Raw genomic sequence first — 40,704 nt, forward strand, 5'->3', positions numbered from 1 at the left:
TGCGATGGTCGTAGGTTCGAATCCTACCTTCGGAGCCATACTGGGGAAGTACTCAAGTGGCTGAAGAGGCGCCCCTGCTAAGGGTGTAGGTCGGGCAACCGGCGCGAGGGTTCAAATCCCTCCTTCTCCGCCAGTAATTGGCCCCTTGGTCAAGCGGTTAAGACACCGCCCTTTCACGGCGGTAACACGGGTTCGAATCCCGTAGGGGTCATTCTAAAAAAGCGTCATGCATTCCATTGCATGACGCTTTTTTTATTTGCAGTTCGCCAAAAAGTTTAGGCTTTAACGGATTGGTGAACTGCCGGAACAGGTTTTTGGTTGGATAAATGACTGTGCAAAGCCATGCCGATTATTATAATAAAGACACCCAGCCAGGATAATGGAGAAGGAAAAGCGATTGATAAAATCAACATTTCACCAGCTAAAGCAAAAATAACTTCCATGGATTGTGTGGCTTCCACAGATCCCAGTTTTTGCATATCTCCTCTTACCATATCGGTAGCCTTGAAGAAAAGGACGGTAGCAATTATACCTGAACAAACTGCGACCACTAACGTTTGAAAGCTTTGTTCAATGCTGGGTGGTCCTACGGTAAATAAGCCATAAATTGAGAGCAGCAGCCAGAATGGAAGACTCGCCAATGTCATGCCCAGTACTCGCTGATAGGCATCCAGGCGACCTTCGCAGCTATCCATCATTTTCCGGTTTCCCAGTGGGTATGCAAAAGCAGCCAAAATGACTGGCAGGACACCGAGCAGCAAAACACCGGTTGGTAAAGAAGAGGCATGCTGTAGTTGCATGAGAACAATTCCTACGAGAATAATCAGCGAAATTCCTAAGCCTTTTAAAGGGATTTTGCCTCTTTGAAGGACAGGTCCCTGGCTTGTTTGTTTTTTTACCAGGAACAAAGGGGCAAGCAAAGTGCCGGCGATTATCGTAAATTGCCAGGTTCCAGCAATCAGCCATCCCGGGGAGTAGGCGGCAGCGTAGCACAAAGGAGCATAAAATAAACCGAATCCGACAAAGCTCCATAGCAGCCAGGTTCCGGGATTTTTCTTCATTTCCTTCAAAAGAGGCCCCATGTTTTTGCGGGCCAGAACAATAATCACCAGAAATGGCACCATGAAAATATATCGAAGTGAAGCACTCCAAATCCAGCTGCCGCCGCTTGCTTCCATTGCAGCGTTTAAAACAAATGTAACAGCAAAAAAGAATGCTGCAAGAATACCAATGACAATGGGACGCATATATTCACCTCAACTTTGTTTCAAACTTACTATCAAACATATCGCATAGTGGATACTGCATCAATAAAAATTTTTATGGTGCAAATGAAAAAGGCCTTTCCTTAACGGAGAGGCCTTTTTTTCACAGCAAGTGACTGATTAATAATCCGATTCCCAAAAGGAAAGCGAATAATGTATTGGTGACACCGGTATCTTTCATGGCCGGCATTACTTTCAGTGGTTCTGAAAACTTCCTGAAGACAGCAATGACTTTTACGGGCTTGACTGCGCTGAGCAGCACGAGAAGCGTCCAGGGAGTGACTGCCCCTATTATCACGAGCAGAATGATCCAGGCATATGACAAAGCGAAAAATGCCAGTAAGATGTTAACGGCTGCAGGTCGTCCGACTAATATGGCGAGTGTTTTGCGCCCGCTTTCTGCATCTCCCACCATATCGCGGATATTATTCGACATCATGATTGCTGCCACAAGCAGTGTACTTGGGATTGCCAGTAGCACTGCCTGTGTGCTGACGGTACCGGTTTGGATGAAAAATGCGATAATGACAATCAAAAAGCCCATGAACAAGCCTGAGAATAATTCACCGAACGGCGTGGAAGCAATTGGATAGGGGCCTCCTGTGTAAAAATAACCTACTGCCATGGCAATAGCGCCCACTACGAGAAGCCACCAGCTGGTTTGTGAACAAATATAAAGACCGATCACCGCGGATATTCCATACAACAGGAACGCCAGGGACAATACGGTTTTCGGGCTGACGCCATTGCGTACAATGGCGCCGCCGATTCCTACGGACTTTTCGTTGTCCAATCCACGGGCAAAATCGTAATATTCGTTGAACATATTGGTGGCTGCCTGGATCATCAGACTGGCGACAAGCATGGCGAGAAATAAATCCCACCGGATTGAAGTATGATTCAAAGCAATCATTGTTCCTAAAAAGACAGGGGCAAAAGCTGCGGTTAACGTATGGGGGCGTGTAAGCTGCCACCAAACCCGCCAGCCGCTGTCCGCTTGTATTGAATGTGTCATATTTATATCTCTCCTTTAATTCATTCCAATCTATATTGTACTGCAAAAATGAAGGAATTACAGCAAATGGTGTGCTGATTTCAACAGAAAAGGGTATGATAGAGGGTAGAGGTTTAAAGTGTAGCAGTTTGGCGCACACTCAGTGCAGCTAATGAAAACGGAGGTAATATGATGAATTCACAACCGTATTCATCGACCAGTAATTCCATGGATACGCGTTATTCTGCGTATCGCTTTTATACAGAAACAATTGAAATCTCCCCTTTGTCGGCTTTGGCGTTTTTTGAAGCAGGGGGAAAAGGGCATAATGGCAAGCGGATGTTTTGGCAAAACAGGGAAAAGACGTTTACGTTTGTCGGACTTGGTCATGCGCATGTATTGTCGGCTTCGGACTATTACGGACGATTTGAAGATATCAAACAGCAGTGGCAAAGCCTGTGCCAACAAATCGTTAACGAAGAGCCGGAAGTACAACCGATCCTTTTCGGTGGATTTTCGTTTGATCCATTAAATGATTATGAAAGTGAATGGATTCATTTCCCGGACGCTTATTTTGTGGTGCCGTCTTTTCAGCTGACTTTGAAAGAAGACCGTGCATATGTCAGTATTCATCTGATTTCAACAAAACAGGACACATTTGGTGAATTTGAGGCTTTAAGAAAAGAGCGGGACCAGTTGATCCATGCGGCGCAAGTGTCGGAATTGGCAAGTTATGAAAAGCCGCTTGTGATTGAACGCCAGGAAATCAAAAAACAACAATATATGGAATCCATCAAAAAAGTGACGGAAGTGATCAAAGCGGAACAAGCGGAAAAAGTGGTCATCGCCAGAGCGATGAAGCTGACGTTTGAACAGCATTTGCCTTCTTCTTCTGCGCTTTACCAGGTTTCCAAAGAACAGCCGGAAAGCTTTTTGTTCGGTCTGGAAGCGGAAGACCAATTCTTCTTCGGTGCCACGCCCGAGCGCTTGGTGAAAGTGGAAGACCAGCAGGCATTATCGACTTGTCTGGCAGGGTCGATTCCCCGCGGAAAAACGGTGGAGCAGGACACAGAGCTTGGCAATGAATTATTAAATGATCCGAAAAACCGTTCGGAACATCAGTATGTGGTGAATATGATCAGCCAGGTTTTTGCGGAACACTGTGCCAGCATGTATATTCCGAAACAGCCGAAATTGATGAAAATCCGGGATATTCAGCATTTGTACACGCCGGTTGAAGGAAAGTTGACAGATGGCTCCACCTTATTTGATTTGGTGAAGGATCTGCACCCGACACCGGCACTGGGCGGAGAACCGAAGGAAGAGGCGCTCAGTCTTATCCGCCAGTATGAAACGATGAACCGCGGCTATTATGCAGCACCGGTCGGCTGGATCGATGCCAATGGTAACGGGGAATTCGCTGTAGCCATCCGTTCGGCTTTACTGAATGAACAGGACGCTTTTTTGTTTGCAGGAGGCGGAATTGTCGCAGATTCCACGCCTGAGTCGGAGTACGCAGAAACATGGGTTAAATTCAGACCGATGCTGCGCGCATTGGGAGGTCAATTGAGTGACGAATCGTGAGTTTTTGACGGAATACGTATCAGCTTTCACCCATTCACTCGTCCAGTCGGGTTTGACGAATGTGGTGATCAGTCCGGGATCCCGGTCCACACCGCTTGCTTATGCCTGCATGAAGCAGGAAGGCCTGGCGGTTTACCGGCAGATTGATGAACGCTCGGCGGCTTATTTTGCGCTTGGTATGGCAAAAGCTACTGGAAAACCGGTCATGCTGCTGTGTACATCAGGCACAGCGGCCGCCAATTATTTTCCGGCCATCGTCGAAGCATTTTATGCGCGTGTGCCGTTGCTTGTCGTAACCGCTGACCGGCCACATGAGCTGCGGGAAGTCGGAGCTCCGCAGGCGATCAACCAGATCAACCTTTTCGGTTCTCATGTAAAATGGGCTGCCGATTTGCCGATGCCGGAACCGGATAACAAATTGGAATTTTTGTCCCGCCATTTGCATCGTTCACTGGCTTCGGCTGTGACTGCACCAATGGGACCGGTGCATTTGAACGTACCGTTCCGCGAACCGCTGCAGATCGACTTTCAACAGCCATATAACAGTCAGGTGGAGATGACCCATATAACGGGTGATGCCGTGTTGAACGAAAACGCCAAATCGTTTTTGCAGGAGACCCTGGCAAAAGAGCGGGGACTTTTGATAGTCGGGGAAATGACTGCTTCAGTGCCGGACGCTTTTTGGGATTTCGTCCGGAAGTTGAACTGGCCGATACTGGCAGATCCTCTATCAAATCTTCGGGCTAATGTGAAGCCCGAAGATCAGCATTTGATCATCGATTCGTACGATGCTTTACTAAAAAACGAAGCGTTCAAAAACGAGGTGATTCCAGAAGTGGTGGTCCGCGTAGGCCCTCAGCCGGTATCGAAACCTTTGACGTTATACCTGTCAGCCATTAAGCCCGAAACGTATATCGTGTTTGACGAAAGTCCGATGATGCGTGATGCTCAGTCGATTGCGACCCACCATGTACAAGTTCCGGCTGCTGCGTTGTGGCAGTTGCCTATAAATGAAAAAATGGATAATCCATACACGAAGAAATGGTCGGAAGCGTCAGAACTTTTTTGGAAGCTGATGGCCGTGCACTGCGAAGAGCAATGCGATGAAGGCGTTTTGGCCAAAGTGTTTTTTGAACAACTGTCAGGCTGTGATCTGACGGTCAGCAGCAGTATGCCAATCCGTGATGCCGATACGTTTTTCCGCACGACAGAACGGGATGTCATGATTTACGCGAACCGCGGTGCAAACGGCATTGACGGAGTCGTATCGACGGCTTTCGGCGTACAGGCGGCGACACAGCGGCCAGGCTATTTGTTCATCGGGGACTTGTCGTTTTTGCATGACATGAACGGCTTGATCGCTTCGAAAATGCAGGCTGCGGATTTGACCATTGTGATTATGAATAACGATGGCGGCGGCATTTTCTCTTATTTGCCGCAGTCCAAAGAAGAGCGGTATTACGAAGAGCTGTTTGGCACCCCGACAGGCCTGACGTTCAGTGACGCGGCGAAAATGTACGATGCCGAGTATGCAGCGGTTGAGACAAAAGAGCAATTGATAACCGCCTTGCGGAATGAAAAACAGAAGCCGGTGAAAATTGTGGAAGTGTTCACGGACCGGCAGCACAATGTCACCACGCACCGGAAATTATGGGACAGCTTGCACGAGGAGCTGGCGAAACAATGAAAGTGACAGTCAATGGGCTTGTTTACCAGGTGGAAATTTTCAATGAAGAAAGCAAGAAAACCGTCGTGTTTCTGCACGGCTTTACCGGCAGTACGAAGACGTGGCAGGAAGTGGTTTCCCGTTTGGCGGGATATAAGGTCGTGCTGGTCGACTTGATCGGCCACGGCGGGACGGAAAGTCCAGCCGTGACGACGCGGTATTCCATGGAGCACCAAATCGCTGATCTGGATGCGCTCTTCGACATATTGGCTTTGCCGAAATTGACGCTTATTGGTTATTCGATGGGTGGCCGGACGGCACTGGCCTATGCCTGCACGCATCCTGAACGTCTGGAGTCGCTGATTTTGGAAAGTGCTTCTCCGGGACTCGTTTCCGAACAGCAGCGTTTGGAGCGCCGGCAGCGTGATGAATCATTGGCGGACCGGATCGAAGAGGGTGGTGTGGCATCGTTCGTTGACAAATGGGAAGAGATTCCGTTGTTCGAAACACAGAAGCGATTGCCCGAATCCGTCAAAGCTTCTGTACGCAGTGAACGGCTTTCCCAGGAAGCAACAGGATTGGCCAACAGCCTTCGTGGAATGGGGACAGGTGCGCAGCGTTCTTATTGGGACTGTTTAAGAGAATTGCCGATACCGGTTTTATTGGTTACAGGAACTTTGGACTCGAAGTTTACGGCGATTGCAGGAGAAATGTTGGCACATTTACAGGATGGCCAATGGGAAAAGGTGGATGCCGGACATGCAATTCATGTGGAAAAACCGGCTGAGTTTGCTACAATAGTAGAGAAGTATTTGAGTTTCTATTAAGAGGAGGAAAATCATGACACGCGAGTGGGTAACAGAACGTACATATGAAGACATCAAGTACGAAACGTATAATGGCATTGCGAAAATTACCATTAATCGGCCGGAAGTGCGCAACGCTTTCCGTCCATTGACAGTTCAGGAATTGATCGATGCTTTTTCACGTGCGCGCGATAACGCGGATGTAGGTGTAATTGTGTTGACAGGAGAAGGCGAAAAAGCATTTTGTTCAGGCGGTGACCAGTCCGTACGCGGACATGGCGGTTATGTTGGAGACGACGAAATTCCGCGTTTAAACGTGCTGGATCTTCAGCGCCTGATTCGCGTCATCCCGAAACCGGTCGTAGCGATGGTGGCAGGATATGCAATCGGCGGCGGGCATGTATTGCACGTCGTATGCGATTTGACAATTGCTGCAGACAACGCACGTTTCGGCCAAACGGGACCGCGTGTCGGTTCGTTTGACGCAGGATACGGTTCAGGTTATTTGGCGCGCATCATCGGTCATAAGAAAGCGCGTGAAATCTGGTACTTATGCCGTCAGTATGACGCGCAGGAAGCGCTTGATATGGGCTTGGTCAATACAGTCGTGCCATATGAAAAACTGGAAGACGAAACGGTTCAATGGTGCGAAGAAATGCTTTCCATGAGCCCGACAGCACTTCGTTTTGTAAAAGCGGCGATGAATGCCGATACAGACGGTCTGGCCGGCCTTCAGCAAATGGCTGGCGATGCGACATTGCTTTACTATACAACGGATGAAGCGAAAGAAGGCCGTGATGCGTTCAAGGAAAAACGCAAACCGGACTTTGGTCAATTCCCCCGTTTCCCTTGATTTTTGAATAACTGAAGCTGTCCTCTACAGGGCAGCTTTTTTTTGAAGGAAGGATTTTTGCGATGACATATCCAAATTGGCTGAGCCAGCGTGCTCATTTGAGCGGGAGCCGCCTGGCTTTATCATTTCAAGAGACACAATGGACCTTTTCCGAAATCAATGACGTGGCGCTGGAATATGCCGGCAAGCTGACAGCGCTTGGTGTTCAAAAAAATACACGTGTGGCGATTCTTGCGAAGTCTTCGCCTGAGTTTGTCTTTGTCATGTATGGCTGTCTGCATGTCGGCTGCGAGATGGTCATGCTGAATGAACGCTTGGCACGGGCAGAGCTGTCTTACCAAATTGATGATTCATCAGCGGATTACGTGTTGGTGGATGATGTACTGAAAGAGAAAGTTACAGACAGTCAATTGATTTTATTCAGCCGGATCAAAGGTACTTCACCGGTTCCTTTTACACCACAGAAAGAATGGAAAAAGGAACGCACCATTTCCATCATGTATACATCCGGAACGACAGGAAATCCGAAAGGAGTCCGACAGACAGCGGAAAACCACTTTTCGAGTGCGGTTTCATCAGCGTTGAATATTGGGATTTCACCTGAAGACGTCTGGCTTTGCGTAATGCCGCTGTTCCATATCAGCGGATTTTCGATTTTGATGCGTTCACTGATCTATGGTATGGGTGTCCGTCTGCATGATAAATTCGATGCCTCGAGCTGTGCTGCAGAACTGCAGGCCGGAAGGGTGACACATATGTCGGTTGTCGGAGTGACGCTGGAGCGGATGCTTGATGTGTTGGCAGCTGATGAGATGAGCGTTTCTCCCAAGTTTAAAACGATGTTGGCGGGGGGCGGACCCGTGCCGGTCGCTTATATTCAGCGTGCAGCATCCTATGGCATTTCAGTGCTGCAAACCTATGGCATGACGGAAACTTCCTCTCAGACGACTACGCTTCAACCGGCAGATGCAGCCCAGAAAATTGGTTCTTCCGGCAAGCCGCTGTTTTTGTACCAAGTAAAAATAGATGGGGCGGAAAAAGCAGGGGATAAGGGTGAAATTTTAATCCATGGTCCACAAGTAACGCCTGGCTATATCGGCAGGTTCGCGGACCGGAACGTTCAGGAAGACGGCTGGCTCCATACCGGCGATGTCGGATTCTTGGACGAAGAAGGATTTTTGTTCGTCGTGGACCGTCGTTCAGATCTGATTGTATCAGGCGGAGAAAACGTTTATCCGGCTGAAATCGAGAAAGTGCTGTTGGCACATCCGGCTGTCCGGGAAGCGGGTGTCTGCGGTGCACCAAGCGACGAATGGGGCGAGGTGCCGGTGGCGTTCGTGGTGCTGAATAAACCGGTGGAAACCGACGAGCTATTGGTCTACTGTAAAGAGCAGATCGCCTCTTATAAAGTGCCGAAACGGCTTTCTATAGTGGAGACTCTTCCGAGAAACGCTTCAAACAAGCTGCTGAGAAGAGAGCTGAAAGCATGGCTTTGACCATCAAAGGCATTCAATTGGATACCGTGCGGCGACCATTAAAGGCACCTTTTAAGACCGCGTTGCAAACAGTGAAAGAGCGGGAAGTGCTGATTGTCACCGTTGTGGATGACTCAGGATTGGAAGGCTACGGGGAATGCGTTGCTTTTTCAACTCCCTGGTATACGGAAGAAACCATTGCCAGTTGTGATTTTGTTCTGAAAGAGGTATTGATTCCTTTAATGCTCGGTAAAACGATCGAACATCCGGAACAAATCCAGCAGCTTTTTTCAACAATAAAAGGCAACCGAATGGCAAAAGCCAGTATAGAAATGGCAGTGTGGGATTTGTATGCCAAGAAAAAAGGGCAGCCGCTGTGGCAATTGCTTGGCGGTTCCGGAAATCCCATCCCTGCAGGTGTCGTAGTGGCCGCAGTACCCGGTAAAATTGCAGAGCAGGTAGACCGTGCAGTGGAAGCAGGGTACCGGCGCGTGAAAATCAAAATCAGCCCTGATTCAGACGTCAATGTACTGAAAGAAGTGGTCAGAAAGCATCCCGGTCTATTGTTTTTTGCCGACGCCAATGGGACATTTACAGAAGAAAGCTTTGAACAGCTGAAAGATTTGGACAAAGCAGGTTTCGATTTGATTGAACAGCCTTTTGGCGAAAAACAATGGGCGTTTCATGCACGTGCGAAAAAAGAAATGAAGACCCCGGTCTGTCTCGACGAAAGCATTACATGTATAGAAGATGTCCAGCGTATGATTGAAGAAGATGCAGGAGATATCATTGTGCTTAAGATGGGGCGTCTCGGGGGCTGGAGCGAGACCTTGAGAGTGGTCGAATTATGCCGCCAGCACGGCATTGGCATGTGGGTCGGCGGCATGATTGAATTTGGCGTATCCAAAGCGCATAACCTGGCCTTGGCATCATTGCCGGGAATTACATTGCCGGGTGATTTTTCAGCTTCCACTCATTTCTGGGAAGAAGATATCATTGTGCCGGACATACAAGTAGAAGACGGAGAAATTAAACTCAGCAAGGCAAACGGTATTGGCTATGCTGTGAAGCGATGACAAGGAGTGAAGCGGATGTTTTTGAAAAGAATCAGCCTTCTGCGTGAAAACATTGAGCGGTTCGATCAGTATCCGTTCAATATTCCTTCCATTACCAGCCTGGAGCATTTGGACTTGACCAGTGATGTGACTTTTCTGGTTGGCGAAAACGGCTCCGGCAAATCAACTTTGCTGGAAGCAGTCGCTGAGAAATGCGGTTTTAACCTGGCGGGAGGAAGCCGAAATAACACATATGACGTTCATGCCGTCCATTCTGATTTGGGGGAGCAGATCCGGCTTTCCTGGATGCCGAAAATTACCAACGGTTTTTTTATGAGAGCAGAATCATTTTATCAGTTTGCGACTCATCTTGATGACTTGAAAGCGGACGGTGCACGAGGGGCTTATGATGCGTATGGCGGGCGTTCGCTGCACGAGCAATCCCACGGGGAATCGTTTCTCTCATTGTTCCTGAACCGGTTCAATGGCCGGGCCATCTATTTGCTGGACGAGCCGGAAGCCGCGCTGTCCCCGCAGCGGCAATTAACGTTTCTCCGGATTTTGCATGATTTGACGACAAATGAAGGTTGTCAATTTATCATAGCCACACATTCGCCGATTCTGTTGGGATACCCTGATGCTTTGATTTTAAATTTTGATGCCGGTCAAATTGAAGAAATAAAATACGAGATGACAGATCATTATCAAATTACCCGGTATTTCCTGGAGAACCGGGAACGGTTTTTAAAAGATCTGTTGGAGGAATGACAAAACGGAGGGGGAGAAAGCCAGTGAGGAATTTTGACGATGTGGAAATTAAGTACTTTGCCGTCGGACTGCCGGAGAAAATGGAATATGGCAAAGGCAAGGAAATGGAAACCGCCATCCGCAAAAAGGAAGTTCAGGAGGTGTTTCTGTCAAAAGAGGGATTCAAAGGCGATGGGGTGGCAGATACGAAAAATCATGGAGGTCCGGATCGTGCTGTCTGTATTTATCCATATGAACATTATGCTTTTTGGAACGACTATTTCAGCAAAGCTCTGCCTCCAGCCGCTTTCGGAGAAAATTTGACGGTAACGAATATGCTGGAAGAACAAGTATATATCGGTGATATTTTTCGAATCGGAGAGGCCGTCGTTCAGGTGACGCAAGGCCGTGTACCGTGCAACACCATTGACCGACGGCTGGATATGACACCGCTGCTGAAGGGAATGGTAAAGACCGGATTTTCAGGTTATTTATGCCGCGTACTGGAAGAGGGAACGATAAGGAGCGACTCGAAAATTTCACTAGTGAAAGAACATCCGGAACAGGTTTCAGTTCTTTTCGCGAACCATCTGTATTTCCATCAGCCAAAAAACAAAGAAGGCTTGGAAAAAGTGCTGAGAGTTGAAGAACTGGCAGAAAAGTGGCGCAAGGCGTTAACTGAACGCCTGATGAAGCTGTCCGCAAACAACTAGCCGCAGAAAAAAGGCAAAGCCCATTTGGACTTTGCCTTTTTTTATTCCAATATCATTTTCAGGGTTTCCTGGTTTTTCTCCATCAGTGAAAAGTAAGTTTCCCCATTGTCGATGTCTTCCTGTGTCAATACGCTCAAGTTGTGCATTTGCACAGCTTCGGCTCCGACTTCCTGCTGAATGACTTCCGTCAGGTTGGAAGAGACGTTTTGTTCAAAGACGATGTAATCGATCTCTTTCTCTTTTGCCAAATCGACAATTTCGGTCAATTCTTTTTGTGATGGTTCATCCTGGCTGTTCAGTCCGGCAACGGCTATCTGTTCCAAACCATAGGGCTCGGCAATGTAACCGAATGCTGAATGGCTTACAAAGAACGTATTGTTGGAAACCGTATTGCCCAACTCGGAAAATGAACGATCGAGCTGTTCCAGTTCGGTGATGAGTTCGGCATAATTGCTTTCGTATGTCTCGGCTCCTTCTGCATCCGCTTCAACTAAATTATTCTTAATTGACTCGGCGAGCTTTTGACTGAGCACCGGCGACATCCAAACGTGGGGATCGGTTTTCCCGTGATCATGGCCTTCATGGCTCTCGGCATGGCCATCTTCTTCGTGATTTTCTGCGCCGTGGCCGTGTGATTCGCCTTCATGCGCTTCGTCTTCGTGTGTTTCCCCGTCATGCGAGTGGCCGGCCGTCAGTTCTTCATCCGAAATTGCGTCTGCAGTGGCAACGAATTCGACGTTTTCATTTTCCAGCGTATTTTTGGCACTGTCAATAAAGCCTTCCAGCCCCAACCCGATATAAAACAGCAAATCGGCTTCGGCCATAGCAATCATATCCTGCTGCGTGGGTTCGAAATTGTGCTCGTTCGATCCTGCAGGGTAAACCGATTCTACATTAACACGCTCACCGCCGATGCGTTCGGTGAAGTAAGTGAGCGGATAAACGGTCGTATAGACATCCAGTATCGAACCGTCCGTTTCCGTTTCAGTGGCGCTATCATCCACCGCAGGAGCGCCGCATGCCGCCAGTAGCAAAACAAAAGCAAGCAATAAATAAATCTTTTTCATAGTGAACCTCCAAAATGTAATCATTACGTTTTAGTTCCAAAGTGAATATTACAGGATGTGTTTTGAAAACACAAGAAAAACCTCCAATTATTTTTTTGGAGGCCATTCTTCCGGAACAAAATCGATTCCGCCTTTATTGAAAGGGTGACAGCTTAAAATACGCTTCGCTGCCAGGTAACCGCCTTTCAGTGCACCGTGTTTCTCGACTGCTTCAATGCCATAATGGGAGCAGGTCGGATAAAAACGGCAGCTGGGCGGGGTCAGAGGAGAGATGAACCGCTGGTAAAAGCGGAATGTTTTTAACAGAAGAGTTTTCATGATCTTCATCTTCTTTCGGATTGAGTAACTGCGCTTATGTTTATTGTATGGACAGAAGAGGTATTAATAAAGTATAACGACTTATCAAAAGAAATGGAGAGTGGTAAGAAATGTCACAGGAATTAAACCAGGAATTAAACGTACAAGTGGCTTCATGGTCGGTGATCTACACGAAGTTACATAATTTTCATTGGTATGTGAAAGGTCCATCGTTCTTTACGCTTCACACAAAATTTGAAGAACTATACAATGAAGCGACCTTGCATATGGATGAAATCGCAGAACGGTTGCTGGCACTTGGAGGCAAACCGGTTGCGACGATGAAAGAGCAATTGGAAATCTCTGTCGTAGAAGAAGCGACGAGCAGCGAAAGCGCCGAAGAAATGGTGGATACATTGGTAGCCGATTACGACAAAATCATGGCTTCGCTGAAGAAAGGAATGGAATTGGCTGCTGAAGATGGCGACGATATGACAGAAGATATATTGAACGCCATCACGCAGAGCCTGGAAAAACATTCTTGGATGCTGTCTGCATTTTTGGGCGAAAAGAAGTAGAATGGAAGCAGGTGAGCGTACACTGAACACTCAGTGTACGCTTTTTCTAATGTAAAAGAGGTGATAAAGGTGGAATACACCGATTTGAACGGATTTCATTGCAGCTTGTCGTTTGAACCGGGGCGTTTTTCGATTCCGAGCAAGCATGTTCTGGTCATCTGCCGAGTCAATGGGAATTGGCTGCTGACAGAACATCCTTTGCGTGGATTGGAATTTCCGGGAGGAAAAATGGAACAGGGTGAACGTTTACTGGAGACGGCAACCAGGGAAGTGTATGAGGAAACGGGGGCAATCGTTACACAGCTGGAATGGTTTGCCGAGTATCTGGTGAATGCGCCGCAGCCGTTCTGCAAAACAGTTTTTACTGGGAAAGTGGAAAAGATTGATGAAATATCCCCGCTGGAGACGAAGGGAGTCCGCCTGGTCCAGTCACTGGAGCTGGATGGAAGTTATAGTTTTTTGATGAAAGACGAAGGCATGAAGGAAATCATAAAGAGGGTGAAGCAACTTGGAAAATGGAAAGATTGAATCGAAACGGTGGTATCCATCACCGAATCCCCATGTCCGGCTGACGGAAATTGTTTATTGGTCGGAAGGGCTGAAAGTGAAAGGCATGCTGGCGGAACCGAAAAATTCCGGAGATTACAGCGGCATCCTGTATTTACGCGGCGGTATTCAATCGATCGGCATGGTGAGACCGGCGCGCATCGCTCAATTTGCGGCGCAGGGGTTTGTCGTGTTTGCCCCGTATTACAGGGGAAATCGGGGCGGACAAGGACGCGATGAGTTTGCCGGAGCAGACCGGTGGGACGCGGTGCATGCTGTTGATGTCCTGAAAAATTTCTGTAACGGCAAAGTCCATTTGCTGGCGTTTTCAAGAGGTGGCATCATGGCGTTATGGACGGCTGTTTTGCGGGATGATATTACTTCTGTTGTCACGTGGGCTGGTGTGACAGATACTGTATTGACATATAAAGAGCGGCCGGATATGAGGCGGATGATGAAACGTTTATACGGAGGAACGCCTAATACAGCGCTCGCTGCCTATGAAGAGCGAAACCCGCTGCTCCGCTTAAACGAAACAAAAGCGCCATTTTTGATCATCCACGGCTTACAAGACGAAAATGTGCTCCCAGGGCAGGCGTATTTATTGGAAGAAGCGCTGAAGATGAATAATCAGCCTCATGACACGTGGTATTTCCCGGATTATAATCATTTCTTTCCGCCGCTTCCCAACCGGCAGACAGCAAAAGCGCTGACTGTCTGGATGAAAGAAAAAGAAGGCGAATAATTTCGTATATAACATAGAAAAGCCATTCGTGTCTGCGAATGGCTTTTGGAGACTGTTGAGAAACTTTCATCGGTTTATCCATTTCGCTCCAGGCGGACGCTTTCTTATCATTAGTCAAGCGTATTTCTCATTTATTTTTCTGGAGAGCAGAATGGGCAAGGCTTCCACAGCGGTTGCTTTCCGTTCCGGCGCTCGCTTTCCGCGGGCACGGCCTCAGCCGCTTCCTTCGCTTCGCTCAGTCCAGGGTCTTCGGCTCGTGCTGTTCCCGCAGGAAAGGTATTGGCCGAAAGCAATTCGGTCACGGCCTTTGCGACGAAGCAGCGGAGCGATACAGGAGCAAATGTTTGCCCTTCGCCACCTTCCGCTTCATTCAGTTTCCATTCCTGGATTTGAAGCGGTCGAAATAAAAAATCGTGACGTATCCATTGATTTCTTGTTTAGGGGACATTGTTTAAGATATGGAGCAAAACAGCGGAGACTCCTGGGGGACCAAGCGAAGTGTCGAGATCCACTCGGACGAAGTCCCGAGTTAGCTCGGCGCAAGCCCCCCGGAAAGCGGAGCTGTTTTGCGGAATATCGGGGTGCTTAACATTTTCTCAACAAACTGAAAAAACCATTCGCAAACGCGAATGGCTTTAGAGTGGATTAGTTATTTTGGACTGGCCCGCCCTGCACGCTGATTTCAGGTGCCACGGAACCGAATTTCTTGAAGTTTTGCTGGAACGACTCTGCAAGCTCTTTTGCTTTTTTGTCGTAAGCGTCTTTATCCGCCCATGCATTCCGCGGGTTCAACACTTCTGTTGGAACGCCAGGAACTTCTGTTGGGATTTCAAAGCCGAATACCGATTCTTTTTCTGTCGGTACATTGTTCAATTCGCCTTTGATGCCAGCGCGCACCATTGAACGGGTGTAAGACAATTTCATACGGCTGCCGACGCCGTATTCGCCACCAGTCCATCCTGTGTTGACAAGGAATACCTGGACGCCGTGCTCATCGATTTTCTTGCCGAGCATTTCAGCGTAAACTGTCGCAGGCAATGGAAGGAAAGGAGAACCGAAGCAAGTGGAGAATGTTGCTTCCGGAGAAGTGACTCCGCGTTCTGTACCTGCCAACTTGGATGTATAGCCGCTCAGGAAATGATACATGGCCTGTTCTTTCGTCAATTTGCTGATTGGAGGCAATACACCAAACGCATCAGCCGTCAGGAAGACGATCGTTTTTGGATGACCCGCTACCGAAGGGTCGACGATGTTGTCGATTGCCTGGATTGGGTAGGCTGCACGAGTGTTTTCAGTCAATGAACTGTCATCATAGTCAGGGATGCGTGTTTCTGGATCCACTACGACGTTTTCCAAAACCGAACCGAAACGGATGGCATCATAAATTTGTGGTTCATTTTTGCGTGATAGATTGATTGTTTTCGCATAGCAGCCGCCTTCAATGTTGAAAACGCCGTTGTCTGACCAACCGTGTTCGTCATCCCCGATCAATTTGCGGTCTTCGTCAGCTGACAATGTGGTTTTTCCTGTGCCGGACAAACCGAAGAAAAGTGTCACATCGTCTTCTTTTCCTACGTTTGCAGAACAATGCATCGGCAAAATTCCTTTTTCAGGAAGGATGTAGTTCATAATCGAGAAAATGGATTTTTTCATTTCGCCGGCGTATTCAGTACCACCGATCAGAATGATTTTCTTTTCCATCGATACAATAATGAACGTTTCTGAATCAGTGCCGTCCACAGCAGGATCTGCCTGGAATGTCGGTGCATAAACGACTGTGAATTCCGCTTCATGAGATGCCAGTTCTTCCGCATTCGGACGGATGAATAATTGGTGGGCAAACAGGTTATGCCATGCATATTCATTGATGGTCTGGATGGCAAGGCGTGACTCAGGGTCCGCACCGGCAAAGCCTTTGAATACATACAAAGCATCTTTTTCTTTTAAGTAATTTATGACTTTCGCATATAGGTTTTCAAAAATCTCAGAAGAAATCGGGCGGTTGACGTTGCCCCAATCGATTTTATCTTTGGAAGTTTCTTCTTCGACCATGTATTTGTCTTTAGGTGAACGGCCTGTGTATTTGCCGGTCTCAGCTCTCACAGCACCTTCTCTTGTCAATACCGCTTCCCCACGGGAGGTTGCTTCTTCCACCAGACGTGGAACAGATAATTGAACGTGTACATTTGGGCCACTCAAAAGGTCCTTCAATTCATTTGCGATATTCACTGAATTCATATATTATGTACCTTCCTTTCGGTTATTCCCATAGCAATGGGGAGGATGTATATTCGAAGATTAGTATAACACATTGAGACGATTAGTCTATACTAATACCCCAGATAAATGAAAAGTTCACGATTTCCGCATATTTAGCGGACGGAAAGGGGAAAAACCGGAAATCAGGGACGGTTTCCGATGGAAAAGCGTTGACATCAGTATCCCGTTTCCGTATGATGGACAATTGAACGGATACTCTTATTCCGAGCTGGTGGAGGGGGCAGGCCCTATGAAACCCGGCAACCTGCTGCGTGCAATGCAGCGATGGTGCCAAACCTGAAGCAAGGCGCTTAGGCCTTGGATGATAAGAGTGAAAGGTGCTTATGATGATTTCTCCTTTCCTCATTTTACTATGAGAGAAGGGATTTTTTTATGTCAGTCCCTTAATCCTCGTGTACAAAGGCCACAACGGCTTGAAGTTCAATCCAGAATGTTTGGAACGGACTTGACATGGGAAACGAGTACCGTATCAATTTCGAGAGCAATCTCGCAGGATATAAGGAGGAACATTTTTGTCAAACCGTCGATTATTTACGTCAGAATCAGTAACAGAAGGGCATCCGGATAAAATTTGTGACCAAATTTCGGATTCCATATTGGATGCCATTTTAAAAGAAGATCCCAACGCACGAGTGGCGTGCGAAACAACTGTAACTACAGGACTTGTCCTGGTGTCTGGAGAAATTTCGACCAGCACGTACGTGGATATTCCGAAGGTGGTCCGTGAAACGGTCCGTGAAATTGGCTATACACGTGCAAAATACGGTTTCGATTCAGAAACGAGTGCTGTGCTGACGGCAATCGATGAACAGTCGCCGGACATTGCGGCCGGAGTCAATGTAGCACTTGAATCCCGTGAAGGCCAGATGACGGACAAGGAATTGGATGATATCGGAGCAGGAGACCAGGGCTTGATGTTCGGCTATGCCACAAATGAAACTGAAGAACTGATGCCGCTTCCTATCTCTCTGGCGCATAAACTGGCCCGCCGTTTGGCTGAAGTGCGCAAAGAAGAGATTCTTCCATACTTGCGCCCGGACGGGAAAACGCAAGTGACCATTGAGTATGATGAAAATAACCAGCCGCTCCGTGTTGATACCATCGTCATTTCGACGCAGCACCATCCGGAAGTGTCGCTGGAACAAATTCAGCGCAACATCAAAGAATATGTCATTAATGAAGTTGTTCCTGAAAAATGGATTGATGACGAAACGAAATACTTCATCAACCCGACCGGCCGATTTGTCATTGGTGGCCCTCAAGGGGATGCCGGGCTAACAGGCCGTAAGATCATCGTCGATACCTATGGCGGTTATGCCCGTCACGGCGGTGGAGCCTTCTCAGGAAAAGATGCGACAAAAGTCGACCGTTCAGCTGCGTATGCAGCCCGTTATGTAGCGAAGAACATTGTAGCTGCCGGTCTTGCAGACAAATGTGAAGTGCAATTGGCTTATGCCATCGGTGTAGCGCAGCCTGTCTCTTTGTCTTTCGATACGTTTGGTACAGGAAAAGTAAGCGAAGAGAAATTAATCGAGCTTGTTCGTGCCAACTTCGATTTGCGGCCTGCCGGCATCATCAAAATGCTGGATCTTCGCCGTCCGATTTACAAGCAGACTGCTGCCTATGGCCATTTCGGCCGCACGGATGTCGATCTTCCATGGGAACGCACAGACAAAGCATCTCTTTTGAAAGAGCAATCGGGAATTTAAATGAGAAAAGACGGCCAAGCTCAGCTTGACCGTCTTTTTTCTTATTTTTGCAGTGATTTATAATAGATGCTTTTTTCAGCGTATTCCCGGATGATGCGCTCCATGTCCTGTTTGTCGTCGTCCCTCAGTTCACGGACGACTTTTGCCGGACGGCCGAGAGCCAACACACCGGGTGGGATGATTTTGCCCGGAGGAACAAGGCTGCCGGCACCGATGAACGCGCCTTCGCCGACTTCGGCACCATCAAGGATCAATGACCCCATGCCGATCAGTGCTCCGCTTCGGACTGTACAGCCATGAAGTGTCACCTGATGGCCGATGGTTACATTGTCTTCCAGTACCAATGGGTTGTTCGGGCTTTGATGAAGCATGCACAAGTCCTGGATATTGGTTTTATTGCCAATAATGGTCGGCGCCACATCTCCCCGGATGATGGTATTGAACCATACAGAAGAGTCGGCACCGATTGTGACATCGCCTGTGATGGTGGTGTAGTCTGCTAGAAAGACAGATGGATGAATGGATGGGTGTTTGCCGTTGAATGGATAAATCATGGAAAAACTCCTTTGAGAAAGATAAGATATTCTATAATCGTACCAAAACGCCGGGAAAGGTCAAATTTGTTTTGGAGAATAGCAGCAAGCAAAAAGAAGTAGGTTCGAGTAATATAATTTATGAAACAAAGGAGGAGTTGGATGGTTTTGCGTTACAGTATTTTGGACCAATCGCCGATTTCAGAAAACAGTACACCTGGAGAAGCGTTAAAGCAGACAGCTGAGTTGGCCCAACATGCGGAAAAGTGGGGCTATACACGCTTTTGGATGTCGGAACATCATGATGCGGTAACACTTGCAGGATCTTCTCCGGAAATTCTTATTTCTCATGTGGGAGCGGTAACGAATTCAATCCGTCTCGGCTCCGGCGGTGTCATGCTCCCTCATTATTCAGCGTTCAAAGTGGCGGAGAACTTTAAACTGCTGGAAGCTTTGTATCCGGACCGCATCGATGTCGGTATCGGCAGGGCGCCAGGGGGGATGCCAAGGGCTTCTTATGCGCTGAATGAAGGAAAAAAACGCGATGTCAATCGTTTTCCGGAACAGGTAGATGAGCTGCGGATGTATTTGACGGATTCGATCCCGGAAGACCACCCGTACTATGGCATGAAAGCAACTCCTTTGACAGAACAGGTCCCACCGATTTGGATGCTTGGTTCGAGTGAAAGTTCTGCACTGCTGGCGGCAGAAAAAGGTCTGCCTTATATGTTTGCCCAATTCATCAACGGAGAAGGCGGTCAAAAATTTGCGGCCACTTACCGGGAACGCTTCAAGCCTGTTGAAGGAAGCGAACCGTATGTCGGTGTTGCAATTTTTGCAGTATGCCAGGAAACGGAGGAGGAAGCCGAGCGTGTAGCTTCTTCGCTGGATTTGGCATTGTGCATGGGAGCTCAGGGCATGCCATCAAAAGGCACACCGCCGCCGGAAAAGGCAATGGCTTATCCATATTCGAAATTCGAGAAGCTGCTGGTCGAAGAAAACCGCAGACGGATGGTTGTCGGAACACCGGAACAGGTCGGCGACCGGCTGGAACAATTGGCGGTTGCGTATGGCGCCGATGAAATAATGCTGGTTTCAAACGCGTATGATTTCAATGATAAACTAAAAAGCTTTGAGCTGATTGCACGGGAAATGCAGAAGCGGCAAGCGGCTGAATAGTATGGGAAAGCGATTTTCAGGAGCCAACTGGAAATCGCTTTTTTCTTATGAGTGAAAAAAGAAGAAAAAAATACCGATTTATTAAAAATACGTTTTCAACTCCCAAAATGGGTTAAAGGATACTAGTGACGTTGAAGGGAGGGGTGTTGTCGAGAGCCACCAGGAACTGATGATTGCAGTCGCCGGGAAATTGGCCAAATGCAGATTGGGGAATGAAGATAGAACAAGTCAATGAAGGAGGCAGTATTCATGAAAGTCACAGAAATCATGACAACTGATGTAGAAACATGCACACCTGATACGACCCTCCAGGAAGTGGCAACCAGAATGCTGGAACTCGATGTGGGTTCAATTCCTGTCAGTGATGACAATAAATTGCATGGAATCATCACGGACCGGGATATCGTGACCAGAGGCATTGCAGCCCAGTTTTCGCTCGACACGCCAGTATCACAAATACTTTCTTCAAATATGATTACAGGAACTAAAGATATGGACGTTGAAGAAGCAGCGAGCTTGATGGCGCAGAACCAAATACGCCGTCTTCCGATTGTGGAAAATAACCAAGTGGTCGGGATTGTTTCATTGGGTGATGTAGCGGTAAAAGATCCTTCCGATGCCGATGCAGAAATCGCACTGGAAGATATCTCTGAACCAGCAGAACCCGACAAGTAAGTGAACCAATTTGGAAAGAAACCAACAGCAGAAGAATGTACAGGAAGGACAGCTGCTTATTTTTAGCAGCTGTCCTTCTTTTTGAATTATGGTTTCCAATCCGGACAAAAGGTGTATATAAATAATAAAAGATTTTAAAGATTGAAAAAAGATAAAAGTTTTTGCCGCTTCAAGAAACCGCATGGCTGATCGGGAGTCCTGGCAGCCAAATAACAGGTCAATGGATGAAGTATGAATTGATTGGGGATTTTGAACTTCGGATGAAGGAGGTATCTGCTGTGTAGAACGGTATAAGAAAGGAGTATCGCCATGACTTTTTATAAAAAGCTTGGGCCTGTCTTTTGGATGCTTGCCATTGCCCTGGTTCTGTCTGCCTGCAGTGATCCCATTTACAGTGAGCTTGGTGTAAGTGCTGATGAATCGCCTTTATTCGAAGAAAAAGACCGAAGAGAAGGGGCAAAAAAGACCTTTATTATGGTAGACTTGGCTTCCGAAGGCTCCGGTGAAGACGATGCAAAAAAATCGATGGCAGACTCGTTCAGTAAACTGAAGGAAGAATATCGGGTTGCTACGATTATGCTGATTGATAAAGAGCAGGAAGACTGGTACGGCGTTTATATGGAAGACGATACGGTCATCAATTATATAAAAGCTTCTACTGAAGAGAATTTGATGGAAGAAGAAAAGGCTCTTTTGGACTTCTACAGAAGTGTGGAGGATTCCGACTTTCCGGTAATCCATTTTTCAAGTGAACCTATCTTGGATTTGAAGTATGATCATTGATGGACACTAACTGGCCTCACCGGCAACCGGAACCTGTCCACGTTGAGCAGGGTAGATTCTTTTCACTTCACCCACTCGGTTACTTCATGAAGGAAAAGCGGAAGCTCACAACCCGTGTTGTGAGCTTATTGATTGTCTTCAGTTGTCTCTGCCGCTTCGCTTTCAGTTTGTTCGGCCGGTTTTGTCTCTTCATTCAATTCCAAATGATCCTGCAATGTCTCTTTTGTTTCGGACAGCGCATTCTGGTCCAGCTGCCAGTAGTACACGCCGGTGGACATGTCATCATAGCCGGCTAAAGTAATATTTTCGATGTCCGGCTCTCCGTCCTTTCCATATTCCAGAAAGGAGCGCATGTCATCATAAGTCAGATCGGTTTTCATGTGGTCGCTGACCGCATCAATGACCCGTCCGTATTTCATAAAGGAAGAAACGGATAAAATCTCGTCCATGATGGCTTCAAGAATCATTTGCTGTCGTTTGCCTCGTTCAATATCATTGTCGTAAATGCGGGTCCTGGCCAAAGCGAGGGCTTCACGACCATTCAATGTTTGAATGCCTTCCTCCAGGACAATGGCATTTGCCACGTCGTTCTCGTCTTTTTCTGACAGGTCATAAGGTACGTCCACTTCAATACCGCCCAATGCATCCACTACTTCAATGAATGCTTCGAAATCCATACGTACATAATAATCGACAGGGACTTCAAGCAGTTCCTCCACACTTTCAATCGTGGAAACGGCTCCATTGTAACCGTATGCATGCGTGATTTTGTCTTCAAACCCGGCATCGGGAATATACGTATAGGTATCTCTTGGAATACTGACCAGTTTGACGGATTTTTCTTCATTGTTCAGTGTGGCCAGGATCAAAGCGTCGGAAAGAGTGTCTTCCTGGTCCTGATTTCTTTTTTCACTGTTGTCAATACCGATGAACAGGACAGAGATATTGTCATGCAGGGGTTCCACTTGTTTTTCCCGGAACTGTGACATTTCCCGTCCCGTCGCGTCTTCATAAGCGTTATCAGCTGCCGTCTCCACTTTTTTCAGTAAATAGACGGCGTAGACAGAGACACTAAGAAGTAAAGTAACCGTAACGGCAATAAGAATAATAATAATCGTACGTTTTTTATCAGCAGAAGGGCTTTTGGGGCTCATAGGCAGGTCTCCTCTAGTAGGATTGGGTGACTGAAAAAAGGTGTGATGGTTATAGGTTATATATTATAACGAAAATCAGCAGTTTTTTATATTAAGCTCTCTTTATATTACCATTAAAAATTGAATTTCCCGACAGGCAGAAGATTAAAATGACGCTTTTTTGAAATTTAATGAAATTCGCATACCGCCATAGAAAAGTTGGAAATTAAGCAAAGGCACTGCTGAAGAGGAAAGTGAAGAGGATGCAAGAAAGAGATATGCCAGTTTTATACATGCATGGAGAGGACATGTGCTGTAGTCGGTAAAAAAAAGAAATTCAACAGCAATAATCGTATTGCTGTCGAATTTTCTTTCTCAAGGGAAAGAGAAGGGAACGATTAATCCTCCTGCTCCAATTCTTCTATCAGTCTTTTCATTTGTTCAATTTCTTCACGTTGTGTCTCAATAATTTCATCTGCCAGCTCTCTTGCCCTAGGATTTGAAATGTTTGCCCGTTCACTTGTCAAAATGGCGATGGAATGGTGGGGAATCATCGCTTTCATCCAGCCGGTGTCCTGGATTAATACCTGACTTCTGACCAGCCAGAGGGAAAGTGCAAACACAATGGCGCTGCCTGCTAAAATCAGAGAATTCACCTTCTTATTCTTATACATCGGCCACATGAACAGCATCATGACGATTGCCATGACGGAGCCCATGATCAAAGCCATATAAATCCTTGTTTCACTGAACGTAATGTGATCAAATTGAAAAACATTTAAATACATCAGCCAATACATCAAAAAGGTGGAAGTCAGAATCATAATGCCGAACTTTACGTAGTTATTCATGAAATCCTCTCCTTCTTAGTAAATTTTAAAAGACATATTTCTTTATTTGTATACCATTTAAACCTACATATAAACTTGATGAATAATGGAGAGGTTGACCCAAAGTTTGCGCGGCTTTATATCCACGTGGTTGAATGGCCAAAGAAAGACGCTTCTGTATAAGGAGAAAACCTGTTGAAAAAGATACGAAGCAAATAAACAGCCCCTTTTTCTATACTCCAATCTATTGCACTGTCCGCAGAGACTTGCTTTTCAGTGAGGAAAGGCGGGTGATTTTTCCACAGATGGTAGAGGAATTTTTAGCGGAGGTTTTATTCGTCAAAATGAGGGAAATTCATCAAAAGAATAAAGTTGTAAAATTGAAAGGAGAGATACGCATGTTTGATTACACAGTTGAAACATCAAAAAGTAAAGACGAAGCAGTGCGTGTACTGGAGGAAAATTTGAAGGAACAGAAATTTGGCGTCTTATGGAACTTCGACCTCACCGCAAAACTTCAGGAAAAAGGAACCGACTTTGATACACCTTATACAATCCTGGAAGTCTGCAACCCGCAGGAGGCGAACCGGGTGCTGTCGGAAGATCTGCTAGTCGGCTACTTTTTGCCCTGCAAAATTGTTGTGTATGAAGAAAAGGGTACGACAAAGATCGGGATGCCAAAACCAAGTGCCTTAATCGATATGGTGCAGAACGATTCCATCAAAGAAATTGCAGTAGATATAGAAGAAAGACTGATTGGGTGCATTGATAAGACGGTCTAACAGTTGAGTCTGAAAAATTTTTAAAAGCCAATATACCCCGCCCCGTAAATGTAAAGTTAAAGATGAGGAGGAATGTCTTATGACGGTGAAATCGATATCTCCAAAAGAAGTCGCAGATCAGGTGATCAACCGGGAGCCGGTTTATGTGCTGGATGTCCGGGATAACGAGTCATCGGAAGATTGGCAAATTGAAGGCAGTCATGTTCAACTCATCAATATCCCTTTTGAACAGCTGAAGGGTTCGGATCCATCTCAATTTACAGAACTTCCGAAAGACAAACCTTTGTATACAGTGTGTGCGAAAGGCAACACTTCGCAAAAAGCTGCCGAACTATTGGCTGACAATGGATTTGGTAATGTCTATTCGATTGAAGGTGGAATGGCTGCATGGAGTGAGCAGCTGGAACCGGTCAAAATCGGAGAAGTGAGTGGAGGAGCTATTTACCAATTTGTCCGCCTGGGGAAAGGCTGCCTTTCCTATCTAATTGAATCGGACGGCAAAGCAGCTGTTGTCGATGCAAATCGGATGACGGAAGTATATGAACAGTTTGCAAAAGAACAAGGCATCGTGATTGAACAGGTACTTGATACACATTTACATGCCGATCACATCTCAGGAGGAAAAAAGCTGGCAGAAGCGAGTGATGCCGTTTATCATTTGCCGCCTCAGGATGCAGAAGAAGTCATCTTCGATTTTGAGCCGATAACTGATGGAACAAAGCTGTCTATCGGAAAAGCGACAATCGAAGCTGTATACTCGCCTGGGCATACGATCGGCAGTACGACGTTCATTGTGGATGGGAAGTACTTGTTGACCGGCGATATTCTGTTTGTCGAATCCATCGGCCGTCCTGATTTGGCAGGAAAAGCGGGAGATTGGGCCGATGATTTATATGTGACGTTGTATGAACGCTATAAAGAGCTGGCTGGGGAATTGCTTGTCCTGCCGGCACATTATGCAGATCCAAGTGAAATGAATGAAGACGGAAGCGTTTCGGAAAAGCTGAACGTTTTATATGAAAAAAATGAAGGTCTGCAGATAAAAGATGAAAACCAATTTATCAAGCGAGTGACAGAAGACTTAAAAGAACAGCCGAATGCATATGAAGAAATCCGGCAAACCAATATGGGCAGACTGAAGCCTGAACCGGAGAAAGCAAAAGAAATGGAAACCGGCCCAAACAACTGCGCTGTTTAGAACAGAAGAAACGGATAATCCTTGACACTGGGAATACGTAGTTCTAAACTGGGGCACAGGTCAACGGGTTATCCGTTTTATTTCTCAGTTCAAATACTTGCTATTATACCCAAAGGGGTATATAATTTGGTTATAGTAACGAGTGAAGAATAACAGGGAGGCAAGAAAAAGATGGAATACGATAAACAAGTGCAGAATCGTTTAAAGCGGATTGAAGGCCAGCTTAAAGGCGTCCTCCGAATGGTAGAGGAAAACGACGACTGCCGCGATGTAGTGACTCAGTTATCGGCCGTACGAAGTGCGGTGGACCGTGCCATCGGTGTAATTGTCAGTGAAAACCTGGAACAATGTGTCCGTGACAGTCTTGAAAAAGGCGAAAGCACAGATCAACTGGTGAAAGACGCAGTGAGCCTGCTTGTGAAAAGCAGATAAAAAATCCGTGAAACTTTCGGGTTGACGGATTTTTCTTTTACATGTTATTATACCCCTATAGGTATTTTGATTAAGACATGTTGTTCGAGCCGGTGAATTTTTTATTTTGACATTTATATACCCTTAGGGGTATATTGATAGGAGGAATTAACAAATGGAACAAACAAAGACAACGAACATTATTTTATTCAGTGGAGATTATGACAAAGCGATGGCTGCCTATATTATTGCAAACGGAGCTGCTGCCTATGATCATGAAGTGACAATCTTTCACACATTCTGGGGCTTGAATGCACTTCGAAAAGACAATCCACCTGCAGCGAAAAAGAACATGCTCGAAAAGATGTTTGCGAAAATGATGCCGCGCGGTGCAGATAAACTTGGGTTATCCAATATGAATATGGGCGGCATGGGGCCAAAGATGATCAAGCAGGTGATTAACAAGCACAATGCGATGACGTTGCCTCAACTGATCGAGATGGCGCAGGAACAGGACATCAATCTTGTTGCGTGCACTATGACAATGGATCTTCTCGGATTGAAACAGGAAGAACTGCTGGAAGACGTCACATATGCCGGCGTAGCTGCTTATTTGGCGGATGCTGAAGACGGCAATGTAAATTTATTCATCTAATCGGATGAAAAGAAAAGAGGGAAACGATGGATACTTGGTTAATGATTGTAATCGGGGCTGTAATCGTTTTTATCGGATACCGTGCCATATCACCGGCAAAAGGCGTAAAATCCATTTCCACAGACGAATTAAAAACGCAATTGAAGAAGAAAGATAAGCAATTCATCGATGTTCGGACGCCTGGAGAGTTCAAAGCCAACCGCATCAAGGAATTCAAAAACATTCCATTGAATGAACTACCTGGACGGGTCAGCGAACTCGACGTAAACAAAGAAACGTATGTCATTTGCCAGAGCGGCATGCGAAGCAGCAAAGCTGCTGGTATGCTGAAGAAAAAAGGGTTCGATCAAGTGATCAACGTAAGAGGCGGAATGGGAAGCTACCGCTCTTAATTCAAAGGAGGAAGAACGATGAATCGGATGACAACACAAGAAGTAAAAGAATATATGGAAAACAATAAAAATACTTCACTTATTGATGTGCGGGAAACAGAAGAAGTGAAAGCCGGAAAAATTCCTGGGGCTGTTAATATCCCTTTGGGGCTTCTTGAATTTCGTTTGCAGGATATCGATAAATCGAAAGAACATATTTTGGTGTGCCGTTCCGGCAACCGCAGTGGGATGGCTGCCAATATCCTTGAAAGCCGCGGATACAAAGTTATCAATATGGACGGCGGAATGTTGGACTGGGACGGACCAACTGAATAAGAAATATAAAATTTTTTTAACAGTAAATATACCCCGTGGGGTAATTAGGAGGAATTTAAATGATTCAAACAGATAAAATACTGGATGCAAAAGGGCTTGCATGCCCGATGCCGATTGTACGTACGAAAAAAGCGATGAAGGAACTGGAGCCGGGCCAGGTCATCGAAGTCCAGGCAACTGATAAAGGTTCGCTCGCTGACATGAAAGCATGGGCAAAAAGCAGCGGCAACCAATACCTTGGAACTTCTGAAGAAGGCGATGTGCTGAAGCATTATTTGCGCAAGGCAGATCAGTTGGAAGAAAAAGAGGAAGTGAGTTTTCCACATACCGTGACAAACGCTGAATTGCAGGAACAAATGGACCGCGACGATGTAATTGTACTCGATGTACGCGAACCTGCGGAGTATGCATTTGGCCATATCGAAGGTGCAGTTTCCATCCCGCTTGGCGAACTGGAAAACCGCGCACAGGAATTGGATGCTGAAAAAGAAGTAATCGTCATCTGCCGCACAGGCAACCGCAGTGATTTCGCCGCAAAACAACTGGCTGAAAAAGGGTTTGGCCGTGTGAAAAACGCAGTAGAAGGCATGAGCCAGTGGAACGGCATAACTGAACAAAACAACACGTAAGAAATTTAAAAAACAACTTAACTGGAGGAATTGTAAAATGGCAGGGAAAACAGCAATCATCGCATCAAACGGAACGTTATTCGATGCCTATAAAGTATATAATATCGCAACTGCAGCAGCCGCAAGTGATCACGAAGTGGCAATCTTCTTTACATTCGAAGGATTGAACTTGATCAATAAAGAAGCATATGGCCAATTGCCGCTACCTGAAGGCAAGGAACAAATTGCTGAGGGATTCGCAAAAGGCAATGTACCGGCAATCCCTGAACTGGTTGAAATGGCGCAGGAACTTGATGTGAAATTCATCGGCTGCCAAATGACAATGGATTTATTCGGCCTTGAAAAAGAAGCTTTTGTCGATGGCATTGATGTTGGTGGAGCAGTAACTTTCCTGGAATTCGCCAAAGATGCAGACGTTACATTGACATTCTAAATAAAAATTATTAACGAAAAAACTTATAGATGGGGGTATTCCAATTGACAGTAAAAGCAATGACAGCAAAAGAAGTAGCTCGTAAAGTGATTGATAACGAACCATTATTTATCCTTGATGTCCGCAACGGCGATGCGTTCGCTGACTGGAAAATCGAAGGCGGCAACATTCAGTATCTGAATACACCTTATTTTGATTTATTGGACGGTGTCGAAGAAGTGGTTTCAGAACTTCCAAAAGACAGAGATATTCTTGTCGTTTGCGCGAAAGAAGGATCTTCTGTCATGGTGGCGGAAATGCTTGATGAAGAAGGCGTCGATGCGGCGTACCTTGAAGGCGGCATGAAAGCGTGGAGTGAACACCTGGAACCAGTGAAAGTCGGCGATTTGAAAAATGGCGGAGAATTGTATCAATTCGTCCGCATCGGCAAAGGCTGCCTTTCTTATATGGCAATCTCAGACGGTGAAGCCGCTATTATCGATGCAACGCGCATGACTGATATCTTCTTGGATTTCGCGCAGGAAAAAGGTGCTGAGACCAAGCACGTATTCGATACGCACTTGCACGCAGACCACATTTCCGGAGGACGCCAGATCGCTGAAGCAACAGGTGCAACGTATTACTTGCCGCCGGCTGATGCGGAAGAAGTGGTATTCGACTATGCGGAATTGGCGGACGGACTGGAAGTCGCTATTGGCGATGCGAAGATTAAAATTGAAGCATTATACTCACCAGGGCATACAATCGGTTCGACATCATTCATCGTTGACGACCAATACTTGATGACAGGCGACATTCTGTTCATCGATTCCATCGGACGCCCTGACCTTGCAGGCCTTGCGGAAGACTGGGTAGGCGACCTTCGTGAATCGCTTTACAGCCGCTACGCGGAACTCGCTGACGAGCTTATCGTATTGCCAGCTCACTTCATGATCATGGATGAGTTAAACGCGGACGGAAGCGTCGCGAAAAAATTAGGCGACCTTTTCAAAGAAAACCACGGATTGAATATTGAAGATGAGCAGGAGTTCCGCGACATGGTAACGAAAAACCTGCCGCCGCAGCCAAACGCTTATCAGGATATCCGCAGTACAAACATGGGCAAAATCACACCTGACGAAGAAGTTCAGCGTGAGATGGAAATCGGGCCAAACCGCTGTGCGGTAAGGTAAATAGTTACAATAAAAAACTAAAAATATTGCTTCGGCGTTAAGAGATAGCTGAGATATGGAGCAAAACAGCGAAGACGCCTTGGGGATTAAGCGAAGTGCTGAGATCCACTCGGGCGAAGTGGAACGAGACCGAGTTAGCTCAGCGCGAGCCAAGTGTGGCCGAATGGAATTCGGCCGGCGCTTTGCGACGAAGCAGCGGAGCGATGCAGGAGCACGGTTTTTGGCAAGCGGAGCTGTTTTGCGGAATATCGATTACCAACTCATTTAACTATGTAAACAAACCAAAAGGAGAGATTTTGATGAACGCAGATAAAGTATTAGACGCAAAAGGATTGGCATGCCCAATGCCAATCGTGAAAACAAGAAAAGAAATGAAAGACATGGAATCCGGACAAATCCTGGAAATCCTCGCTACTGATAAAGGAGCAAAAGCTGATATGACCGCCTGGGCAAAATCAGGAGGGCACGAACTGTTGGAGACCCAAGAAGAAGGCGATGTCCTTAGATTCTGGATTAAGAAAGGCTGAAAGCAGTAAGAGGGTATCACTGTGATACCCTTTTCGCTTTTGGAAGAGGTGACAAAAGATGAGTTTTGATTTTATTATCGTCATTTTCCTGATCGGCTTCATCGGTTCCTTCATCTCCGGAATGGTCGGAATCGGCGGCTCGATCATTAAATACCCGATGCTTTTGTATATTCCGGTCATGCTCGGCTATACGGCGTTCAGTTCACATGAAGTTTCCGGCATCAGCGCCATCCAGGTGTTCTTCGCTACTATTGCGGGTGTTTGGGCGTACCGAGGCAGTGGCTATCTGAATAAAACATTGATCACCTATATGGGTGGGGCTATCCTGATCGGTAGTTTCATCGGCGGTTACGGCTCGACGCTTCTTTCGGAAGCAGCCATCAACTTCGTTTATGCGATCTTGGCGACGATTGCGGTTGTCATGATGTTCCTACCGAAAAAAGGTGTCGACGATATCCCGCTTGAACAGGTTACATTCAACAAATGGCTGGCTGCCGGACTGGCATTCATTGTCGGAATCGCAGCCGGTATCGTCGGAGCAGCGGGTGCTTTCATTTTGGTTCCGATTATGCTCGTGGTGCTGAAGATCCCGACGCGGATGACCATTGCGACTTCACTCGCCATTACATTCATATCGTCGATCGGTTCGACGGTTGGTAAGATTGTGACGGATCAGATTCTTTACGGCCCTGCGGCAGTCATGATTGTGGCAAGTATTATCGCCGCGCCGCTTGGTGCCAAGCTTGGCCAGAAGATGAATACGAAATACCTCCAGTGGATTTTGGCGCTGCTGATTCTGGGCACAGCCATTAAAATCTGGACGGATATTCTGTAGAGTGATGGAAGAAATAGAATAAGAAATGATAAAAAATATAAAAACGTGGAGTAAAGCATCGCTTTCCTCCACGTTTTTGTGTTTAAATATTCCGGTTTAGCATGCGCAGTCCATTTAAAATGACAAGAAGTGTACTGCCTTCGTGGCCAATAACACCGAGCGGTATCGTAATGGCCTGCATGAAATTTAAAATCAGCAGGAAGATGATCATCCCGACCGAAAAAAAGATGTTCTGTTTAATGATTTTCTGCATTTTCCGTGCAAGCCGTATCGAATAGGAAATACGTGATAAATCGTTCTTCATCAAAATAATATCTGCTGTTTCAAGAGCGACGTCTGTTCCTTCTCCCATAGCAATCCCGGTAGTGGCGATTGCCAAGGCAGGAGCATCGTTTATCCCATCACCGATCATGGCAACGTATTGATAGCGCTGGGTCAACTTTTTCAGTTCCTCCACTTTATCTCCAGGCATACAGCTGCCGACATACGCATCCATCCCGCTTTCTTCGGCGATGGCTTTGGCTGTTTTTTGGTTGTCGCCAGTCAGCATGATGCAGTAGATGCCAGCTTTTTGAAGATCCTGAATGGTCGATTTTGCATTGTCCCGTACCGTGTCTTTCAGTGAAATAGCAGCAGCAATGCCTTTTCCGTCTCTGACAAATGTGACGGTCTTCCCTTCATTCGCCAAACGGTTCAGCAAGCCTCCCTGAAAAGCTTCAGCTTCCTCGAGGTTTACGAAGTCCGGCTTGCCGATTTTGATTTCTTCCCCATCGATGACCGATTCCAACCCATTGCCTGGAACATCGGTTATTTGAAGGTTAGTCAGCGGAACAATGCCTTTTTCTTTTATAAATTCCGTGATCGCCTTAGCAAGGGGATGATTGGACTGGCTTTCAATGCCGGCGATTTTTCCCATCAACTTATCGGCATCCACGTCTTCACGTAACGTAAAATCAGTGACGATGGGCCTGCCGCGTGTTATTGTACCGGTTTTGTCAAAAGCAATGGCACTGACTTCCCCTAAATTTCCGAGGTGAACTCCGCCTTTGAAGACAATACCGCTTTTTGCACCATTGGAAATAGCCGCGAGCGTAGCCGGCATGATGGACGCAACAAGTGCACAGGGGGAAGCGACCACCAAAAAAAGAATTGCTCTGTAAAAAGTGGTGTCCCATTCCCAGTTGAACAAGTAATGCGGCAGGAAAAGCAAGAGGCCGAATACAACCAACACCACATTTACATAATGACCTTCAAAGCGCTCTACAAATTGCTGGGAAGGCGGCTTTTCACTTTGGGCAGATTGGACGAGATCAATGATTTTCTGGACCAGTGATTCCGTATTCGGCTTTGTCACTTCCATTGTAATGGCACCACTTAAATTGACTGTGGAAGCGAACAATTCATCAGCTGCATCTTTGGAAACAGGAACCGATTCCCCGCTGATAGTCGACTCATCCACTACTGTATGTCCCTTCAACAGTTTGCCGTCTGCAGAAATAAGTTCGCCGGGCTTAACGACCAATGCATCGCCAGGTTGTAAGGAAGAAACGGGCACGCGAGTCGTAGTGCCATTTTTGAAAAGCCAGGCTTCTTCCGGCTGAATTTCCATCAATGCCGATACTTCCTTGCTGCTTTTGTTCATAGTATAGGTTTCAAGCGCACCACTGAGCGAGAAAATAAAAATCAGAATGGCGCCTTCTGTCCAATAGCCGATGATGGAAGCACCGATAGCGGCAAGGACCATCAATAATTCCACATTGGGTTTTCGGTTTTCTATGGTCTTTTTGATGCCATATTTCGCTTTTGCATAGCCCCCGATCAAAAATGCGGAAAGGTAAGTGATTACCGACAATACTTCGATCGATTGAACTTCAAGAATATAGGCAATTACGATAAGGATCCCTGAAGCAATGGCTGCAATCAATTCGATATGTGATGTCCATATTTTCATGCATTCATCTCCTTTGGGCGAATGAAAAGGAAGCCTTTTTCAATTAATCGACATAATATATAAAAGTTTTTTCAATAAGTATAGCGCAGATTGGAGTGAAAATTGAATTTTCTCTGGATATGGAGGGGGCTCATGGCTGGAAAAAATATTCCTATAAAGGTTGTGTTTTGGGAATTCAGGTGAGACACTATTAGCATGGGGAAAACCGCTGATTGTTGAAAAACATCAGAAGAAATAATTATAAAAGAAGAATCAGCTGTCTTTATCTCACCGATTAGAAAAACAGGATAGAGAAATACTTGCTGGAAGAGACACGTCAGCTTGTGCAGAGACTTTGTTCTTTCTTTTGGCGAAAATTCTCTGGACAAGTTGATTTGTACAGTAGAAGATGAAAAAATGAAGGTTTTCATAAAACAAATGAGCAATGACTGCCTCATTAAACGAAAAAGGAGTGTTGAAAGATGTATAAAAAAATTTTATTGGCAGTGGATGGATCCGACCATTCCATTCGTGCAGCGAAAGAAGCGATAAAGATTGCACAGGGTGCTGAAGACGCACAGATTACCATAGTTTACGTGGCAGATCATAATAATGCAAAAAACGAAGTGCTGCACAGCAACAGCTCTGCTGAATTGGATTTGCAGCGGCGGAAGAAAATCCAGCCGGTGGAAGAGTCGATTGCCACAGCCAATCTCAAATACCGTGTCGAAATCCTGCATGGCACCCCGGGACCGGCCATCGTCGAATATGCCAACAAAGAAGGTTTTGACATGTTGGTCATCGGAAGCCGTGGCTTGAACTCCTTGCAGGAAATGGTACTGGGCAGTGTCAGCCACAAAGTGGTGAAACGCGCAAATTGTCCGGTTTTGATCGTAAAATAATAATCATTAAAGAATCTGGACTCCTTAAAAAGGAGTTCATGTTTCTTTTGATGGTGAATATAGAAAAAAGCGCAAAGGCGCTTTTTTTTCGTAGAATCCCACTGGCCTTCGTTTCAGTTTTCAAGATACCGGTACAGCGTAGACTTGCTGATGCCGGTCTGTTCTTTGATTTCCGCCAGGTTGTACTTCTTGCTTTCATACATCTCGATGGCCCGTTTTACATTGGCATCTGGTTTTCTTGGACGTCCTGCGTGCATCCCTTTTTGTTTTGCTTCCGACAGACCGGCTTTTGTTTTGGCACTGATGGTGTCACTTTGGAAATCAGCCAGGCAGCGGACAATTTCCGAAAAGGAAAAAGATTTTCCCTTCGAGGTGTCGATATCTTCCTGTATCGAATGGAGAAAAGCGCCTTTTTGGTCGAGTAGTTCCAGCAGTTCCACCAGGTGACGGGTGGAATCCGCGAAGGCCTGCAATTTATAGACAAAGACCCGGTCATCAATTGACAAACTCTCCAGCATCTTATCTAACTCTGCTCTCTTTTTAGGGGATGGATGATTTTCTATATAGACTTTTTTGCAACCATATTTATCAAATAGCGCCATTTGTTCTTTACAGTCGGGGTCTCCGGTAATTGGTCTTGCATAGCCGATGTGCACTTCAAAAACTCCTCACTTCACAAATTCCATTTATTATACCATATATTTTTTATGAAAAAGGACCAAAAAGGTTCCATTTAAGGAGGGTCGGTGCTAAACTGATTTCATTGTGAAAAATCCAGGTTTGCGTATATGCGTGAAACCATCAAATTATACAATAAAGAGGAGCAAGATAACGTGACACAAAATCTAAAAACACAGTGGTTTGGAAACATAAGAGGAGACATTCTGGCAGGAACTGTAGTTGCTCTTGCTTTGATTCCTGAAGCCATTGCATTCTCCATCATTGCGGGTGTTGATCCGATGGTGGGGTTATATGCCTCATTCAGTATTGCCGTCATTATTGCTTTTGTCGGCGGGCGGCCCGGCATGATTTCCGCTGCCACAGGCGCCATGGCCTTGTTGATGGTGCCGCTTGTCCGGGACCACGGCCTCGAGTACTTATTGGCCGCAACCATCCTGACAGGTGTTATCCAGATTCTCTTCGGGGTGTTCAAAGTGGCAAAAGTGATGAAATTCATTCCGCGTGCGGTGATGATCGGTTTTGTCAATGCCTTGGGGATCCTGATATTCATGGCCCAAGTGCCGCATTTTCTGGGTATCAATAACACCACTTATGTGTTCGTGGCCCTCACACTGGCCATCGTCTATATTGTTCCGCGGTTCTTCAAAGCCATTCCAGCACCGCTGATTGCACTCGTCCTTTTGACGGCGGTCGCTATTTATGGCGGTTTCGATATGCGGACCGTTGGAGATTTGGGGAACATCAGCCAGTCACTTCCGGCTTTCCTGTTGCCGAATGTGCCTTTCAATCTGGAAACGCTGATGATTATCTTTCCTTTTTCATTGGCTCTTGCCATTGTCGGTTTATTGGAGTCTCTTCTGACAGCCAATATCGTCGATGACATGACGGATACAACGAGTGATAAGAACAAAGAAGCGAGAGGGCAAGGAATTGCCAATTTCGTAACCGGCTTTTTCGGCGGAATGGCAGGCTGTGCAATGATCGGGCAGTCGATCATCAATGTCAAATCCGGCGGCCGGGGCAGATTGTCTGCACTTGTGGCGGGGATCTTGTTAATGTTCCTGATTATTGTACTGGGTAACGTAGTTATTCAGATTCCGATGCCGGTGCTGGTGGGAATCATGATCATGGTGTCCATAGGCACGTTTGACTGGTCATCGTTCAACTATTTGAAGAAAGCGCCTAAAACGGATTCCATCGTTATGGTGGCCACGGTGGCCATTGTCGTTTATACGCATGACCTGTCCATCGGTGTTTTGGCGGGCGTTTTGCTGAGTGCCATTTTCTTCGTTTCCAAAATCTCGAAGATTAAGGTCGAAAAGAAATTGTTGGATGCTGCTCATTATCAGGTAAGTGGCCAGTTGTTCTTTGCTTCAGTGGAAGATTTTCTTGAGAAGTTTGATTTTGATGTGGAAGACGAGAAAATCGTCATCGACTTTACGGACGCCCATATTTGGGATGATTCCGGAGTGGGCGCGGTGGACCGCGTCGTCCTGAAGTTTCAGGAAAACCGCAACAAAGTGGAAGTCATCGGACTCGATGCGGGCAGTCAGAAGCTGATTGATCAAATCGCCATCTTTAAAAGCGATAAAGCCAAGCTGCCGACTCATTAATTTCATACAGTGAATCATGTTAAATAAAACAGGTGGGGGAAAATGAATTATTTTCTCCGCCTGTTTTTTGATTTGTAAAAAGACTTTTGTCATTTTAAATGAAAATAATTCTCATTTAGTTATTGCAACTTCAAAACAACCTGCTATACTAAAATATGTGAGCAAGTGATAATGATTATCAATATCACTCATATTCAATAAAAAGAAAGGAGAAGGAAGCATTAGTAAAAGAAAAAATGACATGGACGAGGTGAGCCTCTGAAAGAAAGGAGCAGCTTTCAAGAAGGACAAGCACAAAAAACGAAAGTCGGAACAGACGGGACATTCACGCCAATATTCTACATAACAGTTTGTACGAAAAATAAATGAATCGTTCAATTACGATAAAAAAGGAGTCGATAAAAATGAAGAAATGGATACTCGTAACATTTACTTTGATGATGATGGCATTCTTAGTGGCATGTGGCGCAGCTGAGGAAGCTACAGAAGAAAACACTGCAGGGGCAGAAACAGAAGAAAAAGAAACCATGACGGTGACGCATGAACTGGGTGAAACCACTTTCGCCAAGAACCCGGAAAAAGTTGTAGTCTTTGACTTTGGTATCCTTGATTCCATGGATAAACTGGGTGTTGAAGCGGTTGCGGGAGTTCCACAAGGAAACATTCCTACTTACCTTGAGAAATATGAAGACACGAAATATGAAAATGTAGGGACATTGAAAGAAGCGGATTTCGAAGCCATCCATGCTTTGGAACCTGATTTGATCATCATTTCCGGACGCCAGGCATCCATGTACGAAGAATTCAGTGAAATTGCTCCAACGGTCCACATGGGAGTCGATACGACAAAATATATGGAATCTTTCACAAAAAACATGAACACACTGGGTGAAATTTTCGGTGAAGAAGAGCAGGTAAAAGAAGAACTGGCTTCCATTGAAGCTCAAATTGAAGAATTAAAATCGAATGTCAGCAGTTCTGAGGAAAAAGCGTTGATCGTTTTGGCGAATGAAGGAAAAGTAAGTGCATATGGTGCGGCATCACGTTTCGGTATGATCCATGATGTGTTCGGTGTGAAACAGGCCGACGAAGGAATCGAAGCTTCTACACATGGTCAAAGCATTTCGTTTGAATACATTTTGGATACGAATCCGGATGTCATGTTCGTAGTTGACCGCAATGCGGCAGTAGGAAACGATGCCAGTGCAAAAGAGTCGCTTGAAAACGAATTGGTGCAAAAAACAACTGCTTACCAGAATGATAAAATCATTTATCTGGATCCGGATTACTGGTACCTGTCAGGCGGCGGATTGGAATCAGTCAGCCAGATGGTCACAGGAATTCAATCTGCTTTTGAATAAGAAAAAATGACAGGTCCAAAGTAAGCGGACGAAATCTTGGGAAATATCAGGAAAGCAAACTGAATGAACAGAAAAGGGAGAAGAGATGTTGATTACTCAGCATCTTTTCTCCCCTTTTGTTTATGTAACTACAGGTACGCGAAGATTCTGCGGCTACCTGAACTGCATATGCCAACTCTTTGATGGAAGCAGATTACATCTGTATACAGCCAAGAGACAAAGCCTTCCTGTTGAGACATTTCTAATATAAGAAAGAAAAGTCGAGGCTGGTTTGTTCGCTAACAATGAATAATCAGTTAACCATTACAACATACAAGCGCCATGGCTTATGAATTTACAAACAACAAAGGTATGTTACAATAACGGACATTATGGATTGAAAGGGGTATGACTTTGATTAAAAAATGGTTTTTAGGTTTATCACTCGGCGTTTCCGTGTCTCTACTTGCCGCATGCGGCGGTGGCGACGAAGCAACTGAAAATACAAATGAGGAACCAAATACACAAGAAGAAGCGGCAGCCGGAGCTGAAGAAGGTGCTGAACAGCGGGAAATGCCAGAGCCGGATCTGAGCGGGGTACCGGACATTGTGGCAGAAGTAAATGGACAAGAAGTGACGAAGGAAGAATTTGAAACAGCTTATGCAGGACAATTCCAGCAAGCGGCCATGCAGGCGCAGATGTCTGGGCAGGAAGTTGATCAGAACCAATTGAAAGAACAAATTGCTGAAAGTTTGGTCGGTCAGGAGTTACTCATTCAGGAAGCTGGAAACAGAGGTTATAATGTTTCGGAAGATGAGATGGATAAAAGGTTAACTGACTTGGCGGCACAAAACGGACTCGAATCGAAAGAGCAGTTTCTGACGGCTCTGGAAGAACAGGGCATACCGGAAGAAGAAGTGATGTCCCAACTTGAGACACAAGTAAAAGTAAACCAGCTGATCGCTGAAGAAGCCGGCAGTGTCGAGCCGACAGAGGAAGAACTTCAGGCGCTTTATGAACAGGCAAAAGCCCAGCAGGAGCAAATGGGCGGAGAAGAACTTCCAGCGTTTGAAGAACTGAAACCGCAACTTGAAGAGCAAATCAAAATGCAAAAAGAAGGAGAAGCCACTCAAGCACTAGTTGCGAAACTTCGTGAAAACGCAGACGTCGCTGTCCATATTTAACAGATTGAAACCAGATCCGAATAGGATTTGGTTTTTTCATTCTTATTAAATTTTTACTGTATTTAAATTTGTTTACTGATTTTTGGAACTTTTCTTAAAGTACTTCGTAGAACTAATTATAAGCACTAAATAAGCAAGTTACATAACGGGACGTTGTGAGTTATCCTGTTCAACAGGAATTTATTATAAAACAGCAAGTGTGAAAGGAGATAGGAGAATGTTGGAAACAGCGGGAATTATTACATTTTTAATCGCTTTACTGATTGTCGCCGCATTGGCGGGCGTCGGTTATTATTTTTGGATGAGGTTGCGGTACCGAACGGCGAAATCCAATGAGGCGCTGATCATCACGGGGCCGAAATTGGGGGATCCGGAAAAAGACACGAATATTTTCACCGATGACGAAGGGCGTTCGATGAAAATCATCCGGGGCGGAGGATATCGCCTCAGACGCTTCCAAACTTCCACACCGGTGAATTTAACGTCGTTCCAATTGAAATTGTCGACTCCGAGGGTATATACAATTGCCGGGGTGCCGATTGTGGCGGATGCAGTGGCGATGGTCAAAGTCGCTGATACGTTGAACGGAATTGCCAATTATGCCGAGCAGTTCCTGGGAAAAGAGCAGGAAGAAATCGAAGCTGAAATCATCGAAGTACTCGGAAGTAACCTTCGCGCTATTTTATCCAAAATGACGGTCGAAGACATCAACGGCGACCGTGAAAAGTTCAATACTGATGTGCAGGAAATCGCGCAAAAGCAATTGGATCTGATGGGCTTTAAAATCACTTCTCTGGGTTTGACAGATCTACGGGATGCTGATGACGACAATGGGTATCTCGAGAATCTTGGACGGCCGCGCATCGCGGAAGTCCGCAAGCAGGCGGAAATCGCAGAAGCGGAAACAGAACGTGAAACGCGGATTCACCGTGCACGGACAGACCAGGAAGCGAAAGAGGAAGAATACAAGCGCCAGATTGCGATAGCGGAATCACGAAAAGAAAAAGACATCAAAGATGCTTCTTTCAAAGAAGAGACAGAACGCGCACGTGCGAAATCCGAGCAGTCCTATGAACTGGAAAGAGCGAAACTGGCGAAAGAAATACAGGATGAAGAGCTGAACTTGAAATTCATGGAACGGGAACGCGCCGTTACATTGGAGGAAGAGGAAAGCAAAGTCCGTAAAACGAAAGCCGATGCAGCTTATTATGAAACTACCCGTTCAGCCGAAGGGGAAGCCCGCAAGGCTGTGATTGACGGGGAAGCCAGAGCGAAAATCCAGCGGGACCAGGGTGCCGCCGAAGCCGAAGTTATCCGCGAGCGAGGAAAAGCCGAAGCCGAATCACGTAAGTTGCTGGCGGAAGCGATGGAAGAACATGGCGATGTCATCATCACCGAGAAATTGATCGACATGCTGCCTATTTTTGCTGAAAAAGTGGCACAGCCGCTGAACAATATCGATTCCGTGAAAATCATTGATTCCGGCAACGGCCAGGGCATTCCTTCATTCGGCAAAAGTGTCACCAAAACAATGGTCGACATGCAGGAGCCGCTGAAGGAAATGACCGGAATTGATGTAGGAGAACTTTTGAAATCATATGTGAACCGAGACACCCGCAAAGCGGAAGTTCCGCAGGTGGAAGCGGTGGCGGATGTCCCCGAGAAGGAAGACGCGCAAGTTGAGGAAGAAAGCGACGACAAACAATAAATATGTATAACAAAGAAGAAGACCAGGCAGCTGGTCTTCTTTTTGTGTTAAAAATTCTTGTAACTATTCTTTGGCTCATTGAGTCTATTTAAAGTAAAAGGACTGATGAGAATGAAACGCATCATAGGGGGAAGCGAATTCGTGAATGTAAAAAAGAAGCAATTCAAAAGCGCATCGATTCTTCTTTCGATTCAAAGAAAGCCCTCATAATAGCATTTGCCTGCTACTGCATTCAGTCGAGGGCCGAATCTCATAAGAAGGTCAGCTGGTTATTATCACAATGATATAAATCCCTGGTTTGACCGAGGATCAATACACTCTGTAAACTTGTCCGGTTTGGGCGCCTTCCACGCTTTTCAGATAAGCGTTTGCCGCTTTGGCGGCAGGAACAGCATTGAATCCTTTGAAAAAGGAGCCGTATTTCTCCAGTGATTCCACTAAAACGTTCGGGCTTACTGTATTGATGCGGACACCGTTTTGCAA

General features: G+C 46.1%; 41 protein-coding genes, 2 tRNA genes, 1 pseudogene and 1 riboswitch. Of the genes and pseudogenes, 33 read left to right on the forward strand and 11 right to left on the reverse strand.

Annotated features, from left to right (window positions below; translation table 11 throughout):
- Positions 1–42: 42 nt before the first annotated feature.
- Both EEX84_RS15180 and EEX84_RS15185 read left to right on the forward strand, forming a co-directional pair.
- Positions 43–133 (forward strand) — tRNA-Ser (locus EEX84_RS15180).
- 6 nt (positions 134–139) lie between these two features.
- A tRNA-Glu gene (locus EEX84_RS15185) sits at positions 140–211 on the forward strand.
- A gap of 64 nt (positions 212–275) precedes the next feature.
- Here EEX84_RS15185 and EEX84_RS15190 read toward each other — a convergent pair.
- Both EEX84_RS15190 and EEX84_RS15195 read right to left on the reverse strand, forming a co-directional pair.
- Positions 276–1,247 carry a DMT family transporter gene (locus EEX84_RS15190; RefSeq protein ID WP_123166500.1) on the reverse strand — a complete coding sequence of 324 codons (972 nt, stop codon included), beginning with the start codon at positions 1,245–1,247 and terminating at the stop codon, positions 276–278.
- Between the two features lie 121 nt (positions 1,248–1,368).
- On the reverse strand, positions 1,369–2,280 hold the full coding sequence (locus tag EEX84_RS15195; protein ID WP_123166501.1) for a 1,4-dihydroxy-2-naphthoate polyprenyltransferase: 912 nt from the start codon (positions 2,278–2,280) through the stop codon (positions 1,369–1,371).
- A gap of 171 nt (positions 2,281–2,451) precedes the next feature.
- Between EEX84_RS15195 and EEX84_RS15200 the strand changes: the two genes are divergently transcribed.
- The 8 genes from EEX84_RS15200 to EEX84_RS15235 all read left to right on the forward strand — a co-directional run bounded on the left by EEX84_RS15200 (position 2,452) and on the right by EEX84_RS15235 (position 11,158).
- On the forward strand, positions 2,452–3,843 hold the full coding sequence (locus EEX84_RS15200) for an isochorismate synthase (RefSeq protein ID WP_123166502.1): 1,392 nt from the start codon (positions 2,452–2,454) through the stop codon (positions 3,841–3,843).
- Entirely contained in the window at positions 3,830–5,530 is a 1,701-nt protein-coding gene (gene menD / locus EEX84_RS15205) for a 2-succinyl-5-enolpyruvyl-6-hydroxy-3-cyclohexene-1-carboxylic-acid synthase (protein ID WP_123166503.1), read from the forward strand. The genes EEX84_RS15200 and menD overlap by 14 nt, the downstream gene beginning before the upstream one ends.
- Positions 5,527–6,336 carry a 2-succinyl-6-hydroxy-2,4-cyclohexadiene-1-carboxylate synthase gene (gene menH / locus EEX84_RS15210; RefSeq protein WP_123166504.1) on the forward strand — a complete coding sequence of 270 codons (810 nt, stop codon included), beginning with the start codon at positions 5,527–5,529 and terminating at the stop codon, positions 6,334–6,336. Before menD ends, menH begins: the two co-directional genes overlap by 4 nt.
- Before the next feature lie 13 nt (positions 6,337–6,349).
- Positions 6,350–7,168, forward strand: a complete 819-nt coding sequence (gene menB / locus EEX84_RS15215; protein ID WP_123166505.1) for a 1,4-dihydroxy-2-naphthoyl-CoA synthase — start codon at positions 6,350–6,352, stop codon at positions 7,166–7,168.
- Between the two features lie 62 nt (positions 7,169–7,230).
- The gene (locus EEX84_RS15220; protein ID WP_123166506.1) at positions 7,231–8,664 is read left to right on the forward strand and encodes an o-succinylbenzoate--CoA ligase; all 1,434 of its coding nucleotides are present in this window, start codon (positions 7,231–7,233) and stop codon (positions 8,662–8,664) included.
- Complete coding sequence (gene menC, locus EEX84_RS15225) at positions 8,655–9,719, forward strand: o-succinylbenzoate synthase (RefSeq protein WP_123166507.1); 1,065 nt, start codon at positions 8,655–8,657, stop codon at positions 9,717–9,719. Before EEX84_RS15220 ends, menC begins: the two co-directional genes overlap by 10 nt.
- Positions 9,720–9,734: 15 nt before the next feature.
- The gene (locus EEX84_RS15230; RefSeq protein WP_123166508.1) at positions 9,735–10,466 is read left to right on the forward strand and encodes an AAA family ATPase; all 732 of its coding nucleotides are present in this window, start codon (positions 9,735–9,737) and stop codon (positions 10,464–10,466) included.
- Positions 10,463–11,158 carry an MOSC domain-containing protein gene (locus tag EEX84_RS15235; protein ID WP_123166509.1) on the forward strand — a complete coding sequence of 232 codons (696 nt, stop codon included), beginning with the start codon at positions 10,463–10,465 and terminating at the stop codon, positions 11,156–11,158. Before EEX84_RS15230 ends, EEX84_RS15235 begins: the two co-directional genes overlap by 4 nt.
- 41 nt (positions 11,159–11,199) lie before the next feature.
- Here EEX84_RS15235 and EEX84_RS15240 read toward each other — a convergent pair whose 3' ends face one another.
- Both EEX84_RS15240 and yidD read right to left on the reverse strand, forming a co-directional pair.
- Positions 11,200–12,225, reverse strand: coding sequence for a metal ABC transporter solute-binding protein, Zn/Mn family (locus tag EEX84_RS15240; protein WP_123166510.1), 1,026 nt, complete (start codon positions 12,223–12,225; stop codon positions 11,200–11,202).
- A gap of 87 nt (positions 12,226–12,312) precedes the next feature.
- On the reverse strand, positions 12,313–12,543 hold the full coding sequence (gene yidD, locus EEX84_RS15245; RefSeq protein ID WP_205125701.1) for a membrane protein insertion efficiency factor YidD: 231 nt from the start codon (positions 12,541–12,543) through the stop codon (positions 12,313–12,315).
- Positions 12,544–12,653: 110 nt separating this feature from the next.
- Here yidD and EEX84_RS15250 point away from each other — a divergent pair, with 110 nt between their 5' ends.
- The 3 genes from EEX84_RS15250 to EEX84_RS15260 all read left to right on the forward strand — a co-directional run bounded on the left by EEX84_RS15250 (position 12,654) and on the right by EEX84_RS15260 (position 14,391).
- Entirely contained in the window at positions 12,654–13,100 is a 447-nt protein-coding gene (locus EEX84_RS15250; RefSeq protein ID WP_123166512.1) for a Dps family protein, read from the forward strand.
- 69 nt (positions 13,101–13,169) lie between these two features.
- Entirely contained in the window at positions 13,170–13,628 is a 459-nt protein-coding gene (locus tag EEX84_RS15255) for an NUDIX domain-containing protein (RefSeq protein WP_123166513.1), read from the forward strand.
- Positions 13,609–14,391, forward strand: coding sequence for an alpha/beta hydrolase family protein (locus EEX84_RS15260; protein WP_123166514.1), 783 nt, complete (start codon positions 13,609–13,611; stop codon positions 14,389–14,391). The genes EEX84_RS15255 and EEX84_RS15260 overlap by 20 nt, the downstream gene beginning before the upstream one ends.
- A 645-nt stretch (positions 14,392–15,036) precedes the next feature.
- Here EEX84_RS15260 and pckA read toward each other — a convergent pair.
- Entirely contained in the window at positions 15,037–16,629 is a 1,593-nt protein-coding gene (gene pckA / locus EEX84_RS15265; protein ID WP_123166515.1) for a phosphoenolpyruvate carboxykinase (ATP), read from the reverse strand.
- Positions 16,630–16,866: 237 nt separating this feature from the next.
- Positions 16,867–16,982, forward strand: a riboswitch (SAM riboswitch).
- Between the two features lie 201 nt (positions 16,983–17,183).
- On the opposite strand from pckA, the gene metK reads away from it, so the two are divergent.
- Positions 17,184–18,380 carry a methionine adenosyltransferase gene (gene metK, locus EEX84_RS15270; RefSeq protein ID WP_123166516.1) on the forward strand — a complete coding sequence of 399 codons (1,197 nt, stop codon included), beginning with the start codon at positions 17,184–17,186 and terminating at the stop codon, positions 18,378–18,380.
- Between the two features lie 41 nt (positions 18,381–18,421).
- Here the strand turns inward: metK and EEX84_RS15275 are convergent, their stop codons facing one another.
- Entirely contained in the window at positions 18,422–18,934 is a 513-nt protein-coding gene (locus EEX84_RS15275) for a gamma carbonic anhydrase (protein ID WP_123166517.1), read from the reverse strand.
- 141 nt (positions 18,935–19,075) lie between these two features.
- On the opposite strand from EEX84_RS15275, the gene EEX84_RS15280 reads away from it, so the two are divergent.
- The 3 genes from EEX84_RS15280 to EEX84_RS15290 all read left to right on the forward strand — a co-directional run bounded on the left by EEX84_RS15280 (position 19,076) and on the right by EEX84_RS15290 (position 21,550).
- The gene (locus EEX84_RS15280) at positions 19,076–20,092 is read left to right on the forward strand and encodes an LLM class flavin-dependent oxidoreductase (RefSeq protein ID WP_123166518.1); all 1,017 of its coding nucleotides are present in this window, start codon (positions 19,076–19,078) and stop codon (positions 20,090–20,092) included.
- A 249-nt stretch (positions 20,093–20,341) separates the two neighbouring features.
- A complete protein-coding gene (locus EEX84_RS15285) occupies positions 20,342–20,767 on the forward strand; it encodes a CBS domain-containing protein (RefSeq protein WP_123166519.1) in 426 nt (141 codons plus the stop codon).
- Between the two features lie 309 nt (positions 20,768–21,076).
- Positions 21,077–21,550: a hypothetical protein gene (locus EEX84_RS15290; RefSeq protein ID WP_123166520.1), complete on the forward strand. Its 474-nt coding sequence runs from the start codon at positions 21,077–21,079 to the stop codon at positions 21,548–21,550.
- Between the two features lie 125 nt (positions 21,551–21,675).
- Here EEX84_RS15290 and EEX84_RS15295 read toward each other — a convergent pair whose 3' ends face one another.
- The gene (locus EEX84_RS15295) at positions 21,676–22,704 is read right to left on the reverse strand and encodes an LCP family protein (protein WP_123166521.1); all 1,029 of its coding nucleotides are present in this window, start codon (positions 22,702–22,704) and stop codon (positions 21,676–21,678) included.
- Between the two features lie 377 nt (positions 22,705–23,081).
- Entirely contained in the window at positions 23,082–23,534 is a 453-nt protein-coding gene (locus EEX84_RS15300) for a DUF305 domain-containing protein (RefSeq protein WP_123166522.1), read from the reverse strand.
- Between the two features lie 377 nt (positions 23,535–23,911).
- Between EEX84_RS15300 and EEX84_RS15305 the strand changes: the two genes are divergently transcribed.
- The 11 genes from EEX84_RS15305 (at position 23,912) to EEX84_RS15360 (ending at position 30,862) form a co-directional block, all read left to right on the forward strand.
- On the forward strand, positions 23,912–24,295 hold the full coding sequence (locus EEX84_RS15305) for a DUF302 domain-containing protein (protein ID WP_123166538.1): 384 nt from the start codon (positions 23,912–23,914) through the stop codon (positions 24,293–24,295).
- Positions 24,296–24,374: 79 nt separating this feature from the next.
- On the forward strand, positions 24,375–25,493 hold the full coding sequence (locus tag EEX84_RS15310) for an MBL fold metallo-hydrolase (RefSeq protein WP_123166523.1): 1,119 nt from the start codon (positions 24,375–24,377) through the stop codon (positions 25,491–25,493).
- A 171-nt stretch (positions 25,494–25,664) separates the two neighbouring features.
- The gene (locus EEX84_RS15315; RefSeq protein ID WP_123166524.1) at positions 25,665–25,925 is read left to right on the forward strand and encodes a metal-sensitive transcriptional regulator; all 261 of its coding nucleotides are present in this window, start codon (positions 25,665–25,667) and stop codon (positions 25,923–25,925) included.
- 154 nt (positions 25,926–26,079) lie between these two features.
- A complete protein-coding gene (locus EEX84_RS15320; RefSeq protein WP_123166525.1) occupies positions 26,080–26,559 on the forward strand; it encodes a DsrE/DsrF/DrsH-like family protein in 480 nt (159 codons plus the stop codon).
- A 26-nt stretch (positions 26,560–26,585) separates the two neighbouring features.
- Positions 26,586–26,951, forward strand: a complete 366-nt coding sequence (locus EEX84_RS15325; protein WP_123166526.1) for a rhodanese-like domain-containing protein — start codon at positions 26,586–26,588, stop codon at positions 26,949–26,951.
- 18 nt (positions 26,952–26,969) lie between these two features.
- A complete protein-coding gene (locus EEX84_RS15330) occupies positions 26,970–27,266 on the forward strand; it encodes a rhodanese-like domain-containing protein (RefSeq protein WP_123166527.1) in 297 nt (98 codons plus the stop codon).
- Between the two features lie 59 nt (positions 27,267–27,325).
- Positions 27,326–27,895 (forward strand): sulfurtransferase TusA family protein, encoded by a 570-nt coding sequence (locus EEX84_RS15335; protein ID WP_123166528.1) that lies wholly within the window; start codon positions 27,326–27,328, stop codon positions 27,893–27,895.
- Positions 27,896–27,932: 37 nt separating this feature from the next.
- Positions 27,933–28,328, forward strand: a complete 396-nt coding sequence (locus tag EEX84_RS15340) for a DsrE/DsrF/DrsH-like family protein (RefSeq protein ID WP_101802247.1) — start codon at positions 27,933–27,935, stop codon at positions 28,326–28,328.
- A gap of 44 nt (positions 28,329–28,372) precedes the next feature.
- Positions 28,373–29,500 (forward strand): MBL fold metallo-hydrolase, encoded by a 1,128-nt coding sequence (locus EEX84_RS15345; RefSeq protein WP_123166529.1) that lies wholly within the window; start codon positions 28,373–28,375, stop codon positions 29,498–29,500.
- 299 nt (positions 29,501–29,799) lie between these two features.
- Positions 29,800–30,027, forward strand: a complete 228-nt coding sequence (locus tag EEX84_RS15355) for a sulfurtransferase TusA family protein (protein WP_123166531.1) — start codon at positions 29,800–29,802, stop codon at positions 30,025–30,027.
- A 58-nt stretch (positions 30,028–30,085) separates the two neighbouring features.
- A complete protein-coding gene (locus tag EEX84_RS15360) occupies positions 30,086–30,862 on the forward strand; it encodes a sulfite exporter TauE/SafE family protein (protein ID WP_123166532.1) in 777 nt (258 codons plus the stop codon).
- Between the two features lie 82 nt (positions 30,863–30,944).
- Here EEX84_RS15360 and EEX84_RS15365 read toward each other — a convergent pair whose 3' ends face one another.
- Complete coding sequence (locus tag EEX84_RS15365) at positions 30,945–32,813, reverse strand: heavy metal translocating P-type ATPase (RefSeq protein ID WP_123166533.1); 1,869 nt, start codon at positions 32,811–32,813, stop codon at positions 30,945–30,947.
- A gap of 461 nt (positions 32,814–33,274) precedes the next feature.
- Between EEX84_RS15365 and EEX84_RS15370 the strand changes: the two genes are divergently transcribed.
- Positions 33,275–33,694 (forward strand): universal stress protein, encoded by a 420-nt coding sequence (locus EEX84_RS15370; protein ID WP_123166534.1) that lies wholly within the window; start codon positions 33,275–33,277, stop codon positions 33,692–33,694.
- A 113-nt stretch (positions 33,695–33,807) separates the two neighbouring features.
- On the opposite strand, the gene EEX84_RS15375 is transcribed toward EEX84_RS15370, so the two are convergent.
- Positions 33,808–34,350 (reverse strand): recombinase family protein, encoded by a 543-nt coding sequence (locus tag EEX84_RS15375; protein ID WP_123166535.1) that lies wholly within the window; start codon positions 34,348–34,350, stop codon positions 33,808–33,810.
- 132 nt (positions 34,351–34,482) lie between these two features.
- Between EEX84_RS15375 and EEX84_RS15380 the strand changes: the two genes are divergently transcribed.
- The 4 genes from EEX84_RS15380 (at position 34,483) to EEX84_RS15395 (ending at position 40,221) form a co-directional block, all read left to right on the forward strand.
- Positions 34,483–35,988 (forward strand): SulP family inorganic anion transporter, encoded by a 1,506-nt coding sequence (locus EEX84_RS15380; protein ID WP_420812586.1) that lies wholly within the window; start codon positions 34,483–34,485, stop codon positions 35,986–35,988.
- A gap of 404 nt (positions 35,989–36,392) precedes the next feature.
- Complete coding sequence (locus EEX84_RS15385; RefSeq protein ID WP_123166536.1) at positions 36,393–37,349, forward strand: siderophore ABC transporter substrate-binding protein; 957 nt, start codon at positions 36,393–36,395, stop codon at positions 37,347–37,349.
- Between the two features lie 387 nt (positions 37,350–37,736).
- Positions 37,737–38,513 (forward strand): SurA N-terminal domain-containing protein, encoded by a 777-nt coding sequence (locus EEX84_RS15390; protein ID WP_192892989.1) that lies wholly within the window; start codon positions 37,737–37,739, stop codon positions 38,511–38,513.
- 220 nt (positions 38,514–38,733) lie between these two features.
- Entirely contained in the window at positions 38,734–40,221 is a 1,488-nt protein-coding gene (locus EEX84_RS15395; RefSeq protein ID WP_123166540.1) for a flotillin family protein, read from the forward strand.
- A gap of 309 nt (positions 40,222–40,530) precedes the next feature.
- Here EEX84_RS15395 and EEX84_RS16710 read toward each other — a convergent pair.
- Positions 40,531–40,704 (reverse strand): annotated as a pseudogene (locus EEX84_RS16710) (short chain dehydrogenase); the annotation flags it as partial.

Source organism: Planococcus salinus, assembly GCF_003719725.1.
GTDB classification, from domain to species: domain Bacteria; phylum Bacillota; class Bacilli; order Bacillales_A; family Planococcaceae; genus Planococcus; species Planococcus salinus.

Bases quoted from the DNA above. Each gene is read 5' to 3' on its own strand.
- EEX84_RS15370 (WP_123166534.1), top strand. From the start codon at position 33,275: ATGTATAAAAAAATTTTATTGGCAGTGGATGGATCCGACCATTCCATT.
- EEX84_RS15365 (WP_123166533.1), bottom strand. From the start codon at position 32,813: ATGAAAATATGGACATCACATATCGAATTGATTGCAGCCATTGCTTCA.
- EEX84_RS15295 (WP_123166521.1), bottom strand. From the start codon at position 22,704: ATGAGCCCCAAAAGCCCTTCTGCTGATAAAAAACGTACGATTATTATT.
- EEX84_RS15385 (WP_123166536.1), top strand. From the start codon at position 36,393: ATGAAGAAATGGATACTCGTAACATTTACTTTGATGATGATGGCATTC.
- EEX84_RS15290 (WP_123166520.1), top strand. From the start codon at position 21,077: ATGACTTTTTATAAAAAGCTTGGGCCTGTCTTTTGGATGCTTGCCATT.
- EEX84_RS15190 (WP_123166500.1), bottom strand. From the start codon at position 1,247: ATGCGTCCCATTGTCATTGGTATTCTTGCAGCATTCTTTTTTGCTGTT.
- EEX84_RS15320 (WP_123166525.1), top strand. From the start codon at position 26,080: ATGGAACAAACAAAGACAACGAACATTATTTTATTCAGTGGAGATTAT.
- EEX84_RS15305 (WP_123166538.1), top strand. From the start codon at position 23,912: ATGTTTGATTACACAGTTGAAACATCAAAAAGTAAAGACGAAGCAGTG.
- EEX84_RS15285 (WP_123166519.1), top strand. From the start codon at position 20,342: ATGAAAGTCACAGAAATCATGACAACTGATGTAGAAACATGCACACCT.
- EEX84_RS15195 (WP_123166501.1), bottom strand. From the start codon at position 2,280: ATGACACATTCAATACAAGCGGACAGCGGCTGGCGGGTTTGGTGGCAG.
- menB (WP_123166505.1), top strand. From the start codon at position 6,350: ATGACACGCGAGTGGGTAACAGAACGTACATATGAAGACATCAAGTAC.
- EEX84_RS15315 (WP_123166524.1), top strand. From the start codon at position 25,665: ATGGAATACGATAAACAAGTGCAGAATCGTTTAAAGCGGATTGAAGGC.
- EEX84_RS15380 (WP_420812586.1), top strand. From the start codon at position 34,483: ATGCGTGAAACCATCAAATTATACAATAAAGAGGAGCAAGATAACGTG.
- EEX84_RS15330 (WP_123166527.1), top strand. From the start codon at position 26,970: ATGAATCGGATGACAACACAAGAAGTAAAAGAATATATGGAAAACAAT.
- EEX84_RS15230 (WP_123166508.1), top strand. From the start codon at position 9,735: ATGTTTTTGAAAAGAATCAGCCTTCTGCGTGAAAACATTGAGCGGTTC.
- EEX84_RS15200 (WP_123166502.1), top strand. From the start codon at position 2,452: ATGAATTCACAACCGTATTCATCGACCAGTAATTCCATGGATACGCGT.
- EEX84_RS15335 (WP_123166528.1), top strand. From the start codon at position 27,326: ATGATTCAAACAGATAAAATACTGGATGCAAAAGGGCTTGCATGCCCG.
- EEX84_RS15220 (WP_123166506.1), top strand. From the start codon at position 7,231: ATGACATATCCAAATTGGCTGAGCCAGCGTGCTCATTTGAGCGGGAGC.
- EEX84_RS15355 (WP_123166531.1), top strand. From the start codon at position 29,800: ATGAACGCAGATAAAGTATTAGACGCAAAAGGATTGGCATGCCCAATG.
- EEX84_RS15240 (WP_123166510.1), bottom strand. From the start codon at position 12,225: ATGAAAAAGATTTATTTATTGCTTGCTTTTGTTTTGCTACTGGCGGCA.
- EEX84_RS15390 (WP_192892989.1), top strand. From the start codon at position 37,737: ATGACTTTGATTAAAAAATGGTTTTTAGGTTTATCACTCGGCGTTTCC.
- EEX84_RS15325 (WP_123166526.1), top strand. From the start codon at position 26,586: ATGGATACTTGGTTAATGATTGTAATCGGGGCTGTAATCGTTTTTATC.
- EEX84_RS15340 (WP_101802247.1), top strand. From the start codon at position 27,933: ATGGCAGGGAAAACAGCAATCATCGCATCAAACGGAACGTTATTCGAT.
- EEX84_RS15250 (WP_123166512.1), top strand. From the start codon at position 12,654: ATGTCACAGGAATTAAACCAGGAATTAAACGTACAAGTGGCTTCATGG.
- menC (WP_123166507.1), top strand. From the start codon at position 8,655: ATGGCTTTGACCATCAAAGGCATTCAATTGGATACCGTGCGGCGACCA.
- pckA (WP_123166515.1), bottom strand. From the start codon at position 16,629: ATGAATTCAGTGAATATCGCAAATGAATTGAAGGACCTTTTGAGTGGC.
- EEX84_RS15235 (WP_123166509.1), top strand. From the start codon at position 10,463: ATGACAAAACGGAGGGGGAGAAAGCCAGTGAGGAATTTTGACGATGTG.
- yidD (WP_205125701.1), bottom strand. From the start codon at position 12,543: ATGAAAACTCTTCTGTTAAAAACATTCCGCTTTTACCAGCGGTTCATC.
- EEX84_RS15300 (WP_123166522.1), bottom strand. From the start codon at position 23,534: ATGAATAACTACGTAAAGTTCGGCATTATGATTCTGACTTCCACCTTT.
- EEX84_RS15275 (WP_123166517.1), bottom strand. From the start codon at position 18,934: ATGATTTATCCATTCAACGGCAAACACCCATCCATTCATCCATCTGTC.
- EEX84_RS15360 (WP_123166532.1), top strand. From the start codon at position 30,086: ATGAGTTTTGATTTTATTATCGTCATTTTCCTGATCGGCTTCATCGGT.
- menH (WP_123166504.1), top strand. From the start codon at position 5,527: ATGAAAGTGACAGTCAATGGGCTTGTTTACCAGGTGGAAATTTTCAAT.
- EEX84_RS15280 (WP_123166518.1), top strand. From the start codon at position 19,076: ATGGTTTTGCGTTACAGTATTTTGGACCAATCGCCGATTTCAGAAAAC.
- EEX84_RS15310 (WP_123166523.1), top strand. From the start codon at position 24,375: ATGACGGTGAAATCGATATCTCCAAAAGAAGTCGCAGATCAGGTGATC.